The sequence below is a fragment of the Collinsella sp. SGI.184 genome (assembly GCF_050313415.1).
GTDB lineage: Bacteria > Actinomycetota > Coriobacteriia > Coriobacteriales > Coriobacteriaceae > Collinsella.
In genome coordinates this window covers 1-54,967 of sequence record NZ_JBNPLJ010000013.1, presented here as the reverse complement: position 1 = coordinate 54,967, position 54,967 = coordinate 1, and the positions used below count along the sequence as shown (strand labels likewise).

Here is a 54,967-nt window from a genome sequence, read left to right as displayed (position 1 = left end):
TACAACAGCCCGACTACCACGGTAGCCGGGCTTTTTCGTACCCATTGCAGAGGCTCGAACCCGAGAGGGAGCGAGCGTCTTGGGGCGTGGCCGTGGCGTTGTTTGCCGCGAATATCAGCTTTGGGCGTATCATCGTGGGCATTACCCAGCAGATGGACTATCTTGAGCGGCTGGGCATCGAGGCCATCTGGCTGAGCCCGTTTTACCCATCGCCTCTTGTCGATGGTGGCTATGATGTGGCGGACTACTGCGATGTCGACCCACGTCTCGGCTCGCTTGACGACTTCGATGACATGGTCGCTGCGGCTCACGCACGCGGCATCAAGGTCATCGTCGACATCGTGCCCAATCATTCATCCAACCAGCACCCCTGGTTCAAAGCCGCTCTTGCCGCCGGCCCCGGATCGCCCGAGCGCGCCCGTTATATCTTCCGCGATGGTCGCGGCGAACATGGCGAGCTGCCTCCCACCAATTGGAATGCCAACTTTGGCGGCCCCGCCTGGACGCGTGCTGCGGACGGTCAGTGGTAGCTGCATATGTTTACGCCCGAGCGGCCGGACTTTGTCTGGTCATGCCCCGAGGTTCATGCGTTCTTTTGCGACGTCCTGACGTTTTGGAGCGATCGAGGCGTTGATGGCTTTCGCATTGATGTGGCGCACGGTCTCGCCAAGGACCTCGACCGCGATGACCTCGACCGGTGGCATCTCGCCGAGGGCGATGACATGGTTGACGACGGCACCCATCCGCTGTGGGACCGCAACGAGGTCCACGAGATCTATCGCGCGTGGCGACGCGCTATGCCCTGCTGCAAATCAAGGCGACGCGCTACCACCAGATTGCGCTCGACTGGCTCTTACGCGACGGGTCGTCTTATGACGAGGACCGTGAACTCGGCGAGCGCCGCGCGCGGGCGGCCCTTTTGCTTGAGCTGGCGCTTCCGGGCTCGGCATACGTGTATCAGGGTGAGGAGTTCGGCCTTTTTGAGGTGGCTGATGTCTTCGTGAGGTTCGCGAGGGCGTCGCAAAACTTTTCAAAAAAAGTTCTTGCATAGGATGCGGGCATCACGTAAGATTAATCCCCGTAAGCGGACATGGCTCAGTTGGTAGAGCACAACCTTGCCAAGGTTGGGGTCGCGGGTTCGAGCCCCGTTGTCCGCTCCATTTGGGCGTTTAGCTCAGGGGGAGAGCGCTTCCCTGACACGGAAGAGGTCACAAGTTCAAATCTTGTAACGCCCACCAAATGTTCGCAGTCCAGAGGCTTTGCTTCTGGACTGTTTTGTTATAAACACACATAATATGCCGTCAAATTATCGACCTCGGTCGCTTTTTCACGTTGCATTTGCTGCCCAGCATAATTTGTCGTTATTGGCCTCTTGGTCTCGTGGGAGATGATTATTTTGATCATAACCGTGCACGTCGCCCGCGTTTCCATGGTTGACCTCCGCGCAATCTTTTATGGTGATCGGTTTTGGCGAGATTGCCTTCCAGGGAGGATTCGGAACGATTGAAGGCCGTACGTTCTTCGCGCGCTGGGCGGGCCTTGTCACAAAGGGGTGGGCCTTTGTGGTTATCGCCGGCGTGCTGCTCGATCCCTTTACAGCGGCTCTCGGCCGCATGATAGCTCGCGAAGAGAACTAATAGCTCCTCGCCTATCGAATGCCGGCGGACGGGGTGCCGGGGCTGTAGTCTTCCGAGCGTTTGCAGCCCTGTCACTCCGTCCGCCGGCATTCGACCGCAACATGTTGGTCAAGCATAATCTTTTGGATTCTTTTCGCGTGAGCGGCTTGGTTTTGGTAGGATTTGTCGGCGGCTTGACTAGGGGGTTTTATAACTGCCTTGCAGGTAGCCGCGTTGGTAACGTTTTACCGACTTGCCAAGAAACCCTCATAATTAATGTGTCTGTAAAATGACCAATTGCTTTGACCTGCTGAAACACTATATGTTGTGTTTGACCTAAAAAAAGAATACAGGATATAGAGGCGTCTTTGTCGTATGATAGATGGCGGACAGAGAACGAAGACCTTGTTCGTCCCATTTGGACACGCCTTTGAGCCGCTTGATCGGCCGCGAGGATTGTCCGCATGAGGACCTATGGTTTATCGAGAACACAGATTGCGCGACGGCGCCGCAAGACAGGGACAAGCCCTGCCAGGCATCGTTTGGCTCTGAAGCGCAATGGGATTACGACGCGAAAGAGGCAAGAGGATGAAGATCATCAAGCGCAGCGGCACCGAGGTTGCCTTTGACATCGATAAGATCGTCAATGCGATTCGCGCCGCCAACTTGGAGGTCGAGGAGGGCTCTCGTCTTACCGACCGCCAGGTGATCTACGCGGCGCAAAACGTCGCCGAGGCATGTGAGAAGGCCGGCCATACCGTATCGGTCGAGGAGATCCAGGATCTGGTCGAGGACGAGATCATGCGTCTCGACTGCTACGAGGTCGCTCGCCGCTACATCATCTATCGTTATGTTCAGAGCCTGAAGCGCCAAAAGAACACGACCGACGACAAGATCCTGTCGCTGATCGAGTGCAATAACGAAGAAGTTAAGCAGGAGAACTCCAATAAGAATCCGACCGTCAATTCCGTTCAGCGCGACTATATGGCCGGCGAGATTTCCAAGGACCTGACCCAACGCGTGCTGCTGCCCCAGGAGATCGTGGATGCCCATAATGAGGGCCTGATCCATTTCCACGATTCGGATTACTTTGCCCAGCACATGCACAACTGCGATCTGGTGAACCTGGAGGACATGCTCCAGAACGGCACCGTTATCTCGGGCACGCTGATCGAGAAGCCGCACAGCTTCTCGACCGCCTGCAACATCGCGACGCAGATTATCGCCCAGGTTGCTTCCTCCCAGTACGGCGGTCAGTCTATTTCGCTGACCCATCTCGCCCCGTTCGTTGAGGTGAGCCGTCAAAAGATTCGCGGCGAGGTTGCTCGCGAGCTTGAGGAGCTCGGTGTTTCGGCATCTGCCGAGAAGGTTCGCGAGGTCGTTGAGGAACGCCTGCGCGATGAGATTCGTCGCGGCGTCCAGACGATTCAGTATCAGGTCGTGACCCTTATGACCACGAATGGCCAGGCGCCGTTCGTGACGGTCTTTATGTATCTCAATGAGGCCCGTACGCCCCAGGAGAAGCACGACCTTGCCATGATTGTGGAGGAGACGCTTCGTCAACGCTATGAGGGCGTTAAGAACGAAGCCGGCGTGTGGATCACCCCGGCGTTTCCCAAGCTCATCTACGTGCTCGAGGACGATAACATCCGCGAGGATTCGCCGTACTTCTATCTGACCAAGCTCGCCGCCAAGTGCACCGCCAAGCGCATGGTGCCCGACTACATCTCCGAGAAGAAGATGCGCGAGCTCAAGCTGTCTAAGGGCGAGACCGCCGGCAACGGCGATTGCTATACCTGCATGGGTTGCCGCAGTTTCCTGACGCCCGACCGTTCGGGCAACGGCTTTAACAATGTCGCCAACGCTCTGAACTATGACCCGACCAAGCCTAAGTACTATGGTCGCTTTAACCAGGGTGTTGTGACCATCAACCTGCCCGATGTTGCGCTGAGCTCGCATCAGGACATGGACAAGTTCTGGAAGATCTTCGATGAGCGCCTTGAGCTGTGCCACCGCGCCCTGCTGTGCCGTCATGAGCGCCTGATGGGCACGCTTTCGGATGCTGCGCCGATTCTTTGGCAGTACGGTGCCTTGGCGCGCCTTAAGAAGGGCGAGACGATCGACAAGCTGCTCGTGGGCGGCTATTCCACCATTAGCCTGGGTTACGCCGGTCTGTATGAGTGCGTCAAGTACATGACGGGCCACAGCCACACCGAGAAGGAGGGCACGCCGTTTGCCATGGCCGTCATGCAGCACATGAACGACAAGTGCGCCGAGTGGAAGGACGAAAGCGATATCGACTTCTCGCTGTACGGCACCCCGCTTGAGTCGACGACCTACAAGTTCGCCAAGTGCCTGCAGCGCCGTTTCGGCATTATCCCGGGCGTGACGGACAAGGGCTACATTACTAACAGCTATCACGTCCACGTGTCCGAGGAGATCGATGCCTTCGACAAGCTTAAGTTTGAGGGCATGTTCCAGCAGCTTTCGCCGGGCGGTGCTATCTCCTACGTTGAGGTTCCCAACATGCAGGACAACCTCAAGGCGGTCATTCGCGTAATGCAGTACATCTACGACAACATCATGTACGCCGAGCTCAACACCAAGAGCGATTACTGCCAGGTGTGCGGCTATGACGGCGAGATTCGCATTGTCGAGGACGATGGCAAACTGGTGTGGGAGTGCCCCAATTGCGGCAATCGTGACCAGGAGAAGATGAATGTCGCCCGTCGCACGTGCGGCTACATCGGTACCCAGTTCTGGAACCAGGGTCGAACCGAGGAGATCCGCGACCGCGTGCTGCATCTCTAATAACCACCCCAGGCTGCCCCGTAGCGAGGCCCCGGACCTTTACTCGCTATTTCGGACAGTCCTGGCTCACGACGGAGGCGCCACTGGCGCCTCCTGTTCGTGCGAAACTCATATCGAGTAAAGGTCCGGGGCCTCGCTACGGGGCGGCCAAGTTGATGTAGCTGAGATGCAGCATGCGGTCTGCCCACTCCTCGAAGTTCTTGGCGGAAATAATTCGAGCTGCAGCTGCGATTTACTTGCGATGGCGGTTGAGCCGCAGCCCAGTTTTTATTGGACCTCGAACCCCATACTCGATGTTCGCTTTGTTCACCGAGTGTCGCTCGCGAGGGATCTGGAGCATATCGTCCCGCCCGCAGTTTCGCAGGCCGAAGGCCGAGAATGTTTGAGGACGGGATGATATGCTCCAGACCCCCAGGAAGGTTACCTATGAACTACGCGAACATTAAGTATTTCGACATTGCTGATGGAGAAGGCGTTCGTACTTCTCTGTTTGTGAGTGGGTGCCGTCGTGGGTGCAAGAATTGTTTTAACTCCGTCGCGTGGGACTTTGCCGCGGGTGAACCGTTCGATCGTGCCGTCGAGGACAAAATCATCGAGAGTCTTGATCATCCCTTTATTGATGGCCTGACGATTCTGGGCGGGGAGCCTATGGAACCCGAGAACCAGGCGGGGCTCGTTGATTTTATCGAACGCGTGCGTGCGACCTACCCTGTGGAGTCTGGGAAGACCATTTGGTGCTTTACCGGTGACGTGCTCGAGGAACTAATGCCGGGCGGCCGTCACCATACCGACGTGACGGACCGTATCCTTGCTTGCCTCGACATGCTGGTAGACGGTCCGTTCGTTCAAGATCTGTACGATATCTCGTTGCGCTTTAGGGGCTCGAGTAATCAGCGCGTGATCGACATGAACGCCACGCGCGCTCGTGCTGCGCGCGAGGGCGTTGCGCTTTGCGACGCTGTGGAGCTTTGGCGGGACGATCCGGTCTATTCGACCCATACTATGTAGCTGGAAGAGGTTGCGTGCCAGCGTGGTACCATAGCGCGAACGCGAAATCGAAAAAAGTGAGGCCCAGATGGTCGATCAGGAAAAAGTCGAGACTGCTATTAAGCTGCTGCTTGAAGGTATAGGCGAGGACCCAACTCGTGAGGGCCTGCTGGAGACCCCGGCACGCGTCGCCCGTATGTATGGCGAGATTGCCGGCGGTATGGGCCGGAGTGCCGAGGAGCACCTGTCCAAAACCTTTGCCGTCGCTTCGAACGATTTGGTTATCGAGCGCGATATTACGTTTTACTCGCTGTGCGAGCACCATCTGCTGCCGTTTTATGGCAAGGCTGCGATCGGCTATATCCCTAACGGTCGCGTGGCGGGTCTGTCTAAGCTTGCTCGCACGGTTGAGGTCTATGCCCGTCGTCTGCAGCTGCAGGAGCAGCTGTGCGCGCAGGTTGCCGATGCCCTCATGGAATATCTTGCTCCCCAAGGGGCGATCGTGCTGATGGAAGCCGAGCATATGTGCATGACCATGCGCGGCGTGCAAAAGCCCGGTACCAAGACCGTAACGCTTGCTCGTCGCGGTGTCTTTGAGACCGATCCCGCGATCGAGGAGCGATTCTTTAGGATGCTGGGCCGCTAACCATGAGAGTCGTCAACGACTTTACATCGAAGACCGATGAGGGGACGCCGCGTCGCGGCTTTATGGCTTCGGGCCTGACTCCCTTTGGCGCCATGCCTCGCATTGATTACATTTGTGCCAACGGGCTGTTCCGGCGGCACCTGGGCAACATTGCACAGTTGGAATCGGGGCGCATCTTTTGCCGCCACGGTATTGACCATCTGCTGGATGTCGCGCGCATTATGTGGATTAAGAATCTTGAGGAACAGCTCGAATTTGACCGCGAGGTCATCTACGCCACGGCACTTCTTCACGATATCGGCAAAGATGAACAGTATGAATCGGGTATATCCCATGATGTTGCAAGCGAGCGCGTCGCTGATGCGATTCTTGGCGGCATGCCCGATGACGTGGCATTTGATCCGGCCGATGCCGCGGCCATTAAGACGGCCATTTTAGGCCATAGAAAGCTGCGCGTGAACAGCCAACCGCTTGAGCGTCTGCTCTATGCAGCCGACAAAGCGTCGCGCGCCTGCTTTGCATGCCCCGCGCGCAATGCCTGCAACTGGAGCGATGATAAAAAGAACCTGTCGATTCGCGTGTAGTTGGTTTGCGCGGTCGGGGTTCTAAACGAAGGAGACGATCGCGATGGATAACAAGAAACTGCCCGAGAATGCAACCAAGACTGAAGGCGCCGAGCTCGCCCGCCGTGGAAGGGGCGAAATATCCACCGCAACGGCGGTGCCCCACGTGGGCTATGACGATCTGTGCCATGCCGATCGCATCACCGTTGAAGGTCTTGAGATCTTTGCCAACCACGGCGTGTATCCCGAGGAGAACGCCCTGGGCCAGAAGTTCATCGTGTCCTTGGTGCTCTATGCCGACCTGCGTGCAGCAGGGGAGCACGATAACCTGGATGCCTCGATTGATTACGGCTCGGTGTGCCACGATGTCGATGGCTATCTGCGCGAGCATACGTTTAAGCTCATCGAGGCCGCAGCCGAGGGCGTGGCCCAGATGCTGCTACGTCGTTACCCTCTGCTGCTCGGCGTGCGTGTTAAGCTCGATAAGCCTTGGGCGCCCGTCGGTCTTCCCCTGGCAAGCTGCGGTGTCGAGATCGAGCGCGTGCGCTAACCGGTTCTAATACGTCTCTATGGGTGGCTGCTTGAGCCGCTGCGACAGAGCTCTATTGTTGGGGCAGTACGTGTCGAGCAGGGCGTGAAACCGCTGATTGTGGCTTGGCTCGAGCAAGTGGACGAGCTCGTGGGCGACAACCATGTCAAGGCACTCGACGGGGTAGGCGGCAAGCTCGCGTGCGATGCGAATGGCACCGGTTTTGGGCGTACACGAGCCCCAGCGCGTTTTCATGCTGCGCACGGAAGCGCGGGAAGCGACGACACCCATTGCGATTTCGTATGTGCGCACCATATCGCGCAGCGCCGTGGTGACCTCGGATGTATAGAGCTGGTCGATGCAGGCTTGGAGCTCATCGGGCGTTAGGCCGTCGAGGGCCGTGCGCTGCTTTGCCTGCGCGCGCCCACTTGGCTCGTCGGTACCCATAAAACTTGCGAAGGTGGCCTGTTTGGGTCGCGGTGCGGGTGATGCAAAGTTGTGATCGAGCGCATCTTGTACCGTGATGGGCTTGCCCCAAAGCGCAATGATGGACGAGGGGCTGAGCGGCTCTCGCTCCGTCGCCTGACGTTGCTCGCGCTGGGCAAGTCGGCTGATAATCCAGGTGCTGTTGCGCTTCACAAATGCTTCGATACGCTCGCGGGTGGCACCGAGCGGCGCACTGGCGTGGACCTCACCGCTCGATGTGACGCGTAGGTTGAAGTTCTTGACACGCTTTTTGGTAACGACGACGGGGATGGGCATCCCATCCGGTCGGGATACGGAAATCGTAAACTGCTGCGTCAAAAGCGGTCCTTCAGATTGGGGACGGGCCGGCATGTCGACCGTTCGGCATGCCGGCCCGCTCAAGGGATGTGAAATTAATAACGCTCAAAGAAGGCAAGCGCGTTGTCGCTGCAGAGCTTTTGCATCACGGTCTTGCCAAAATGCTTGGAGAGCATGTTCTGGAACTCGGGCATCTTGCTGGCATCGGAGAGGAAAGCGGGCACCGTGGCGCCGTCCCAGTCGCCGCCGAGCGCGATGACGTCCTCGCCGCCCAGGTCGAGCCAGTGCTCGATATGTGCCGCCAGCTGATCGAAGGTGACGTCTGCGGCGGTCTTGTCGGTTGCGTCGTTGGAAAGGAACTCGCTGCAGTAGTTGAGGCCGACGATGCCACCCATGTCGCGAATGGTGCGGAACTGGTCGTCGGTAAGATTGCGTTTGGCGCCGCAAACCGCACGGGAGTTGGAGTGGCTGGCGACGAAGGGACGCGTGGCGCGGGCGGCGACCTCGTCAAAGCACTCATCGTTGAGATGGGAGACGTCAAGCACCATGCCGGCGTGCTCCATCTGCGTAAGTGCCTCGATGCCGGCGGCGGTGAGGCCGGCGTGGGTATCGTGTCCGCTCGCGAGCGGCCCCTGCGCATTCCAGCTGAGTGACGACATGAGTACGCCCAAGCTCTTGAGCACCTCGATCAGCGCGGGGTCCTCGGCAAAGAACGTGGCGTTTTCGATGGTGTGGATGCAGGCGACCTTGCCGTCCTTGAGCGCAGGGCGAATGTCAGCGGCGCTGCGCACGTTGACCATGCGATCGTGGTTGAGCATGGCCTGGCCGCTCATATGCGCCATGATCTGCGCCTGGAAGCGCGCGGCGTGGGCGGTGGGAATCTCGTCGGGGATAAACGTGGCGAAGCACTGTGCCCACGGCGTGTTGCCGATCTTTGCGAGCGAGATGGCGCAGGCATTGCCCTCGATGAGGTCGAAATCTTGCGGATGCGTCTCGTCGCCGGGGAAATAACCGTCGGTTCCGGCGGTAAAGCGCAGGTCGAGATCGAGCGTGGCCCAGCCGATACGGTCGGCGGTGTCGCAGTGTAGGTCAAATACGGGATATGCCATGGTTCCTCCGGTTGCAGCGTTTCTTTGCAAACTGTCTTCGAATTGTATGACTAGGGTATAGTTAGCGCCATACGTTCATGGCGGCCCGCGTTGTGTGCCGCCCTTATCACGGAGGTTTCCATGTCCAACCAGGGCAAGAAGGTCAAGACTCATTATCGCGGCACGCTCGACGACGGCACGCAGTTCGATAGCTCCTACGATCGCGGCGAGCCGCTGGAGTTCACCTGCGGTGCCGGTCAGATGATCAAGGGCTTCGATGCCGCCGTTGTCGACATGCAGGTGGGCGAGAAGAAGACCGTGCACATTCCTGCTGCCGATGCCTACGGCGAGCACAATCCCGAGATGGTTATCACCTTCCCGGCCGAGCAGGTTCCCAACATCGAGCAGATCGAGAAGGGCATGAAACTCTTCCTGTCCACGCCGAGCGGCATGCCTGTCCCTGCCGTTGTCATCGATGTGACGCCCGAGGCCGTGACGCTCGATGCTAACCACGAGCTGGCCGGCAAGGATCTCAACTTTGATATCGAGCTCGTCGAGGTCGAGGGTTAGAGTATGCCTGAACGCTTGGTTTCGACGACATGCTTGGGAAATCTCAACGATCCGTCCTATGAACTCCTGCTTCGTCGGGAGCTGGGTGGCATCTTTGAAGTTGACGAGCTGCTGCTCGATTGGGACCAGGCTGATGTATGCGCGTTTGCGGGCGTGACGGAGCTGGGGCGCACGGTCGATGTTCGGCTGGATACTGCCGACGGCAGTCGTCTTGCCGACGGCGACGTGCTCGCCATCGACCGTTCGGGCATGGTGCCCGTGGCGGTTGTTGTGCGCCTGCGCAGCGCCGAGGTTTATTTGGTCGAAGTCGACCGCATGGATCCGATTGCGCTCGCGCATGCGTGCTGGGAGATCGGCAACATGCATGCGCCGCTTTTCCGAGGCGATTCGGACGAGCATACCGTGCGCATGTATACACCGGTGCAGCCTGTTTTGGGCCGCATGCTCCGGGGCGTCGAGGGTGTTCGGCTCTCGGTGGTTACCCGTGAACTCGATACGGACCGGCGCTTTGCGTCGAGTGCGGCGGAGGTCGTCGTGAGTATGGCTCCCGACTTTACGATCGTAAAAAAGGCGCGCGGTTAACGTGCGTATGAGCAAGACGGACTTTGAGAGGCAGCTATTCAAAGTCCGTCTTGCTGTTGATGAGGTGCTGTGGGGGAAAGCATATGGGTCTTGAGGGAATCAAGCTGATTGCATGCGATTTGGACGGCACGTTGCTGCATCCGGGGGAGTGCGAGCCGCGTTCCGAGGCCTTTGAGCTCATCGATGAGCTGCATCGTCGTGGCATCGTGTTTATGCCGGCGAGCGGCCGTCAATATGCGAGCTTGCGCTATCTGTTTGCCCCGGTGGCCGATGAGCTCGCCTATGTATGCGAAAACGGAGCCCTCGTGATGAGCGAGGGGCGTGCCGTTGTCAAGCGTTCCATGGAGCGTAACCTTGCTATGGATATTGCGAATGCCGTGGTTGCGTATCCCCATGCCGACGTGACCCTTTCCTGCGAGGGGCACCTCTACACCATGAGCGGCAACGATGCATTCGTCGACCATTTGCGCTACGAGGTCCATTGCGATGTGGCGGTGGTCGACCGTCCCGAGGACATCGACGAGGACGTCATTAAGATCGCGTTTCAAACGCCCGAGACAGAGCAGCCGGCGGCGCTGGAGTATTTCGTCCGTCGCTTTGGCGACCGGGTCGATGTGATGACGTCGGGAACCGAATGGACCGACTTTATCGGCTTTGATTCGGGCAAGGGGTCCGCACTTGCCGATTATGGTCGTGCGCTGGGGATCTCACCTAACGAAATGATGGCGTTTGGCGATAATGAAAACGACCGCGACATGCTCAACGTGGTGGGCCATCCCTATCTGATGGAGAGCTGCAATCCCAGCATGCGCGGTATCAACGACCGCGTCCGTTACGTGCGCACGGTCGAAGAAGAGCTGCGTCGCCTACTTGCTGAGTAGACATTTGGGACATGCCTGGAAATCTTCCTTTTGCCGCAATCGGTGAAAAGTTGATTTTAAGGCATGTCCCAAAATCTACCTACAGTTGGGGCAGAGGCCCTCGAAGATGGTGTAGTGCGAGCTGACGCTCCATCCGATTTGTTCGGATGCCCTGGCGTCGAGCTGGGTATTGAAGGGGAGCGGCACATCGATGACGCGGCCACACGAGGTGCAGATGATATGCGCATGCGGTTCGATGGCACGATCGAAGCGGCTGCCGCCCGGCGTTTTAATCGAGAGAATCTCCCCGGCATCGGCCAAGAGATTGAGGTTGCGGTAGACCGTACCGCGGCTGATTTTGTCATCCTGCGCGCGCACAGCGTTGTAGATCTCTTCGGCGGTGGGATGGTTGTAGCTTTGGCGCACGGCATCAAGAACTAGCTTTCGCTGCCTGGTATTCCTTCTTTGCACCGCCATGCGCCTCGCCTCTTTTCTATTAACGGTCGTAGGTAAATGATACCGTATTTAGCACACAATACTAATAATGAGGAGTGAAACCGCCTTCATTGGCAAGTGGGGCTCGGACCTGGGCGTCTACGAGGCGAAAACGCGTTCCCATGCGCTCGTAGGAGGCATGAAGCGCCTCGAGATGAGATAGGATGTTTGCCGGAGCTCCCTGTATCTCCATCTCGACTGAGCCGTCTTCCATGTTACGCACCCAGCCGGTGAGTGCGCGTGCCTGCGCGAGGTTGGTGTTGGTAAAGCGAAAACCAACGCCTTGGACCTGTCCCTCCCAGCGCAGGAAATAGCGCAGGGGAGTGTCTTGAGTGGCCTCGTCGCTTGCGAGCACAGTAAGCCTGCGGCGCAGCTCGAGCTCGACGCCAGAGGGCTTTTGGGGCTCGCGGCTGCCGCCGGCGACGCCCGAGAAAAGCTTGTCGAAAATACCCATCGCTAGGCCTGCTTGACAGAATCGGCGGGGAAGGTAATGCCGGTCTGTTGGCGCACGGCATCCATGATGCGCAGCGAGACAAGCGTGACATCGCGATAGTGGCCAAGCTCGTGACGTCCCGCCGGGGTCTCCCAAATCTCTTCCTTGACGTTATCGATGCCGCCGATGGCGGTGATAAAGTCTGCGAGTTCGTATTCCATGGTGTTGCTCGATTTGGGCAGGTCGAGCACGCGGCCGTTGTCGCTCTGTTCGCGCGGCGCCTCGGTCGCCGAGCCGCGTACGACATCGCCGCGATAGTCGATGCGGACGTTGCGGGGCGTGGACAGATGGTCAATCTGGATAGTGCCACGCTCGCCTTCGATCTGCGAGGGCAGTAGGTCATTCGTAATTTTGGAGTGCGCGAGCTCGACGGAGATACGGCCACCGCCGTAGCTGGCGAGGATGGAACCGCAGCCATCGATGGGGCCATGGGTGAGCTCTTGCGTGGTGGGGTCGAGCAGAGTAGCCATGCTCGTAAGGCCGGAGGGCATGCCGAAGATCTCGACCATGGGCTCGACGGTGTAGACGCCAATATCCATGAGGGAGCCCGAGGCCATGTGGCAGTCGAAGATGTTGGTGGCGCGTCCCGCGAGAACCTCGTTGTAGCGTGAAGAATACTTGCCAAAGCGCAGTGAGGCGCGACGAATGGGCGCAATCTCGCCCAGGGCGTCCTCGATGGCGTGGAAAGCGGGGTCATGGAGCGGGCGCATGGCCTCGAGGGCTACGACGCCCACCGCCTCGGCGGCGCGGAAGACTTCCAGCGCCTGCGCCTCGGTGGCGCAGAAGGGCTTCTCGACGATGACGTGCTTGCCGCTGGCGATGCAGGCAAGGGCCTGCTCGTAGTGAAGTGCGTTTGGGCTGCCGATATAGACGGCGTCGACGTCGGCGGCTGCTGCAAGCTCATCAAGTGAAGTAAAGTTTCGCTCGCCGCCGTGCTCGGCAGTAAAGGCGGCGCCGCGCTCGGCGTTGCGCGAGAGCGTGCCTACGAATACAGCCTGGTCGTTGGCATTGACGACCTGGATAAAGTCGTCGGTGATCATGGATGTGCCGATGGTCGAGATGCGCAGCATACGTCCCCCTTGCGTTGTTTTGGTCTACAGGATGAGTGTAGCGCGTGGGGATATAAAGCTGCGCGAAAACGCTATTACAGGTCGCTCTCGTTAAAGCCGGTGTCGATATCGAGGTTGGCTCCATCGGCCGCGGTGGTGGCGAGCTCGTCGCAGCGCTCGTTGAGCTCGTGGCCGGCATGCCCCTTAACCCAGATGAACTCCACCTTATGCTTGCTCTTTGCGGCAAGCAGGCGCTCCCACAGGTCGCGGTTCTTAACGGGCTGCTTGTTGGCAGTTTTCCACCCGCGCTTTTTCCAGCCGTCGATCCAGTGCCTGTTAAAGGCGTTGACGACGTACTGCGAGTCGGAGTGGACCTCGACCTCGCAGGGACGGTTGAGCGCCTCGAGCGCCACGATGACCGCCATGAGCTCCATGCGGTTGTTGGTGGTCTTGGCGTAGCCACGCGAAAGCTCGGAGGTGAAGGTCTTGCCGGCGGGGTTGGTGTATTTGAGCACGGCGCCGTAGCCACCGCGTCCCGGATTGGATCGAGCCGAGCCGTCGGTATAGATGATGACCTTCACAGACTTCCTTTCGTCGAGTTCCTCTCTTGCGGCTGTCTATTGTAGCGCCCGGTCCATCCTGTTTTATGCGAGGCGTGCCGCTCCACAAGGATGGTGGAGACGTTGTCGCCAAGAAAGATGGGCGACCTGAATTGTCAAGAGCTAGAGGGCTTTTAAATCTGCCATTTCTATCCCGTCCCCAAATGGTTGGTTTTCGTGGATGATGCGATCGAGTTCGTCGAGGTATTGCCGCAGCAGGGGAGAGGGCTTGCGCTCATCGTGCATGATGTAGCCCACGCGCATCGTTGGAGCGTCTGCCAACGGGATCGATGCCATGCCCCATTGCATTTCATTGGAGAGGACACCGGTCGACAAAGTGTAACCGTTCGACGTGATGAGCAGATTGGTGAGCGTGCCACGGTCGGAAACGCGGATGTTGCGGTCGCAGGGGATATAGCTAAACGGCTCCTCGGCGTAATAGAAGGAGTTCGAGGTCCCCTGCTCAAAGCTGTAGCGCGTATAGGGCGTAAGGTCGGCAAGCGATAGCTGGGGGCGGCGTGCGAGCGGATGGCGCTCGCTAACGAAGACGTGGACCGTTGCATCGAAGAGGGGATGGAAGCTTGCGCGGGCGTCGGCGAAGGCCTTCTGCAGGACGCGGGCGTTAAAGTCATCCAGATACAGAATGCCGATATCGCTGCGAAATGCGCGGACGTCGTCGATGATCTGTGACGTGGTGGTCTCGCGCATGATGAACTCGAACTTACTGTCGCGGCAGCGCTCGACGACGTTGACAAAGGCCTCGACCGAAAAAGCGTAGTGCTGGGCCGAGACGGCAAGGCGTGCCTGGGGTGTGCCGCCGTCCTCGTAGCGGGCCTCGAGCATATCGGCCTGCTCTACGACCTGGCGCGCATAGCCTAAAAGCTCGGTGCCGTCGTTGGTGAGTGTGACGCCGCGGCTGGAGCGCGTAAAGATTTCCAGACGGAGCTCCTGCTCTAGGCTTTTGACGGCGTTGGAGATATTGGATTGCGCGGTATAGAGGCGCTGAGCTGCGGCGTTAATTGAGCCGGATTCTGCCACGGCGATAAGAAAACGAAGCTGCTGGAGGGTCATCGGCACCCGTCCTTTCGATAGCTATCTAAAAAACCGATAACAGGTTAGCGCTTTTAAGTGATTGACCGCGCGAAACAATGCTCGTACTATTCAAAACACACAAAGGAGGTAGGTAATTAATCAGACCACGAGAACGGGATGTCAAAAGGAGGGCCGCATATGAACTGCTTACTAAGACGAATGCCGGGCTCCTGCTTGCGCCCGTCGGCGTGATCAGGAGACAGGGGCTTACTTCTCTTACTCTTATTACTTTTGTTTGATCAAGGAGATCATCATGAGCCAGTTTATCAACAATCCCGAGCACACCTTTGGCTTCGACACCCTGCAGCTGCACGTTGGCCAGGAGAGCGCCGACCCCGCATCCGATTCCCGCGCTGTGCCTATCTACCAGACCACGAGCTATGTGTTCCGCAACTCCCAGCACGCTGCTGACCGCTTTGGCCTTGCCGACGCCGGGAATATCTACGGTCGTCTGACCAACTCCACCCAGGGCGTCTTTGAGGATCGCATTGCCGCGCTCGAGGGCGGCGTTGCCGGCCTCGCCGTCGCCTCTGGCGCCGCCGCCATCACCTATACCCTGCAGGCCCTCGCTCAGGCCGGCGACCATGTGGTGGCCCAAAAGACCATCTACGGCGGTTCCTACAACCTGCTGGAGCACACGCTCTCCCAGTTTGGTGTCGAGACCACCTTCGTCGATGCCCACAACCTGGACGAGGTCGAGGGCGCCATCAGGGACAACACCACGGTCATTTACCTCGAGACGCTCGGTAACCCCAACTCCGATATCCCCAACATCGACGCTATCTCCGAGGTCGCTAAGAAGCATGGTCTTCCGGTTGTTGTCGATAACACCTTCGGCACCCCGTATCTGTTCCGTCCGCTGGAGCACGGCGCCAACATCGTCGTTCACTCTGCAACTAAGTTTATTGGCGGCCACGGCACCTCGTTGGGCGGCGTGATTATCGATGGCGGCAACTTTGACTGGAAGGCGAGCGGCAAGTATGCGCAGATCGCCGAGCCCAATCCCTCCTACCATGGCGTCTCGTTTGCCGAGGCCGCCGGCCCCGCTGCCTTCGCGACCTATGTCCGTGCTATCTTGCTGCGTGACGAGGGCGCCTGCATTAGCCCGTTTAACGCCTGGGTCCTGCTCCAGGGCACCGAGACCCTGTCGCTGCGCGTTGACCGCCATGTCGAGAACACCAAGAAGGTCGTTGAGTTCCTGATCGGTGACGGCCATGTTGCCAAGGTGAACCACCCGAGCCTGCCCGAGCACCCCGACCATGAGCTGTACCAGAAGTATTTCCCCCGTGGCGGCGCCTCGATCTTCACCTTCGAGATCAAGGGCGGCCAGGAGGCTGCTTGGAAGTTCATCGACCACCTGCAGGTGTTCTCGCTGCTCGCCAACGTGGCCGACGTCAAGTCGCTCGTCGTGCACCCGGCTACCACCACGCACTCCCAGCTCTCTTCCGAGGAGCTTGCCGAGCAGAACATTACGCCCTCTACAATCCGTCTTTCCATTGGTACCGAGAACGCCGAGGACATCATTTGGGATCTGAAGCAGGCCTTTGCCGCGCTGGACGAGTAGGGCGACTTGTGCAAGGGCCCCTTGCGACTCGATAGGTATAACTGCATAAAATGCCTGCTCAAGGCGCCTGCGCGAACAATGGTTGCGCAGGCGCCTTTTTTGCATAGGAAGGGCGCTATTACAGGGTTTTTGGCATGCTTTATGCATGCGAGTTGTGGAAAACTCCTGTTGAGAGGATGTGAGTTTTACGCAAATGACGTGCACCTTTTGAGAAAAACCGCAGGTCGCGATTTACTCGGGGTACTATGCAGCGCGATCGAATCACACGCAGCTTAAACGCAGCAAAAACTCACTACGGAGGTTTCCAGCTACATGAGGATCGATTCACGAAAACCGAAGGCCGCCGCCCTTTCTGCCACGCTTGCCGTGGCGCTTTTAGTGGGTGCCGGCGTAACCGATGCCCACGCGGCAACACTGTCCGACGCGGTCGGATCAACGCCGTCCGAGGCGACCCTGATGCAGCCCGTCGACTATCGTGGCGACGGCTTTGGCTCCATGCAGGAGTGGAACGCCTCGATGGGGGCCAAGCGCGATTCCCTAGAGGTCCGCGCGCAGATCATCATGAACATGTACGGTGACTATGCCACCGATGACGAGCGCGCTGTACTGCAGGGTTGTATCGACGGTGCGGGCAGTCTTTTGACGATGGAGGAGGTCGACGCGAAGTCGGCCGAGCTCGACGAGCTTCGCTCCACGCTCGAGGATGCTAAGCGCGAGGCGCTCGAGGCTGCGGCCGTCGAGGCAGAAGCTGCCGAGGCCGTTCAGGCTTCGTATTACAACGCCGGCTCCGGCTCGTCTTACGCGTCTGCTGCGTATTACGCGAACGGCTCGGGCCTGACGCGCTCGAGCGGCGTCAATAACTACAACGGTCGTCGCGAGACCTATTACAGCAGCAACGTGTTGTATCACCACCGCACGGGTGAGTGGACGCTGGATTCCGAGGGCTTTTGGCGTGATTCCGACGGCTACTACGTGGTGGCTGCGAGCGATAAGTCCCAGGGCTCGACCTTTACGGGCTCTAAGGGCGAGTGCAAGGTCTACGATTCGGGTTGCGCAGCCGGAACTACCGATTACTACACCGGTTGGTAATCTGTCGGCATCGATTGCACATGATGGACGGGCGTCTTTACTGAGCTTTCGGCCAATGTAAAGTCGCCCGTTTTTATATGCATTTGGGTTAACAGAGCCCTTACCGTGGCACTACGTTGGGCATATGGGCGCGGGGCACACTAAGTCATGAGAAACAAGGTCTTTCTCGTGGAGGAAGTGATCCCATGAACGCTCGAGATGTCGCTATTGCCGTCGTTGCCCTTTTGATCGGATGTCTTGGTCCGACGGCGGCGTTAGTTGCCGGCTTGCAGTCCACTACGGGTGCTGCTCCTGTGGTTGTGAGCGCCTTGATTGCAGCGGCGCTGTTGGGAAGCGCCGGCGTGGTGCTTTGCCGCGATGACGAGGACGAGGTCCCGGAGTCGCAAAACGAGCCTCAGTTTTAGCCTCGGCCTAAATGCGACAGGCCTTCGCGAGCGATGGGATCCTCGCGAAGGCCTGTCTGCTTACATTGCGCGCGTCGCCGTGCGGGCGAGGCTGCCAGCTGCTTTCTATTTCGCGAATCCTCTGGTAGAGCCAATCGTTTTGCGGCACTTGGATATCGTGTTTGGCGGCCAGGCGGCAGATGGTGCCCGCGAACTCCTCGACTTCGGTTTTACGTTGTGCGATGCGGTCCTGCGCCATCGAGGGCATGCCGGCGGGGTCGATTCCCTCGATGAGGTGCACCATCTGCGTCAGGTCTGCCTCGGTAAGCTCAACGCCCTCGGCGTTGGCGACCGCAAGTGTCTCGCGCATGGCGGAAACAAAGCAGCGACGCTGCTCGGAGCCCGGTTCCGTGGCGCTCCCGTACGTGCCGCCGTAGGCCATGCAGGTCTGGTTGATGCCATCGTTGAGCATGAGTTTGGCCCACATGCGGTGCGCAATGTCGCTCTCGACGGTATGGGCGATGCCGCAGCGCGTGTAGAGCTCATCGATGGCGGTGACGGTTGCGGGCTCGGTGCCTGCTGCCGCGCCAAAGCGAATCTCGCCCGCATTGGTAAAGGTGAGCGCGCCGTTAAGGAATACGGCGTCCATGCCCTGGCAGATGCCCAGGACGGTGTGCTTCCAGCCAAAGCGCTCGGCTATTTTTTGCTCGCTCGTAATGCCGTTGCACAGCGAGGCGATGAGTGTGTTGGGTCCCACGACGCGCTCCATAGTCTTGAGTGCTTGGTTGAGCCCCGTCGTCTTGACCGTGAGAATGACCAGATCGGCGGGCGTTGCCTCGCTGGCGCGGACGGACTTGAGCGTGCAGGGCTTTCCGTTGACGGTGAGCGCATCGCCCACGTGGCGCTCGAAACGCGCGTCATCCATGACGTATTCGACGGCATCGTTGCCGAGGGTCTTGGCAATCATGCTGCCGTAGAGCAGGCCGACGCCACCCTTGCCGATAAAGGCGACCTTGTTGATCTGCATGTGAATCATCTCCCCATATAAAAGGCGCCCGCATATGGGGCGCCTGATGGATTGTATGCCGCTGGGGCATGTGGCGTACACCGGAGGCTGAATTTAGAAGAACAAATGCATGGGAACTTATGCCGCGGGGCAGATGGCAAAAACGCGCGCGGGATATCCAACGCCATCGCGCACCTTGGGGAAGGTGCAGAAGATGACGGCGCCTGTGGCAGGAAGCTCGTCCAGATGGTCCATGACCTCGATCTGGTAACGGTCGACCGAAAGGATGTACTGCTCGCCGGGGTAGGGGTAGGCGTCCTCGCGTGTGGTCGCGCTCGCCTCCTTTCATCGGACTTTTTGCTGATGTTAAAGCGCTGCCATGACGACTCGATTTCTGTTGGGTTACGATACGTTCTCGATTGCGATTCCACGATGTTTCGGCCGCGTGACCATTGTGTTTCGCCTTGCCGGGGCGCTGATGGCGAAGGGAGGGGCCGTGCAATACCGCGTTGACCCCAAAAGTGGTAACCGAATATCCGCTCTGGGTCTGGGCTGCATGAGATTTCCCGGTGCGCCGGGACGTCCGGATGCGAAGACAGCCGATACTATCATTTCCCGTGCGGTGGAGCAGGGGATTAATTATCTGGATACCGCGTATCTCTATCCCGGTAACGAGGCGTGCGTGGGCGCCTCGCTTGAGCGCTTGGGGCTGCGTGACCGGGTGTTGCTGGCGACGAAGTTGCCGCACGCTTCGTGCAAGTGCGCGGATGATTTCGACCGCATCTTCGACGAGCAACTGCACCGTTTGCGGACTGACCATATCGACTACTACCTTATACACAACATCACCTCGCCCGCCCAGTGGGAACGTGTGGTGGCGTTGGGCATCGAGGACTGGATCGCGCGTCAAAAGGCAGCGGGGCGCATTCGCCAGATTGGTTTTTCGTATCACGGCAGCGCGGCGGATTTCCTGACGATGCTTGACGCATATGACTGGGATTTTTGCCAGATACAGTACAACTATGCCGGCGAGCGTTACCAAGCGGGAACGGCGGGGCTCATGGCCGCCGCCGAGCGAGGCCTCGCGGTGTTTGTGATGGAGCCGCTTTTGGGCGGGCGTCTAGCAGGCAAGCTGCCCCCGCGGGCCCGCGCTGTGCTCGATGACGCCTGTGACCCGCATTTGCGCACCCCTGCCGCTTGGGGGCTTTCGTGGGTGTGGAATCATCCTCAGGTGACGATGCTGCTTTCGGGTATGACCGATACCGCGCAGGTGGATGAGAACGCGGCGTTGGCCGATCGGGCCCTGCCGGATTCGATGACAGCTACTCAGCTCGATGCCATCGCGCACGTGCTGACGGAGTTTGAAAAATCGAATCGCGTGCCCTGCACGGGATGCGGCTATTGCATGCCGTGTCCTAAAGGCATCAATATTCCTGGGTGTTTTGCCGCCTACAACGCAAGCTATGCGCACAGCTGGTTTACGGGTCTATCGCAGTACTTTACGGCGAGCGCGGTGCGCACAAGCGAGCCCAAGTTGGTGAGCAATTGCGTCAAATGCGGCAAATGCGCGCGGCACTGCCCGCAGCATATCGATATTCCCGAGCGTCTCGACGACGTACGCCGCCGTTTTCAGCCTGGACCCGTGACGGCGGTGCTTAAGGCCTTCGGCAAAACGCGCTCCTCATGACCCTTTTATAACTTGCGGTGGAATAGTTCCTGTTTGCGGCAGAATAAGGCATCAACAGGAACTATTTCACCGTAACTGATGAGGGGGAGCTGGGGATGCTGACGATTGGGTGTCACCTATCCACGACGAAGGGCTATCGGGCGATGGGGGAGACGGCGCTATCCATTGGCGCCAATACCTTTGCATTCTTTACGCGCAACCCGCGCGGCGGCAAGGCGAAAGACCTTGACATTGATGACGTGGCGGCCCTGCGCGAGCTTATGGAACAAAACGATTTTGGTCCCCTCGTGGCCCATGCTCCGTATACCTATAACCCCTGCTCGGCCAAAGAGCGGGCGCGCGAGTTTGCCCTGGAGGCCATGGCAGAGGACCTGCAGCGTCTGGAAGCGCTGCCCGGTAACTACTACAATTTCCATCCCGGTGCGCATGTGGGACAGGGCTCCGACGCCGGCATTCAGATGATCGTCGACACCCTGTGCCAGGTGATGTTTGAGGGCCAGCAGACGACGGTGCTGCTCGAGACCATGGCTGGCAAGGGCACCGAGGTGGGCCGCAGCTTTGAGGAACTGGCGATCATCATCGAGGGCGTTGCTGACAGGCGCCCCGAGCTGTCGGCCAAGCTGGGCGTTTGCCTGGACACCTGCCATGTAAATGACGCCGGCTATGATATCGTCCAAGATCTTGACGGTGTGCTCGACGAGTTCGATCGTGTGGTGGGTATCGAGCGCCTGCGCGCTGTGCATATCAATGATTCCAAGAATCCCCGCGGTGCCCATAAGGACCGGCATGAGTGCATCGGCAAGGGTTACCTCGGCAGCGAGGAACTTGGCGGTGGAATGCAGGTTATGCAGAATATTGTATCGAATAGCTGCCTGCGATCACTGCCATTCATTTTGGAAACGCCGAACGAACTTGCAGGTTATGCGGCTGAAATTAAACTATTAAGGTCATTGCAGCAGTAATGACTGTCATAAAGTGGAGTGTTCCATTCACGTTATGGGTTTGTTTCAATCAGTTTTCTAATTGCAGATTCTCTCACGCGGGTGCATAATAGCCCTCAGTTTTTGCAGGCCCCTGAATTACATGGGGCCATTGGAAGGAGACTGATTATGAAGCTGAAGAAGCTTGGCGCATTTGCCGCCACGGGCGCCATGGCGCTCGCCCTCGCATTGACGGGCTGCGGCTCGTCCAACGCCACCTCTGGTTCTGATGCCGGTTCCAGCAGCTCTGACGACGCTAAGGTCGAGAAGGTCGACGGCTCCAAGGAGTACGCGCTCGTCAAGGACGGTACGCTGACCGTCGGCACCTCTGCCGAGTACGCTCCGTTTGAGTACAAGGATGACAACGGCGATTATCAGGGCTTTGACCTTGAGCTCATCAAGGCTATCGGCGACAAGCTGGGCCTGGATGTCGAGTACGTCAACAACGACTTCGACACGCTCGTCCCCGGCGTCGCTTCGGGCACCAAGTATGACGTCTCCATTGCGGCTATCACCGACACGCCCGAGCGTGAGAAGGAAGTCGCTTTCTCCGATTCCTACTACATGGACGATCAGGCTATCGTGACCAAGGTCGATAACACCGACATCACGGCCGACAATTACAGCGAGAAGCTCAACAACGCCGACGCTACCATCATCGTCCAGTCTGGCTCGACCGCCGAGGCCTTTGCCCAGGAGAACTTCCCCAAGGCCAAGATCGTCCCCTACAAGGACGCTACCGAGTGCTTCAGCGCCCTGCAGTCCGACAAGGGCGATGCCGTAGTCACCAACCGCTCCGTTGCCAGCCAGCTGACCGCCGAGCAGTTCAATACCTGCCACACGGTTAAACAGATCAGCACCGGCGAGGAGTACGCTATTGCCATCAACCAGGGCAACACCAAGCTCAAGGACGACATCAACCAGGCCATCAAGGACCTGACCGACGACGGCACCGTTGACGCCCTCATGGCTAAGTACAACATCAAGTAAACAGATACTTGATTGCGTGTGGGCCCTTTCCGTTTAGCGGAGAGGGCCTTTGCGCTTCTCTCGACGGAGAGTGTTTCCGTCTCTTTTTGCCGGCAACTTCTACGATAGGAGCCACCTTGTCTCGACTGAACAAAGGGGCCGCTGAGCAGCGTTCTTCACTACCCGCCTTGCTCCAAAAGCTAGCCTGTGTCATGGCCGTGGCGCTCGCGCTGGTGTGCGTGGGGGCATCTGCGCCCTCGACTGCCCAAGCGCTTGAGACCGCAAAGATTACCGCCCGACCCAACACCGGTTCGGGCAGTGATGTGGTCGGCGGCACCGAGACACGCATTACCTGGGAAGTTCAGGCCGACGCCGACGAGGAGCTGAGCGGTCTTTCGCTGACGTTTGTCGACGGCACGACGTTTGGTACCGATGACACGCGATTGACGATGCTCTCGGGCGAGGACCTCATGGATCGCACACCCATGAAGCCCACGTGCACGGCTGATGGCCAGACGCTCAAGATCGACTTTGGCGAGACGGCGCCTGCCGGCGGCTTTTTCCGTGTCGAGGTGTACGGCGTGACCTTCCCCGTCGAAGGCGGCGACGAGGCCTTTAGCGGCACCTATACGCTCGCCGACGGTTCGACCAAGAAGATTTCCAAGATTCCTTCCGTCGAGATTAAGGGCGTGACGGCCTTCGATAACTTCCAGGCCGATCTTAAGGAACAGCCGTGGGTCGAGGCTTGGAATTCCAATATGTTCCTGCGCCTGTTCTTGAACCCGGTCATTTTGGTCCAGAGCCTGCCGGTCGTATTTAAGGGCTTCCTTATGTCGCTCTCGATCGTGCTTGTGGCGTTTCCGCTGGCAATCCCCTTTGGCTTTGCCTTGTCGCTCATGCGCATCTCCAAGTCGCGCATCCTGCGCTGTCTTGCCGGCATCTACGTGAATATCATCCGCGGTACGCCGGCGTTCCTGCAGATCTATATCGCGTTCTTTGGCCTGCCACTTGCCGGCGTCAAGGTGGACGACTACGTCTTGGGCGTTATCGTCATGGCCATGAACTCGTCTGCGTACCTGTGCGAGATCTTCCGTGCCGGTATTCAGTCGATTCCCAAGGGCCAAAACGAGGCTGCCCGCTCGCTGGGCATGAATGCCTTCCAGACGTTGCTCTACGTTATGATTCCGCAGACGTTCCGCAATGTCCTGCCTACGCTGACCAGCGAGTTTATCCTGCTTTACAAGGATACGTCGCTGCTCGCCGCCGTGGGCGTGGTCGAGATCGTCATGAATGCCCGCACCATCGTGGCGACGACGGGCTCCATCACGCCGTATGTGGTTGCCGCCCTGTTCTATCTGGTCATTACCCTGCCGCTTGCGCGCTTGGTGAGCGGTCTTGAGGCGAGGCTTCTGGGGACGGCCGAAACCAAAAAGAAGCGTCCCACCAAGAGCGCCGGACAGGTTGTCGCGACACCCGCCGATCATATTGCAGGCCTGTAAGGAGGTTCTATTATGAGCGAAACCAATAACTCGAACGAGGTCGTCGTCAGCATCAAGAATCTCCAGAAGGCCTTTGGCGATAACGTGGTCCTGCGCGACATCGATCTGGATGTGCACAAGGGTGAGGTCGTCGTGGTCCTGGGCCCCTCGGGCTCGGGCAAGTCGACGATGCTTCGCTGCATTAACCGTCTTGAGGAGCCCACGAGCGGCTCGATTGTCGTTGAGGGCGTGGATGTGTGCGCCAAGGGCGTCGACCTCAATAAGGTGCGTACGCACTTGGGCATGGTGTTTCAGCAGTTCAATCTGTTTCCGCACCTGTCGGTCAAAAAGAACGTCATGCTTGCGCAACAAAAGGTGCTCAAGCGCAGCAAGGAAGAGGCCGAGAAGATTGCCGTCGAGGAGCTGACCAAGGTCGGTCTGGCCGAGCGCATCGATTTTATGCCGAGCCAGCTTTCGGGCGGCCAGCAGCAGCGCGTGGCCATCGCCCGCGCCCTGTCGATGAATCCGCACGTGATGCTCTTTGACGAGGCTACGTCGGCGCTTGATCCCGAGCTCGTCCGCGACGTCCTTGGCGTCATGCGCGATCTTGCGCGTGACGGCATGACGATGATCGTGGTGACGCACGAGATGGGCTTTGCCCGCGACGTCGCCGACCGCGTCGTCTTTATGGACGGCGGCGTTATCGTAGAGGAGGGCACGCCGAGCGAGGTCTTCGACCATCCCAAGAGCGAGCGCACCAAGGCGTTTTTGGGCAATATCTCGTAGCTGCTTTATGTGGCTGACATAGCAGAAAACGGGGCTGGATTTGGATCCAGCCCCGTTTTTGTTGGGATGCGAATGTGTTTTGGTGCAGAGCCGCGTATGGGCGGAGCTTATCGCCGTTAGGCGAGCTCGGCTCCAAGGGCGCGACAGGCGGCCTCTGCCTCATCGTCGGGGGCGTCGTAACAGATGACGGAATCGACGACGTGGACGTCGGCCTCGTCGGCGTCCGCCTTCCAGTTGTCCATCCATTCGCCCTCGGCCCAAGAATAGGAGCCAAAGAGGACGACCTTCTTGTCGCCGAGGGTCTCCTTGACTTCGTCCCACATCGGCTGAAACTCATCGTACTCGAGCTCCTCGGAGCCCATGGCGGGGCAGCCGAAGGCGATGGCGTCATAGCCGGCGGCTTATTTTTTGGATTCCGGCGTATTGTCGCATCGACGCATGGCACATGCTGTTGCGGCGATGGGGCGGGCAGAAAGAAGATCAAGAGGGTCGCGGTCGCGGACACCGATGTGTCTCACTACCCCTATAGCGATGAGCTGCTTATTGGCGGTATGAGCTGCGGCGGTTGCGCGCAAAATGTGACGAACGCCCTCAACGCTCTCGATGGCATTTGGGCCACGGTGACGTATACAGACCACACGGCGTGCATCCGTTCTAAAAACCCGATCGATCGTGAGGTGCTTGAGGCTGCCGTGAGGGATGCGGGCTATTACGTCATAAAGCCGTAGGGCCGGGCGTGCGCTTGCGCCTAGGCTCGGCCGCGCAGCTCGATGTCTTGGATATCGTCGAAGCCGATGGCGATGTCTCGGAGTTTGAGCAGCTTGAACGCGGGGAGCACTTCGTCGAGAATGCCGGTGCGGCTACGATAGCCGTATGTATCGTAATAAGTGACGCGCACCAAGTCGCCGCGTTTGAGGCCCTCGAGCTTTTTTGAAAGTTCGAGGGCTTTTTCTTCCGTGAGTTCGCATTTGGGCTCAACAGAGATCTCTTGTTTGCGCACGAGCTCATAGTATCCCGTGAGGGCGGCAAAGGGCATAAACTGCGCGGCGCGGTTGGCGCGAACGGCACCGTTAGCGGTGAGCCTGGGGTCGGCGGAGCGACGTCTTCCCTCGGGGTCCGCCAGGCGTTCAAAAGGCGTCGGTGGCCGCATCGGCTGTTGTTGGGCCTTAGGCACGGTGTCCTCCTACCTGATCGTTGCGTTCGCGTGCGGTGGCGCCGGCGGTAAAGCTTAATCCCTTGACCAGGGCATTCTTGCCGTACTTGCCCTTCACGGCCAGAACGGCGCGGGCCAGGTCACGCTCGCGTTCATCGGCCTTAACATCGCTAAACAGATCGATGGTGGCAAATTCCTCGGGCATGAGGTTGCCAAAGCCCAAATTGATGCGCTTGACCGGTCGTTTGGGATCGACGGTCTGCGCCCAGAGCTCATCGAAATGGCCCATGATCTTCTTAAACGAATTGGTGCGCTCGGGCAGCTTGCGCGAAGCGTTAGAGTGCGCAAAGAGCGCGGCATAGCCGCCACGCGGTTTGCCGCCATGCTCTCCCACAAAGATGCCGTCGATTGCCTGTGCTTCGCGCACCAGACGGCGTCGTTCGTCATCGCGCTGGACGGGCTTGGGTGCACGGGGTGCGAGCTCGGGGCCGGCGGTTGCGGCGGGTTCGATGCTCGACGTGCTCGAACGCAAATGCCCGCATCCGTCTACATATTGCGCTGTGCCGCTGGCGTCGAGGCGGCGTATGTCGGCGCGCTCGCTCGCGTAGCCCACAAAGAGCGAGATGCTGTCGCAGACTACATGCTTATCGACCAAGTCCAGTACGGCGGCATCGACCATCTCGCGCAAGATGGTGTAGGCCTGCTCGTAGGCATAACCCTTCGAGAGCACTTGTCCTGTGGTGGTTGAAGTTGCCTGCGGGCGATAGGCCTGAATATCGGCGATAGTTGTCGGCTCGCGCCCAAAGGCGTGGTCGATGAGATACTCGGCATTGACGCCGAGTTCGTCGTAAAGCAGGTTTTCGTCGAGCGCGGCGACGCCCATCAGATCGTATACCCCGTACTTTTCGAGGCGGGCTGCCACGCCGGGGCCGATGCCCCAGATATCGGTGATGGGGCGATGGGGCCAGATCTCCTTGCGAAAGGTCTCGTCGTCGAGTATACCGATGCGGCTGGGTACGTGCTTAGCGGTAATGTCGAGCGCCACCTTGGCCTGGAATAGGTTGGGGCCGATGCCGACTGTCGCCGTGATGCCGGTGCGCGCGAGGACCTCATCGCGCAGCATGCAGGCAAAGCTTTTGGCATTGGTATGGTAGAGCTCTAGATAGGGTGTCACGTCGATAAAGCACTCGTCAATTGAGTAGACGTGAACGTCTTGCGGACTGACGTATTCCAGGTAGATACCGTAGATCTGCGCCGACACCTCCATGTAGTGCTGCATGCGCGGTACGGCCTTGATGTAGTCGATGCCGTCGGGAATCTCAAACAGGCGGCAGCGGTTGTGTATCCCGAGGTCCTTCATGGCCTGGGTAATGGCGAGGCAGATGGTCGTACGCCCGCGTGATTCGTCGGCAACGACCAGGTGGGTGGTGAGCGGATCGAGCCCGCGGTCGACGCACTCGACGCTGGCGTAAAACGTCTTGAGGTCGATGCAGATATAGGTGTGACGCCCGTCCCCCACGCGTCCTCCCATCAAACACATGTTCTTATCGAATGCATGTTCGATAATACCCGCTCGTCCGGACATCGTCAAAACCTGCCAAAAAGGGACAGGTTTATTTTGGTAGGTAAAACGCTTGACCGACCAAAACAAACCTGTCCCTTTTTGGCAGGTATGGTCGGGCGGTTGCATCGGGTTTTAACGCAGCGCTAAAGAGCGCGAAACAGCCCGGAAAACCTCGCTTCGTAGCATGAGCCTAACGATCGATACCACCATAAAGCACGGAAGGGTTGTGGGGATAATGGTCAACTATGGGTTTGGTATGCCGACGCGCCTTGTTGCGGATGGAGACGTGGCTCGCTGGTGTGGACGATTGGTCGCTCACTACGGCGGCACCAAGGCGCTGGTGGTGCTGGGTGGCGACAAACATACGCGCGATGAGCTTGTCTCGGCGGCGCTCGGCTCGCTTGACCGAGCTCTGCTCGAGCGCGTGCTTTTTCGTTGCGGCTCGGTTGAGGGCGACGGGGGAGACGAGCTGATCGACGAAGCTGTGGCCCTGGCGACCGACGAAGGCGTGGACTTTGTCCTGGCGATTGGCGATGCCGATACTGCTGGCTTTGCGCGCGAACTCGCGCGTCGCATGGCGGCGCTCGATGCCGGCGAAGACGGTTTTGTCCCTTATGGATGTATTGTCTCGGAGGGCAAAGTGCCTGCCGTCGTGGGGGCCGGCGAGGTTCCCGTTTTTGCCATTATCGCTCCCGAACTGCTTGAGGGCATTGGGTCTCCTCTGCGCGAGCTGCTCGGCAGCGTGTGCGCCGCGGCCTAGTGTCTGCCATAAAGAGATGGGCTATTTTTGGTAGGTAAAGCGTTTGACCTGCCAAAATAAACCTGTCCCTTTTTGGTCGGTCGCCGTTTGGGGGCGGATTGGCAACGCTCGCTGATTACGGTCTTGACCTGCGCTAGAATAGGGGCATCTGATTATCCGGGCGCATGGAGGTTTGCGCCCGTATGTTGAGGAGGACTTTATGGCAACTGTTGCCGCACCTATCGACGCTACGTCGACCGCCGCTTGGAAGGCGCTCGAGGCTCATCAGGAGAAGCTCGAGGCCGAAGGTATCGACCTCAAGGCCTGGTTCGCTGCCGATGCAGAGCGCGTGAACAAGCTGAGCTTTGACGCCGGTGACCTGCACTTCGACCTGTCCAAGAACCTGGTGACCGATGAGACCGTCAAGCTGCTGTGCGATCTTGCCCGCGAGGTGAAGCTCGAGGAGCGCCGCGACGCCATGTTCTCCGGCGAGCACATCAACACCACCGAGGACCGTGCCGTCCTGCACACCGCGCTGCGCCGTCCGGCAAGCGAGAAGGGCCAGCTCATCGTTGACGGCCAGGACGTCGTCGCCGACGTGCACGAGGTCCTCGACCGCATGTACGCCTTTGCCGAGCGCGTGCGCTCCGGTGAGTGGAAGGGCGTTACCGGCAAGAAGATCGAGCATCTGGTGTCCATCGGCATCGGTGGCTCCGATCTGGGCCCGGTCATGGCCTACGAGGCCCTGCGTCCCTACGCCGACGCCGGTATCGACTGCCGCTATATCTCCAACATCGACCCCAACGACCAAGCCGAGAAGCTCAAGGGCCTGGATCCCGAGACCACGCTCGTGATTATCGTCTCCAAGACCTTCACCACGCTCGAGACCCTCACCAACGCTCGCGAGGTCAAGACCTGGATGCTCGAGCAGCTCAAGGCTCAGGGTGCCATCGACGGCTCCGATGAGCAGAACGCCGAGGCCGTGGCCAAGCACTTCGTTGCCGTTTCCACCGCACTCGACAAGGTCGAGGCCTTTGGCATCGACCCCGCTAACGCCTTTGGTTTCTGGAACTGGGTCGGCGGCCGCTATTCCGTCGACTCCGCCGTGGGTCTGTCGCTGATCGTCGTGCTCGGTCCCGAGCGCTTCCAGCAGTTCCTCGAGGGTTTCCACGCCATCGACGAGTACTTCTGCAATACCCCGCTCGAGAACAACGCCGTCGCGCTGATGGGCCTGCTCAACGTCTGGTACGTCAACTTCTTCGGTTCCAAGAGCCACGCCGTGCTGCCGTACTGCCAGTACCTGCACCGCTTCCCGGCCTATCTGCAGCAGCTCACCATGGAGTCCAACGGCAAGCACGTCCGCTGGGACGGCAGCGCCGTGACCTCCGACACCGGTGAGATCTTCTGGGGCGAGCCCGGCACCAACGGTCAGCATGCCTTCTACCAGCTGCTGCACCAGGGCACCGTGGTGGTTCCGGCCGATTTCATCGCCTTCGCCAACACTGCCAACCCCGCAACCGACAGCGGCCAGGATGTTCACGAGCTGTTCCTGGGCAACTTCCTGGCCCAGACCAAGGCACTCGCCTTTGGTAAGACGGCCGATGAGGTGCGCGCCGAGGGCACGCCCGAGCAGATCGTCCCGGCCCGCTGCTTTGAGGGCAACCGTCCGACGACCTCGATCTTCGGCGATACGTTGACCCCGTTCGCACTCGGCGAGCTCATCGCCCTGTACGAGCACATCACGTTTGTCGAGGGCACGGTCTGGGGCATCGATTCCTACGACCAGTGGGGCGTCGAGCTGGGCAAGCAGCTTGCCAAGCAGATTACCCCGGCCTTCCACGACGACGCCGCCAAGGCCGAGCAGGACGCTTCGACCCAGGCGCTCATCGAGTTCTACCGCGCGCATCGTAAGTAGTCGCTGCTGTTAACGCATCGCGCCTTATAGTCAGGGGCCCGTATCCTATCGGATGCGGGCCCCTTTGCTTTGCCGTAGTCCCGGGGCGCACGGCCTTTGTGGAACATCGCCGGGGCGCCGCGCGCCGCGAGAACCCTGCGCCTAGATCTCGGCCTCCGCATGGTCTCGCTGCGCCTCGGGCAGCTCCCCGTAGAGCGGATGGTCTTCGAGCCTAAAGCGCTCGACCTGTTCGGGAGTGTGGCCGCGCACAAAGAGCCACGAGCGATCGATCGGCGTCGCCATGAGCGTGCTGGGCAGCGCGTCGGCGCGTTCGGAAAACACCCGGGCACTCTCGGGATCCTGGAACGCCAGCACCAGATGCGTGTCGCAGTTGCCCATGATGGAGCGTGCGCGTGCCTCGCCATAGAGCGCATCGAGCTGGTTGGTCGACTGCAGCAGCAGCGTTGCCCAGATGTTGCGGCTTCGGATAATCGAGAGCACGTTGTCGATCTGGGGGATCTGCAGATTTGCGAAGTCATCGAGCATAAAGCGCACGGGCACGGGCAGGCTGCCGTCGGGCTGCCTATCGGCCTCACGAATGAGGCCCATAAACGCCTGCGAAATAAAGAGGCCGGTCAGCGGATCGAGATTGCGGTCAATATCGCTCACGGTTACAAATAGGGCGCAGGGGGTGTGTCCCATGGAAGCGAAGTCCACCTGATGGCACTCACGATAGAGCTGTGCCGCACCGTCGAATCCCAGACACATGACCTTTTCGGCAAGGATGCCGACGATGCTCGCGTGCATGCGCTCGGCATTTTGCGTAATGGCGTAGCGCCGCCATAGCGAGAGGGCATAGCTTTGGGGGTCGATCGTGATCAGGTCGTCAAACAATCGACCCGTGGCACCGTCCTGCAGGTGCTCGATCAGCTTGATGACCGAGCTGATCGTCTGCTCGTCGGCGGGTAGCTGTTCGGTGACGTAGGCGATAAGACACGACAGCAGGTTTGCCGCCGCATGATCCCAAAAAGGCTGGTTGTTGTCCTCGATGGGGCAGATGGCCTTTGCCACCGAGAGGATGTCCTGCTGGTTGGGCCTGCCGTCCGCCTTGCGGCGAATGTGCCTCAGGGGGTTGTAGCCGCAGCGCTCGATGCCGGGCGCAAGGGCCGGGACGGTGTTGAGGTCGGCGAAGTTGAGACATTGCACGCGGTAGCCGTGGGCTGCCAGCACGGGTCCCACTTCGCGACAGAGCGTGCCTTTGGTGTCGAGCACGATGTAGCTTGCGTTCATTTGCAGCAGGTTGGGCTTGAGGACGTTTCGGGTCTTGCCGGCTCCCGAGGGGCCGATCACAAGTGCGTTGTTGTTGAGTCCCGTTTGGCGGGTGTCGCAGGAAAGCATTCGATCCTTGGCGAGGATGGTGGACGATGCGGACTCAGATGCGGCGAGGCGGCTGGTGAGGTTAGACATGGGCGACCTCCTTGGTGGTCGAGAGGATTTCGTGGGCAAAGCCGAGCTCGACGGCGCGCTCGGCCGAAAGGTAGGTGTCTTTTGCGGTGAGGGACTGGATGCGCTTGGGCGTGAGGCCGCTGCGGTCCGAGAGGATTTGCGTGAGGGTCTTGCGGGTCTGCATGAGACGCCGGCTGGTTTCCTGCAGCGCAAGTGCCGAGCCGCCTGCCCCCTGGGGGATCAGCGGGTCGTGAATCATGAGCTCTGCATGGGGCGCCATACGGCGATCGTCGCCGCCCATAAAGATCACGGCGCCCATGGACGCGGCGAATTCCAGGCAGACGGTGCGGATGGGGCACGATGCGAGGCGCATGGCGTCATAGATCGCAAGACCCGATCGCACGCTTCCGCCGGCGCTGGCGACAAATATGGTGATGGGGCGGCTGGGGTCGGCGGCATCGAGCAGGCGGATCTGCTGGCATAGGTCGTGGGCCATCGGGGTTTCGATGTTTCCCATGACGGAGAGCTCGCGACGGGCGAGCATCTCATCGTAAATGCTGGTGAGCGTGATACCTCGGGCGGATTCACGCATGGTGAGGGGGCTGATGATGGGGGAATGATTGGTGTCCATGAGGACTCCTTTCTGTTGGTTGTGTTGTGGAATAGGATTGTTGCCCGCGGAGGGGCTGGCGGGCTACAGGGTTCGTCCGAGCCTGAGATCGAGCTCGGTTGTGGGGCAGGCTGCCTGTTCGTACGGCTCGCAAGCGCCAAGGGCTCCAAAGCGATGGAGCGTTGCGACGGGCGTGGTGTAGGCGAGCCGCAGCTGATGCTCGACAGGGGCACATCCGTCATTTTTGTAATGAGCCGCGTAGTACTGCGCGATGCTGGCGTTCATCTCGCTGCCATTGCGATGGCGCTCAAACTGGCGTCTGCAGGTCTCGATGATCTTTGCTACCGACTTGGGTGCCGTCGCGGGAACAAGGGCGAGATAGCCCTCAAATAGCTCGTTGATGCTCAGGAGGCACAGCAGGTCGATCAGCGTCCTTATGGCTGCTCCCTCGGCGGAAAAGTGTGCGGTCATGCGGTTATATCGGTTGCGGTCGACGATGGCCGCATGGGGTCTTGGAGTTTTCTGCCCCGTGGTCCCGGGCTTTTGCCGCGCCTGTGTATTGAGCTCGACGTTGCAGCGCTTGAGGCCGTCCAACGGAAGGAACAGTGCGGTGCGCAGGGTGTTCCGCTTACTTTCGAGTTCATGACGCTCGTCGGGTTCCCATTCGAGCTTGAGTTTCGTGTCGAGCGCCGTAAGCATATGGGCTAGGCAGCCTACGGCAAGAACGTACGAATCGTTGCCGCGTTTTGGGGCATAGGGGTCTGTCAGCTTGCGAATGTCGGGGTCGCCCATGATCTTTGTGCAGCGCTTCAGCAGTTGAGGGTGGTCGGCCAAGATCGTCGCGAGCGGTAGCGACGCGTAGTTCTTGATGGTCGCGGCGGCAAAGGCGGCGTCATATTCGTTTGCATATGCTCGCTCAATGCGGGCATCCAGAATGCTTTTCTTATCGCCGTCTTCAGCGTGGTGGTTTGTCATAGCTTCTCCAATCGGTTGATGTTCGTGCTGTTTGTTGATGTGTTGGTTGTCGTGAGTGATGTGCTTGCCGTGGGTGATGTGCTGACGTTGGGGTGCTATGCGGTTTTCAATGAGCCCGTGAGACAGTTGCTGCAGGGGCGGGATGGAACGGCCCATGCAAGGCGGAAGGCATCGTGCTCAAAATCGAGACAGCAATGCCCTAGGTGCCTCACATGTGGCAGTTACCTCATTAAGTTGTCATTACGTTTGGGGTTGTACTTTGCCGATCTTCCTTCTCTTACACGCTAAAACTCAAACTTCATATGCTCGATCTACTTAAAACCGCAACGGCGGTCTTTTATCAACTTATATGTCGGAACGCGTCTTTGCAAGTACTTTTTTGCCTTTGTTTCAAATGGGGTGGTTTTGCAACCGTCATACGTGCGCTGTGCGAACGTGCCCCGGCTCGGATAAGATAGTGCGCGATAAAAACGATGCAAGGAGGCGCATATGGCAATCAAAGCCATCGCAATGGATATCGACGGTACGCTCACCAACGACCAAAAGGTCATCAGCCCGCGTACGCGCGAGAAGCTGCTCGCGGCGCAGGAGTCGGGCATTAAGCTCATTTTGGCTTCGGGCCGTCCCGCATGGGGGCTGCACGCCTTGGCGCAGGAGCTCGACCTTCATAACCATGACGGTCTGCTGGTGGCCTTTAATGGCGCGCATGTGGTCGACGCTCAGACCGATGAGGTCCTTTTTGACCAGGCCATGCCGGCTGACGAACTGCACCGTCTGATTGATCATCTGCGTAATTTCGACGTGATTCCTATGATTTCGCTCGGTCGCGATCTGCATGTCGAGGATTCGTACCGCTGCATGATTACGCTGCCGGATGGCTCGCAGAAAAACATCGTCAAATACGAGCGCGACGCGTGCGATCTTAAGATTCGCGAGGTGGAGAGCCTGCATGAGGTCGTGGACACTTATCCCGTGGACAAGCTGCTCACTGCGGGCGACCCGGCCTATCTGCAAGCGCATCACGAGGAGATGTATGCGCCCTTTACTCAGACGCTTTCGGGTATGTTTACGGCCGACTGGTACTTTGAGTTTACGGCCTCCGGTATCGACAAGGCCCGCGCGCTCGAGGGTGCCCTGCCCAAGCTCGGCATCGATGCCAGCGAGGTCGTCTCGTTTGGCGACGGCCAGAACGACAAGTCCATGATTGAGTGGGCCGGCACCGGTGTTGCCATGGGCAACGCGGTTGACGAGGTTAAGGCCGTGGCCCAGATGGTGACTGCCAATAACAACGAAGACGGCATTGCGGTGGCGCTGGATAAGCTGCTGGGTTAGAATCGCCGATTAATGCATGGTTCGGGCGCCTGCTTACAGGCGCCCTTTTGTTAGGGAGGGTGCCGTGTCCGCATTTCCGTTCGACGCCGTTATCTTTGACATGGACGGCGTCATTGTCGATACCGAGTATTACTACCTGGGCGAGACTGCCGCGTTTGCCAAGGAGCTTGGGCTTAACCTGACTCAAGAGGAGTTGAACGGGCAGGTCGGTACCTCACATCAGTTCTTCCTGCATATGCTGGTCGATTGGTTTGAGCGCGCCGGTAAGGGGCATTTATCTGGCGAGGAAGCGTTGGCCCGTTGGGACGAGTGGGCGCATAAGCGTCCGCGCGACTATCAGGCTTTGATTAACCCAGGCGCCGTGGATACGATTCGAGAGCTGCCGCGCCGCGGCGTTCGCGTGGCGCTTGCCAGCTCGTCTCCCATGGATAGCATCCAGGAAGTGCTCAATGCGTGCGGGCTGTCGGATGCCTTTGAGTATGTGGTGAGCGGCGAGCAGTTTAAGGAGAGCAAGCCCGAGCCCGACATCTACCTGCATGCGCTGGACCTGCTGGGACTGCCCGCGAATCGCTGCTGCTGCGTTGAGGATTCGGTGCCTGGTATCACTGCCGGCAAGCGAGCCGGCCTGACGGTCATTGCCAAGCGCGAAGAACGCTTCGGCTTTAGCCAAGATGCCGCGGACAAGATTATCGACCAGCTGCCGGAGCTGCTGGAGCTTGCGTAGGACTTGGACGGTACGTCTACCGTCATAATGGTATCGTTGTCGTCTTTTTGCCCACAGGGGTTAGCGAAGGCCAAAAATAGAGTGCGCATTTGCTAAAACTGCCGATTCGATGCGCTTTGCGTCACAGTTTTTGAGCGAGGCGATGCGCATCGAGGTCCATGTGAGCGATTTGATGAGCGACTGCGCGCTTGTTTCTGTGTTTGCCTCCGCTGGTGCATCGGTCTCGAGTAGTAAACGATCGAGTGGAATCTGTCGTGCGTATTCGCGTCCTCGTTTAGACGCGATCATGAGTTCGTTGACAGAAAAATAGCAGCCCACATTACGCGCGCGGACGAGTTCGTCCGAAGTACCGCTAAACCAGTGGAAGATGATAGCGGGGGAGTCAGAGTTTGGGATGAGTAGACCATGCGATTCGAGGACGTCCAGTACGGTTCCTGCCGAACGAACGGCGTGAATTGATATCACGCGCCCGGTAAGAGGATACTGCACGAGCGTATCGCAGAGCCGGTTAAGTGCCTGTATTTGTAGCGGTTCGCTTCCGGCGAAGCGCGCGGAAAAGTCGAGTCCGACTTCGCCGATATGGCGCTCTTGGGCAGCAACTTTGCAAAGCAGATTGACTTCGGCAGGACCGCAGCGGCCGTCGGCGAGCCACCAGGGATGGAGCCCGACGCCCGCGATAATGTTTGGGTAGCGGCTGGCCCGCTTTTTTGCTGCCGCGAAGTCGCGCGGGTCGACCCCGCAATCAAAGACCCCCAGCCCTATAGCCGCAGTTTCGTCGGCAACAGCATTCGGGTAAGCCATCAAATCAAGATGGCAGTGTGCATCAAATAACCGGGGCTCCATCTCGGCGCACTCCGCTAGTCCAGGCGCTGGCCATCGGCGCGCACGCGCTCGGTGCCGCGCCCACTGATCTGGCGGATAACCTCGCCGGCAATCATCTGACCCATGATGGGCGGCATAAAGCTGGCGGTTCCGAGCTCGGTACGCTCGTGGATGTTGGAAGGGTCGCGGGGCTGTGTCTTAACCGATTCCTCGCAGCTAAACAATACATGTAGGCTCTTGATTCCGCGCTTCTTACATTCTTTGCGCATAATGCGGCTCATGGGGTCACGTACCGTATCGAAGATGTCGGCAAAGCGGAGGCACTCGGGATGGAGCTTGTTGGCCCCGCCCATGGAGCTAACCAAACGAATGTCGTGGTCCTGAGCATATTTGGCAATGGTGAGTTTGGCCGAGATGGTGTCGATGGCGTCGACGACGTAGTCGAGCTTGCCGCCCGTCTGCTCAAAAACGCTCGCAAAGAACTCGTCGATGTTGTCGCTCAACAGGTATTCGGTGCGCTTGATAACGGTGGCGGCGGGATTGATATCGCGAATCATGGCTTCCATCACGTCTACCTTGCGCTTGCCGACGGTGCTGTGGAAGGCGATGGCCTGGCGATTGATATTGCTGGGCGCGATGATGTCCTTGTCCAGAATGACGAAATGACCGATGCCGCCGCGGGCGAGTGCCTCGCAGCAATTGGAGCCCACACCTCCGCAGCCGAGCACCAGCACCGTAGTATCGGCGAGCTTATCGAGTGCCTCGCGGCCCATGATGATCTCGAGCTTGGTGTCGCGTGTCTCGATGGCGGCTGCGGCAACGGTTTCGGTCATAAATATCCTCCGATGGGGAAGCGAATCGTGTTTTAGCTATCGCCATTATAGGTATTATTGCGATTCCATTTGAGCCCTTGGAGCTTGTTGAAATGGGATCGGGATTCGCATAAGATTGAAGCAGATGGCACCCGTTGCCGCGGGTTGGCCAACTCCCAAACACGTTTGTAGCGTGAGAAGTGGCCGTCTTCGCATTACGCGGGGGCGGCTATTTCATTCGACCTCCAATGTGGATGCCGAGCTCCACAGCCGCGATTACAAGCAATAACAACGTCAGGACATCGTCAATACTCATAGTCCATCTCCTTCTCGGATAGAGGGAGCTGGCCCATCTGCTTCAACTTCCATTGTAGCTAAATACGAACAAATGTTCTATAGATGTTCCTATATTATATAGTTAGACAAACATCTAAATATCGAGTATAGTGTGCGTGTCATGAGAGTTGCTGAGGGGAGGTCCTATGCCGGGAGAGGGTTTTAAAGCGCTGGCCGATCCTACGCGGCGGCGCATTTTGGAACTACTACGCGAGGGCGACCGCACGGCCGGGGAGCTTGCCGAGCATTTTGACATCAGCAAGCCATCGTTGAGCCATCATTTGGCGACGCTCAAAAACGCCGGGTTGGTGACCGACGAACGTCATGGCCAAAACATCGTTTACAGCTTAAACACTACCGTCATGCAGGACTTGATCGGTTGGTTTATGGGCTTTACAAACACTGAAGGTGATAAGGATGAATAACGAAAACAAGGGCATTCACGCCACGGGGGTATCGCCACGCGTGTGGATCGCGCTGGTCGCTCTGTGCGTCGCCAATATCGTAGCGCACCTTATGGTGATGCCGAGCTTACCTGCGCAGATTCCCACACACTGGGGCGCGAACGGCGTTGACGGTTGGGGTCCCAGCTGGAAGGCCTCCGCGCTCGGCGTGCTGCCCCTGGTGCTTCTCGCAATGTTCTGCGTGGTGCCGCGCATCGATCCCAAAGGTGAGGCATATCGAACCTCGGGCAAGTTCTATCAGGGCTTCGTAATCGCCTTCACCCTGTTCATGTGCGCCATAAGCTGGCTGGGAGAGCTTACGGTCTGGGGCGTGGTGCCGGCGGTCGGTTCGGTCAACGCGCTGATTTCTGGTGCTGTCGGTTTGCTGTTCATTGGCGTAGGCAACTACTTGCCGCGTGTGAAGCAGAACTATACGCTCGGTATCAAGACGCCCTGGGCGCTTGCCGATCCCGAGAACTGGCGCCGTACGCAGCGCTTTGGCGGTGCCTGCTTTATGGTGCTGGGTGTTGGTCTGATTGTGATGGGCGTTGCGGGTAGCGTGCTTTCAAGTGAAGTTGTCGCCGCGGTGATTGCGGTTCTGGCGTTTGGTTCGGTCGGAGTCGTCTACGTCTACTCGTATCTGCTGTGGCGCAAATCGCAGCGAGCCGCTCGTTAAGGTTGCGGAAAACTAGCGTACGCAGTTCATAGTATGTTCCGGGGGACTTTTCCCAGGTAGTATTAGGGGGTATGGGCAACCGTGCCCCTTTTTCGTTACGTTTTAGAGCTGGTTTTCTCATCTCGTTTCCACTAAAGCGAAACAAGAATAGGGAAACAGCAGGTAGAAAGGATAAAACAGGTAAATGGCGGAGTTTATCTACCAGATGTATCAGGCTCGCAAGGCGCATGGCGACAAGGTGATCCTTGACGACGTGACCCTGAGTTTCTACCCCGGTGCCAAGATCGGCGTCGTGGGCCCCAATGGTATGGGCAAGTCGACCCTGCTCAAGATCATGGCCGGCATCGAAGAGGTCTCCAACGGCGATGCCAGACTTACCCCTGGCTACACCGTGGGTATCCTGCAGCAGGAGCCGCCGCTCGACGACGACAAGACCGTCATCGAGAACGTGCGCATGGCATTTGGCGACATGATCGCCAAGGTCGATCGCTTCAATAAGATCGGTGAGGAGATGTGCGACCCGGACTGTGACATGGACGCCCTCATGGCCGAGATGGGCAAGCTCCAGGACGAAATCGATGCCGCCGATGGCTGGGATATCGATTCCAAACTCGGCCAGGCTATGGATGCCCTGCAGCTGCCCGATTCCGACATGCCGGTCAACGTGCTTTCCGGCGGCGAGCGCCGTCGCGTGGCCCTGTGCAAGCTGCTGCTCGAAGCTCCCGACCTGCTGCTGCTCGATGAGCCCACCAACCATCTGGACGCCGAGTCGATCCTGTGGCTCGAGCACTTCCTGCACAACTACCAGGGCGCGGTGCTTGCCGTCACACACGATCGCTACTTCCTGGATAACGTTGCCGAGTGGATCTGCGAGGTCGACCGTGGTCACCTCTATCCCTACAAGGGCAACTACTCCACGTATCTGGAGACCAAAGCCGCCCGTATCGAGGCTCAGGGTAACCGCGACGCCAAGCTCGCTAAGCGCATGGAGGCCGAGCTCGAGTGGGTACGCTCCAGCCCCAAGGCCCGTCAGGCCAAGAACAAGGCCCGTCTGGCTCGCTATGAGGAGATGGAGGCCGAGGCCCGCGCAAGCCAGAAGCTCGACTGGACCGATATCCGCATCCCTGTGGGCCCACGTCTGGGCAACAAGGTGCTCGAGGCCCATCACCTGCACAAGGAGTTCGACGGTCGCGTGCTCATCGACGACCTATCGTTCACCCTGCCGCGCAACGGCATCGTGGGCGTCATCGGCCCCAACGGTGTGGGCAAGACCACGCTGTTCAAGACCATCGTGGGCCTGGAGCCGCTGACTTCGGGCGAGCTCGAGGTGGGCGAGACCGTCAAGATTTCTTACGTCGACCAGAACCGCTCCGGCATCGACCCCGACAAGAACCTGTGGGAGGTCGTCTCGGATGGCCTGGACCACATGATGGTCGGCGAGACCGAGGTTCCCAGCCGCGCGTACGTGGCGAGCTTTGGCTTTAAGGGCCAGGACCAGCAGAAGCGCGCTGGCGTACTTTCCGGTGGCGAGCGCAACCGTCTGAACTTGGCGCTTACGCTCAAGCAGGGCGGCAACCTGCTGCTCCTCGACGAGCCCACGAACGACCTCGACGTCGAGACGCTGTCCTCGCTCGAAGCGGCGCTGCTCGAGTTCCCGGGCTGCTCGGTGGTCATTAGCCACGACCGTATGTTCCTGGACCGCGTCGCCACGCACATTCTGGCGTGGGAGGGCACCGACGAGAATCCGGGCAACTGGTATTGGTTCGAGGGCAACTTCGAGGCCTATCAGGCCAACCGCATCGAGCGCCTGGGCGAGGACGCAGCCCAGCCGCATCGTATTCACCGCAAGCTGACGCGCGATTAGTCGAGCTCAGGTGACCTAACGAGAAAGGGACGATAACCTTGAGGGTTATCGTCCCTTTTTTACTTGGTAGAAGGCTCGACTTTATCGATAGTCCAGGTGGCGCCGAGGCCGCCGGTGGTGTTGCGGCGGATGCGCACGGTGACTTCGTGGCGCTCGCCGGCCTGCGTGTAGCGCAGGGGGAAGCTTGCGCGGTTTCGCGCGGCCTCGATGGTACCGCGCTCGCGGGCGATCCAGTAGTACTCGCCGACGATGCCGAGCGTGTCGGCGCCGTAGGGGAGATAGGTCGACAGCTGGTGTAGCAATGGGCCGGGGCAGAAGACCTCGGTTGTGAAATCGACGGGGAAGTCCTCGGGGATGGTCGGTGCTGCGGGTGTGGTGACAGGTACTGCAACGGGGAGCGGAGCCGGTGCAGGTGCGGGAATCTGGTCACAGACAGATGCGGATGCGGACTCGATGGCAGGCTCAGGCGCCTTTTCCGGCTTAACTGCGAAATCCGTCGGTTCCACGGAGACGGACGTGTCTGCGGTCTCGGTTTTGGCATCGGCTCGCGGGGCATCCTCTGCCTCGACAGATGGCTTTGCCTCGGCTGGCGTGGATGCCATGGTGGTGATGCCGGCGTTTGCGTTCTCGGGGTCATAGACGACCGTGAGCGAGATGGCGGGCTGCGGCGTCTCGGGCTCTGGCGTCGACTCGGTAGCGTCTTGATCGTCGGGCTCGTCGGACTGATCGTCCTCGGGCTCGTCGGACTGATCGTCCTCGGGCTCGTCGCCAAAGACATCGCTGTTTTGGAACGCAGGCGTCTCGGGCTGGTTAGCGGCTTCTTCGGTTGTCGACTTGGGAGTCTCGTTGAGCTCCGCGGTGGCTTCCTGCTCGGATGTGACTTCGGGATCGGTCGTGGCGTCGATTTCGGTTTCGGCTTCTGCCGTTACCTCAATAGCGACTTCGATCCCTGTCTCGGGCTCTGGCTCCGGAGCGACTTCGGCCACGGGCTCGGGCTCGGGACGCTTAACGTGCTTGGGACGCACGGCCTTCAGGTCCTTCTCGCCGCGCTTTTTCTTTTTGTAGGACTGCTTGGCGCCCTTGGCAGCCTTGGGCTTGTCCTCGCCTTTGGCAAGGGCGGCATCCCAGGCCTCGTTGGCGATGACGGTGGCATACAGGCGGCCGCCTTTAAAGACGGTCAGCTTAATGCAGTCGTCGAGCTCCTCGAGCAGCTCGCGCGTGGACTCGAAGCCCAGGTCATAAGCGGCCATGTCGCCAGCGGCGAGCGCCTCTTCGACCTGCGTCATAAACGTTTGCTTGCCGCACCCAATCGCATCGCGCAGCAGGCGATACAGATAGATGTGGTTGCCCAGCGATAGTGCGGGCTTAACTATTGTCTTGCTCATGGCAAATCTCCTCTATACACACCAAAGCATCTTACCATCGCATGGGGCTTGCCATCTCGTCGCCCAAGGCAAACGGGCGCGACCGTTGCCGGTTCGCGCCCGTTATGCAGGTCGGTTATCTGTGAGAGGCAAACGTGCTTAGTTGCCCGATGCCGTGCCTTGGCTCGAGCTGTCAGATGGCGTGCCGGACGCGGATCCGCTCGAACTGTTCGAACTGTTCGAGCTATTGGTGTTGCTGTTGTCGGTGGAGCTTGTGCCCGATGTATTGCCGCTCGTCTGGTCGCTCGTGCTCGGTTGAGAGCCGTCGGTCGTTTGGCTTGAGTCAGTCGTGCCGGATTGCGTGCCGCTGTTGTTCACAGAGGAATCGGCGCCCTGCGACTGATCGGGGGCGTTCGAGGACGAGTCGGTGGATGCGGAGTCGCCCTGCGAGTCGTCCTGCTGGCTTTGCGATTGATCTGGGCTATCCGCGTCGTGCTCGGTCGTGCGCGACGATAGGATTGGCTCGGGGCGCTCGCCCAGACCCTCACCGGCGGTGGTGATAAGGATGGCGCCGGCGCAGGCGATGACCGCGACGATGGCGATGGCGATCGAGAAGACGATGACCTTCTTTTGCGTCTGGCTGCGCTCTGCCGCCGCCTTGGCACGCAGACTGTTGGGGGCGACGCGCGCCGTGGTCGCGCGCCCCGCAACCTGGCGCATCTCCTGCGTAGTCGCGGCGCCGCCCAGGTGCTCCTCGGCATTAAGGTCAACGGGCTCATAGGCGCCGGCAGGGTAGTCGACGGCGGCGTGCGTGCCTTTGAGGGCTTCGGCGCTGGCAGAGATAAAGTGGCGGTAGACCTGCGAGGACACAACGGTGATGACCGAGCTCACGGCGGCACCGATCACCGATCCGGCGATGCCGATCTTGGAAGCAAGTGCGACGCTCGTGGCGGCAGCTGCGGCGCCGGCGATGATTTGGGGAATGGAAATGTCGTCGAACAGGCCCTTTTTGGGCGCGATGGCCATGGTCTGTCCGATGGAATGGTTTTCGTGAACGCCGTTGTTGAGCGCGGCCGGTGTCATGACGCGCGTGCGCGGCGCGTCGGTGTACTTGGTTGTCATACGGGGCCCTCCCGGTGTAAATCTGCTTCGTTTCGTGTAGCCATCAGGGTACCCACCAGATGTGAATCGTACGTGACATTTAACAGATACCATCAACTCATCAATAGCTCACCAGATTGGTGGGATGCGGTTACACCCGGCGGTTGAACTACAATAGGGCTTGCTAATTGTTGTGAATGGCGTCTACGCACGGGAGCATTCTTATGAATCTTCACCTTTCTCAGTCTGATGGCTTTTTGCGTGTGGCGGCGGCCTCGCCGCGGATTCGCGTGGCCGATGTCGAGGGCAATGCCGAGGTTGCGCTGGCGGCTGTTCGCGAGGCGGTCGAGCGCGGTGTCCGTGCTCTGGTGCTGCCCGAGCTTAATCTGTGCGGCTATACCGCGGCCGACCTGTTCCATAACCGCACATTACTGCATACCTGCGAGACCGCACTGGCACATATTCTCGATGAAACCCGCGAGCTGCCGATTGTCTTTACCATCGGTCTTCCCGTTGCGGTGGCCGAGAATATCTACAACTGTGCCGCCGTGTGCTGCGCGGGCGAGCTTTTGGGCCTCACGGCCAAGAAGTATCTGCCCAACTATGGCGAGTTCTATGAGCGCCGTTGGTTTGCTCCGGCGCCCGCCGATCCCGTGTGGGTTGAGTTTGCCGGTCAGGGTCCGGTTCTGCTGGGTTCGGGGCTTGTCTACCGCTGCTGTGATGAGGGCGCCGAGGATTTGGTAATCGGTATTGAGGTCTGCGAGGACCTGTGGGTGCCGGCGCCCCCTTCGACCGAGATGGCGCTTGCCGGTGCGACGGTGATCCTCAATCCGTCGGCCTCGGACGAGATTATCGGTAAGGCAGATTACCGCCGCAGCCTTATCTCTAACCAAAGCGCGCGCCTGTACTGTGCCTATGCCTACGCGGACGCGAGCGAGGGCGAGTCCACGACCGACATGGTCTTTGCAGGGGAGAACCTCGTCTACGAAAACGGTTCGAAGCTCGCCGCCACGAAGCTCCTCACCTGCGATATGGCGGTGGCCGACGTTGACCTCGACCGTCTGGTTGCCGAGCGTCGTCGTTCGACCACGTGGACGCGCGCGGATGATGCGCCGGAGGCCACGATTGTTGAGTTTTCGTTTGAGGGCGTGCTGGCCGAAGAACCTGTCCTGCGCGATGCGCTCGACATCGACCGTGTCTTCCCCCGCGCGCCCTTTGTGCCGGCCGACCATGGTGACCTGGCCGGGCGCTGCGAGACGATCCTCAATCTGCAGACTGCCGGCCTCAAGACTCGCCTTGCCCATACGGGTACCAAGGCTGCAGTCATCGGTCTTTCGGGCGGCCTGGATTCCACGCTGGCACTGCTTGTGACCGTGCGTGCCTTCGATGCACTGGGACTGCCGCGCACGGGTATCACAGCCGTGTCCATGCCCGGCTTTGGCACGACGCGTCGCACCAAGTCCAATGCCGAGTCGCTCGCTCGCGACCTGGGTGTGAGCTTCCGCGAGGTTTCGATCCACGCGGCTGTGGAGCAGCACTTCAAGGACATTGAGCACGACCCGGCAGTTCAGGACGTGACCTACGAGAACAGCCAGGCCCGCGAGCGTACGCAGATTCTGATGGATCTGGCCAACCAGGCTGGCGGTTTTGTTATCGGCACGGGCGACCTGTCAGAGCTGGCGCTCGGCTGGGCTACCTATAACGGCGACCACATGAGCATGTACGCCGTCAACGCGAGCGTGCCCAAGACGCTTGTGCGCCATCTGGTACGTTATGCCGCTGATGTCTTTGGTGGGCGTATTGCCGAGGTCTTGCTCGATATCCTCGATACGCCGGTGTCCCCCGAGCTTCTGCCGCCCACGGGCGACGGTGAGATTGCGCAGAAGACCGAGGATTTGGTGGGCCCGTACGAGCTGCACGATTACTTCCTCTATTACCTGCTGCGTTTTGGCTTTGAGCCGGGCAAGATCTACCGTATGGCGCTCAAGAGCTTTGAGGGTGTCTATGACGCCAAGACCGTCCACACGTGGTTGCGTACGTTCTATCGTCGCTTCTTTGCCCAGCAGTTTAAGCGCAGCTGTCTGCCCGATGGTCCCAAGGTGGGCTCGGTGACGCTCAGCCCGCGCGGCGATTGGCGTATGCCGAGTGACGCCAGCTCGCGTCTGTGGCTTGCGCGGATCGACGCGCTCAATCCAATTGACTAAGGTTGGCTAAATTGAACCAATACGGGGGTTGCAAGCGTTACACTTTTGCAATCTGATGGCCCGTATCGCGCGGCGCTCTTGTCGGAGCGCCGTATTTTTTATATCGAAAGGTGGCACCATGCAGGCATCGCAGCGTCTCGACCGCTTTGGCGCGGAGGTCTTCGCCTCGCTCAACAACAAACTTCTTGCGCTGAAGGCTCAGGGCAAGACCATTTACAACATGAGCGTGGGCACGCCCGACTTTAAGCCGTACGACCACGTGGTCGAGGCGCTCACGCAGGCCGCCCAAAATCCCGAGATGTGGAAGTATTCCCTGCGCGACCTGCCCGAGCTTAAGCAGGCCGTGTGCGATTACTATGAGCGTCGCTTTGGCGTTTCGGGCATTACGCCGTCCATGGTGCAGTCGTGCAACGGCACGCAGGAGGGCGTGGGTCATTTGGGCCTGGCCCTGCTCGATCCGGGTGACACCATTCTGGTGCCCGATCCGTGCTATCCGGTCTTTGAGGCGGGCGCCAAGATCGCCGATGCCAAGCTCGAGTACTATCCGCTGGTGGCGGAGCACAATTACCTGCCCTATGTGGCGGGCATCGATCCCGAGGTGGCCGATCGTGCCAAGTACATGATCGTGTCGTTGCCCGCCAACCCGGTGGGCTCGGTGGGCACGCCCGAGGTCTACGAGGAGATCATCGCCTTCGCCCGCGAGCACGACCTGCTGATCGTCCATGACAACGCGTACTCCGACATCGTGTTTGACGGCGAGCCCGGCGGCAGTTTCTTGCAGTATCCCGGCGCGCTCGAGGTGGGCGTGGAATTCTTCTCGCTTTCCAAGTCGTTTAACGTCACCGGTGCGCGCATCGGCTTTTTGGTCGGCCGTGAGGATGTGGTCTCTGCCTTTGCCAAGCTGCGCAGCCAGATCGACTTTGGCATGTTCTTCCCGATTCAGAAGGCCGCCATCGCCTGCCTCAATGGTCCGCGCGATGAGGTCGAGGCGCAACGTCTGAAGTACCAGGAGCGCCGCGATACCCTGTGCGACGGTCTTGAGGGCCTGGGCTGGGAGCGTCCCAACGCGCATGGCTCTATGTTTGTGTGGGCCAAGCTTCCCGGTGGTCGCACCGATTCCATGGCGTTTTGCGAGGAGCTTATGGAGAAGGCCGGCGTTGTGGTGACGCCGGGCGCGAGCTTTGGCCCTTCGGGCGAGGGGCACGTGCGCATGGCGCTGGTCCTGCCGCCCGATCAGATCGCTTTGGCTGTCGAGGCCATCCGCGAGGCGGGCCTGTATTAGAAGGCTATTTGGGCTCGTCAATAGCTCGAAACCGATTTCGTGCAGTTATTTTACGAATCCTTCAAACAATTTCGGTAAACGGTCGATTTTTGGCTGCGTATAGGAGCATAATCAAAGTCCCGATTGGATGTATTGGGATTACGGCAAGCCGCTCGGGTCGTTCCCGGGCGGCTTGTTTGTGGAGAGAGATGGGAGTTTCTAATGGTTAACGAGAAGAAGGTCGCTATTGTCGGCTGCGGTTTCGTCGGTTCGTCTTCGGCGTTCGCGCTGATGCAGAGTGGTCTGTTCTCCGAGATGGTTCTCATCGACGTGGACAAGAACCGCGCCGAGGGCGAGGCCCTGGATATTGCGCACGGCATGACGTTTGCCGAGCCGATGAAGATCTACGCCGGCGATTATTCTGATGTCGCCGACGCCGCCATGATCGTCGTCACCGCTGGCGCTGCTCAGAAGCCCGGTGAGACCCGCCTGGACCTGGTCAACAAGAACGTCAGCATCTTTAAGTCCATTATTCCCGAGATTAAGAAGTCTGGCTTCGACGGCATTCTGCTCATCGTCTCCAACCCGGTCGACGTTCTGACCTACGCCGCCATCAAGATGTCCGGTCTGCCCGAGGGTCATGTCATCGGCTCCGGCACCGTGCTCGACACCGGCCGTCTACAGCAGATGCTCGGCGCCCACGTCGAGGTTGACCCGCGCGACGTTCAGGCCTATGTCATGGGCGAGCACGGTGACTCCGAGTTTGTCGCCTGGTCCAGCGCTCAGGTTGCCGGCGTGCCGCTGAACACCTTCTGCGAGCTTCACGGCCACCTGGAGCATGAGGCTGCCGAGAAGCGCATTGCCGAGGACGTCAAGAACTCCGCCTACACCATCATCGAGAAGAAGCACGCCACCTACTACGGTGTCGCTATGGCGGTAAAGCGCATCTGCACTGCCGTCATGCGTGACGAGCAGACTGTTCTGCCCGTCTCCTCGCTCATGGTGGGCGAGTACGGCCTGTCCGATCTGGCCATCTCCATGCCGACGGTCGTTGGTCGCGACGGTGTCGTCTGCCGCGTTCCCGTGCCGCTGAACGATGACGAGCAGCATGAGCTCAACGCCTCCGCCAAGGCCCTCAAGGACATTATCGACAGCGTCGACTTCTCCTGCTAAATTCGGCTCGTTTAAGCAACAGGCTACAACGAAGGCGTCCGGGCCCATGTGACCCGGACGCCTTTTTGATGCATTGGGAACAGGTCGCTTTGCATCAATCTTCGATGCGCCTGGGGTGGACTCGACCGCTATACTGGTTCGTGCCAAAAGCGATCTAGAACGGAATGCCGTATATGAAAATCAATCACGCGATTCTGCATATCCTGGACTTTGACTCTGCCGTCAACGTCATGAGCCAGCGCGAGCTGGATATCGAAAGCCGTACCGTGCGCAGCTTTGTGACCACGCATCTGCGCCGCGCACGCACCTCGGCCGACAATAAGCGCGCCACATTTGCGGAGAACTCTGCGTTTGGCGGCGAGCTCAAGGGCTATTTCTTTGGTGAGCGTGAGTTCGTGGACTTGTCTCAGCAGATTGCGGAGTTTATCTCTTCCGAGCTCACCAAGGCCGAGAAAGCCGAGTCCACCGACGTGCTCGTGGCCGATTTTGACGACGATGAGGATGCCCGCTGGTTTGCCGTGATGCTGCTGGGCTCCAAGCAGGCTTTTATGCACGAAGTGGGCCGCGAGGAGGGGGAGGTGCGCAACGACATCGCGCGCCACTACGCCATTCTGCCAAACCCCTCGCAAAAGGTGCCAAGCTATGCCATTGTGCGTGCAAGCACCATGGAGATCGGCTATGTGGACAAGAAGCGCAAGATTGCCGGCGAGGATCGCATGCTCATTCCCGACGGCCTGCTGCAGTGCGATACGGGGGTTTCGGGTAAGGAGGTCATCGACACGGTGACGCGCGTGGTCGAGGAGGTCGCCGAGGAGCACGGCGCCAACACGGCCGTAGCGCTCGCCAAGGTCAAAGCCGCCGTTGCCGAGAAGGTTGAAGACGACGAGGAGCTGCCGCCTTGGGATATCGTCGATGAGGTCTTTGAGGACGAGCCGGTCATCAAGGAGAGCGTGCGTGCGGCGCTGACCGAGGAGAAGGTGCCCGAGCGCGTGCCCGTGGAGCGCAAGCAAGTCGAGCGCGCGGCCGTACGCAATCACAAGATTCGTACCGACACGGGCATCGAGATCAGCTTCCCGGTCGAGATGGGTTCGAACTCCGAGTACATCGAGTTTGTCAACGAGCCCAACGGCCTCATCTCCATCGAGCTCAAAAACATCGGCAGCATCGAGAATCGATAGGTTGCGTTGCGCCTACAGCGGGAAAGCAAAGGCCGAAGCCCTGGATGGGGTTTCGGCCTTTTTTGCTTGGGGCTGAATTGCACTGCAGGTTGAGCATAAGTCAGCGAAAACGACCCAGAGCGAGCAAGGTGACGTGAAAGAGGAGGGCATTGACCTTCTGGCCATGCCCGACGATTGAACGTCAGATTGCCGCTTAGGGGCGTTTGCAGCGTCGACCGGTCCGTCGTTCGTTAGAACGACGGAACCAAAGGTGCAGCGTCGAGCCGTTACGCGGTTTGGTAAAACCGCGTAACCCTACAGCTGGCGCAGGCCTTCCTCGAGACCGGTCTTGCTGTCGGTCTTCTCGTCGCGCATCTTGATAACGCGAGCGGGGACACCGGCCACGACGGCGCCGGCGGGGACGTCCTCGACGCACACGGCGCCGGCGGCAACGACAGCACCCTTGCCCACGCGCACGCCTTCCAGGACCACAGCATTGGCGCCGATCATAACGTCGTCCTCGATGATGACGGGGGTGGCGCTGGCGGGCTCCACGACGCCTGCCAGCACGGTGCCGGCGCCGATGTGGCAGTTCTTGCCCACGGTGGCGCGACCGCCCAGCACGGCGCCCATATCGATCATGGAGCCTTCGCCAATGACGGAGCCGATGTTGATGATGGCGCCCATCATGATGACGGCACGGTCGCCGATCTCGACGCGGTCGCGGATGATCGCACCCGGCTCGATGCGGGCGTTGATGCCCTTGAGGTCGAGCATGGGCACGGCGGAGTTGCGGCAGTCGTTCTCCACATCGTAGTAGTCGATGGAATCGACGTTGGCGTCGAGGATTGCCTTGAGCTCATCCCAGTCGCCAAATACAGTCTTGCCACGGCGGCCGCCATAGACATGCGCACTGCCCCACTGGACCTTCATGCCCGGCTTTTCGCGCACGTACAGCTTGACGGGCGTCTTCTTGGGCGCGGTGGCGATATAGTTGATAATCTCCTGTGCATCCATTTCGGCTGCGTTGCTCATTTGCGGTCTCTCCTTTGGGTGGATCCGGTTGATACCTGGTTAGGCAAACATGACCTGGTCGAACGTATAGAAGCCGGGTTCGCGGGTGACGAGCTTCTGCGCGGCTGCCAAGGCGCCGTTGACAAAGATCTGACGACTCGTGGCGCGATGCGCGAGCGTGACCTCCTCGTCCTGGCCAAAGAAACTCACTTCGTGCACGCCGGCGACAGTGCCGCCGCGCAGCGAGTGCACGCCGATCTCCTTGGGGTCGCGCGCTCCGCACATGCCCTCGCGGCCATAGACGGGGTGGTAGCCTGCCTCGGGCTCGGCTTCGACGACGGCGTCGAGCAGCAACTTGGCAGTGCCGCTGGGGGCGTCGACCTTTTGGTTGTGGTGCGTCTCGACGATTTCGCAGTCAAAGCCGGGCAGCTCTCGCGTGGCCTGTGCCACCAGATGACGCAGGGCTGCGATACCGATGGAGTAATTGCCGGAGTGCATGACGCGGGCGCTCTGACCCAGCTCGCGCAGGCGATCCATCTGCTCGGGCGTATAGCCTGTGGTGCCCGAGACCAACGCCGCACCCGTGCGCTCGACATAGGCGACGACGGTGTCGAAGGTCGCAACGTTCGAGAAGTCGATGATGACGTCAGCCGCCGGGGTGCTTTCGAGCTCGGACAAGTCGAAGCCGATCTGGGCGACGATGTCAAAAACGGGCTCTCCGGCAGCGTCGACAATACCCTCGGCGGTAGTGCGGATGAGCGAGCCCATGCGGCCCGTTCCCATAATGACGGTCTTAATCAAGCAGACCAGCTCCCTTCAGAGCATCGGTAAGTGCGGATCGCGTGTCGTCTGCCATGGGACACAGCGGCATGCGGTAGTTTGCCTCGATCATACCCATCTGGGCGAGCGCTTCCTTGACGGGGATGGGGTTGACCTCGCTAAAGAGGGCATTGATGAGCGGCTGGCCGGCAATCTGGATATCGCGGGCACGTGCCACGTCACCGTCCAGATAGGCGCGGCACATGTCATGTACGAGCTGCGGCTGCACGTCGGCCCACACGCTGATGGTGCCCGAAGCACCCAGACTCATGAGCGGCACGGTGAGCGCGTCCTCGCCCGAGTACATGCGGAAGTCGTCGGACAGCAGGTGGGCGATCTTGGCAGCGTAGGCGACGTTGCCCGAGGCTTCCTTAATGCCCATGATGTTGGGGTGCGCGGCCAAGCGCTCCACGTTGCGCTCGCTGATGCCGCAGCCACAGCGGCCGGGGATGTTGTACAGGATGCAGGGGATGTCTACGGCATCGGCGACGGTCTTAAAGTGCTGGTAGATACCCTCTTCGTTGGATTTGTTGTAGTAGGGGGTAATGAGCAGCAGGCCGTCGGCCCCCAAGCCCTGGTAAGTGAGCGACTTGGTGAGCATGGTCTGCGTGGAGTTGGAGCCCGAGCCGGCGATGACGGGGACGCGTCCTGCAACTTGCTTGACCACCGCGGCGACAACGGAGTTGTCCTCGTCGTCGGTCATCGTGGCGCTCTCGCCGGTGGTGCCCAGGGCGAGGATGGCGTCGGTGCCATTTTGCAGGTGGAAATCGATAAGGCGCTCGAGCGCATCAAAGTCGACACTGCCGTCCTTTTTAAACGGCGTAACCAGGGCGACGATTGAGCCCTCGAGATTGCGGATGTCCATGTTCTTCTCCTTCGCTTCGGCGATCTGGATGCGCTTGTTCCATTGGGCGGCGACTGCTAGGCGCTCGTCTTGGGCGCGGTGGCGGGCACTTTCGGCGCGCGACTTGGCCAACAGTTCTCGGCCGCACGGCAGCACGTCGAGCGTGGCAAAGTAATCGCCCGGGCGCTCGGCGCGGCGGATGAGGTCGGCCGCGCCATCGGGGCGCAGCAGGACCTCGGCGGAGCGCAGCCGTCCGTTGTAGTTGTAGCCCATGGAGTAGCCATGCGCACCGGTATCGTGGATTACAAGCAGGTCGCCCATGTCGATATGCGGTAGCTCGCGATCGATGGCGAACCTGTCGTTGTTCTCGCACAGATTGCCCGTGATGTCATAGGTGTTCGTGACGGGCGCTGTGCCCTTGTCGGCGCCGCCCGGCTGACCCATCACCGTAATGTGGTGGTAGGCACCATACATGGCGGGGCGGATCAAATCGACGGCGCTTGCATCGACACCGATATAGTCCTTGTAGATCTGCTTCTCGTGGATGGCCTTGGTGACCAGGCAGCCGTAGGGGCCCATCATAAAGCGGCCCATCTCGGTGTAGATTGCCACATCGCCCATGCCTGCGGGGACCAGGATCTCGTCGTATGCCGCGTGCACTCCCTCGCCGATGGCGTGAATATCGTTGGCCTGCTGCTCGGGCAGGTAGGGGATGCCGACGCCGCCGGATAGATTGATGAAGGCGACGTGTGCGCCGGTCTCGCGCTCCAGGCGCACGGCAAGCTCAAAGAGGATGCGCGCGAGCTTGGGGTAATAGTCGTTGGTAACGGTGTTGCTGGCAAGGAATGCGTGGATGCCAAAGTCCTCGGCACCCTTGGTCTTGAGCATACGGAAGGCCTCGAAGAGTTGCTCGGTGGTCATGCCGTATTTGGAGTCGCCGGGGTTGTCCATGATGCCGTTGGAGAGCTGGAACAGGCCGCCCGGATTAAAGCGGCAGCTGACCGTCTCGGGGATGGGCCCCGCAACACGCTCAAAGAACTCGATGTGGCTGATGTCGTCAAAGTTGACGATGGCACCCAGCTTGTCGGCGAGCTCAAAGTCCGCAGCCGGCGTGTCGTTGGACGAGAACATGATGTCGTGTCCCGTGATACCCAGCGAGCGGGCGATCATGAGCTCGGTATAGCTCGAGCAATCGCAGCCGCAGCCGTATTCGTTGAGAATGGAGATGAGTGCCGGGTTGGGGTTGGCCTTGACGGCAAAGTATTCCTTAAAGCCCGGGTTCCACGCAAAGGCGTCGCGCACCTCTTGCATGTTGCGGCGGATGCCCGCCTCGTCGTATAGATGAAACGGCGTGGGGAACTGCTCGACGATATGCTCGAGCGTCTCCTTGTCCACAAACGGCTGCTTGGCCGCATATGCCTCGTTGGGGGTCAATGCCATATCCCGTAAACCTCGCTATCCAGACGGCGCCATCTGCGCATCGAATCCGCATAGCGTGGACCCAATGTCCGGATAGCGCTCCCGCATTGCTGCAGACAGTCCTGTGGGTGTTTCCCACAGGCCCACCAGGTTGTTCGTGCCCGAAAAACCCAGTTCGGCGGGTTTCGCCTCCCCGCGGGGTCAAAGCCTGCCGGCTCGCCCGCGGCTCTTCGTGCCCGCGCCTCTATCAAGTGGTAAAGACCCTATCACGTTGCACTTTACCAAACAAGAGTATTCGTATATAACGTTTAAAAAATGCAGGGATATGCTGGAAACATGTGCGCCACAATCCTGTATCACAATAAGTTGCAACAGATGCGCCTCACGAAGGGATCCTCTATGACCGAGCTCCAAGAACTCCGTCGCTATCGCCGCGATCTCCATCGCATTCCGGAGCTCGATTTCGATCTTCCGCAAACCATTGCCTATATCGAGGGCGTGCTGGCACCGCTCACCTGCGAAGTGACCCATCCGTGCCCCAGCTGCGTCTGCGCTTTCTTCGACGCCGGCGTTGATGCCGCGCATGCCACGGCGATTCGCGCCGATATGGATGCGCTGCCCATTGAGGAGGCGACAGGGGCGGCCTTTGCCTCGACCCATCCCGGCAAGATGCACGCTTGCGGACATGACGGTCACATGGCCATGGCACTTGCCGCCGCGACGTATGTCGACCGTACGATTCGCGAGCAGCCGGGCGTCATGAGGCGCAACGTGCTCTTTGTGTTCCAGCCGGCCGAGGAAACGACCGGTGGTGCCAAGACGGTATGCGAGAGCGGCGTGTTCGAGCGCTATGGGGCCGACCGCATTTTTGGCTTCCATGTGTGGCCCGATCTGCCTGCCGGCACGTTGGCGAGCTGTTCCGGTCCGCTGCTGGCGCGTTCGAGCGAGACGCATATCTATATTCACGGTACGAGCATCCATATTGCTAAGACCTATGGCGTGCCGGTCGAGGAGTCGCACGATGCCGCGTTGGCGGCAGCGAAGTTTTTGGTTGCCGAGCGCGAGCTGATGGACGAGCTGGGCGGCGACGAGCCCTGTATCGGCAAGTTTGGTCTGCTGCAGGCCGGTACGGTTTGCAACGCGGTGGCGGGGGAGGCCCATGTGGCCGGAAGCCTGCGTGTGTTTACGGACGGCATGTTCGACCGAGCGCGCGAGGGCGTGCGCCGCGTGCTGGACGATGCCTGTGCCGCAACGGGCTGCACGTACGATCTCGACTTTGCCGAGGGCTATCCGCCGGTCGACAACGACCCCGAGTTGTTTGCCAGCGTCGCGCCTGCCTTGCCCGGCCTGCAGCTTGTGGAGGAGCCGCTGTTAATTGCCGAGGACTTTGCTTTCTATCAGCGCCATCTGCCGGGCGTGTTCTTCTTGCTGGGCACGGGCGTGCCAGAGGCGCAAGAAAACCCGAGCGATTCGGATGGCTGTCCCGCCTATGCCACGAGCGCCCTTCACACCGATACCATGCTCTTTGACGAGGAAATCCTACTCAAGGGCCTCGATGTCTACAAACGATTGCTTTTGCTTGGTTAATCGGCGCGGGCGCATGTTCTAGAAAATACGAACAAATGTACGGTATAATAGAGATGTATGTCTGTAGAAACGTTTGACGTTATTAACGTAAGGCGATACTATGATTGCATCGTACAAAGATGAGGATACCGAACGTTTTGCAATGGGTGTGCGGGTCAGGAGGTTCGTGCCCTTTGAGCGGGTCGCATTGAGGAAGATTCGTCAGCTGCAGGTTTGTGCTTCACTTGATGACCTTCGCGTTCCTCCGGGCAATCGTCTTGAAGCGTTGAAGGGCGATCGCGCCGGCCAATATAGTATCCGTGTTAATGAGCGCTATCGGGTCTGCTTTGAGTGGAGACAGGGGATGGCTTGGAATGTCGAAATCGTCGATTATCACAAGTGATGAGACCGCGCCCGATTTGCTGTCACCGGTGACTCCTGGTGAACTTCTCAAAGAGGAATTTCTTGTTCCTATGGGCATTTCTCAATATCGTCTTGCTAAGGAGACCGGGATTCCGGCACAGCGTATTGGGCAGATTATTTTGGGGAGGCGTCGTGTTACGGCTGACACCGATCTTCGCCTTTGCCGCTACTTTGGCCTAACGGATGGTTATTGGCTGCGCGCCCAGATAGCGTTTGACCTCGAGGCGGAAAAGAGGCGCATCGAGCCGGAACTGGATAAGATCGTTCCTGTTCAGCAGGCTATCGCATTGTAGTGTTCAAAGATGTTGAGGTTGGAGTGACGATGGGGCGACGCCGACAGTCTGCCGTTTATAGTCCCGGTGGGTGTGGATGCGGCTTGTTGTTGCTTCCGGTTATTGCTGTGAGCATTGGCCGTTTACCGCAACCTTAGCTGCGAGCTAATATAGGAGACGCACCCCAGTTCGGAACAGCGGGTAACAGAATGCAACATTCTCGCAGGTAGTTATAGGTGTCGTATTGAAGTCCGA

54 protein-coding genes, 2 tRNA genes, 1 pseudogene and 1 riboswitch (1 of these 58 cut by a window edge) are annotated in these 54,967 nt (G+C 59.4%); of the genes and pseudogenes, 36 read left to right on the top strand and 21 right to left on the bottom strand.

The features are described from left to right. The 10 genes and pseudogenes from ACQRAJ_RS05835 to folB all read left to right on the top strand — a co-directional run. Positions 1 to 683, top strand: a pseudogene (locus ACQRAJ_RS05835) (alpha-amylase family glycosyl hydrolase) (its annotated part extends 22 nt beyond the left edge of the window); the annotation flags it as partial. Between the two features lie 101 nt (positions 684 to 784). Beyond that, positions 785 to 1,051, top strand: a complete 267-nt coding sequence (locus ACQRAJ_RS05830) for a hypothetical protein (protein ID WP_427747984.1) — start codon at positions 785 to 787, stop codon at positions 1,049 to 1,051. Between the two features lie 33 nt (positions 1,052 to 1,084). Continuing rightward, a tRNA-Gly gene (locus tag ACQRAJ_RS05825) sits at positions 1,085 to 1,160 on the top strand. 3 nt (positions 1,161 to 1,163) lie between these two features. After that, positions 1,164 to 1,238: transfer RNA gene (locus ACQRAJ_RS05820), tRNA-Val, on the top strand. A 216-nt stretch (positions 1,239 to 1,454) separates the two neighbouring features. Beyond that, on the top strand, positions 1,455 to 1,637 hold the full coding sequence (locus ACQRAJ_RS05815) for a hypothetical protein (RefSeq protein WP_154517425.1): 183 nt from the start codon (positions 1,455 to 1,457) through the stop codon (positions 1,635 to 1,637). Positions 1,638 to 2,204: 567 nt separating this feature from the next. After that, positions 2,205 to 4,427: an anaerobic ribonucleoside-triphosphate reductase gene (nrdD, locus tag ACQRAJ_RS05810; protein WP_427747980.1), complete on the top strand. Its 2,223-nt coding sequence runs from the start codon at positions 2,205 to 2,207 to the stop codon at positions 4,425 to 4,427. Between the two features lie 426 nt (positions 4,428 to 4,853). Then, positions 4,854 to 5,435, top strand: coding sequence for an anaerobic ribonucleoside-triphosphate reductase activating protein (gene nrdG / locus ACQRAJ_RS05805; RefSeq protein ID WP_427727760.1), 582 nt, complete (start codon positions 4,854 to 4,856; stop codon positions 5,433 to 5,435). A 67-nt stretch (positions 5,436 to 5,502) separates the two neighbouring features. After that, complete coding sequence (gene folE / locus ACQRAJ_RS05800) at positions 5,503 to 6,060, top strand: GTP cyclohydrolase I FolE (RefSeq protein ID WP_427747979.1); 558 nt, start codon at positions 5,503 to 5,505, stop codon at positions 6,058 to 6,060. A gap of 2 nt (positions 6,061 to 6,062) precedes the next feature. Then, the gene (locus ACQRAJ_RS05795) at positions 6,063 to 6,644 is read left to right on the top strand and encodes an HD domain-containing protein (protein WP_195838586.1); all 582 of its coding nucleotides are present in this window, start codon (positions 6,063 to 6,065) and stop codon (positions 6,642 to 6,644) included. A 43-nt stretch (positions 6,645 to 6,687) separates the two neighbouring features. Then, entirely contained in the window at positions 6,688 to 7,173 is a 486-nt protein-coding gene (gene folB, locus ACQRAJ_RS05790) for a dihydroneopterin aldolase (RefSeq protein ID WP_427727762.1), read from the top strand. Between the two features lie 6 nt (positions 7,174 to 7,179). Here the strand turns inward: folB and ACQRAJ_RS05785 are convergent, their stop codons facing one another. Together ACQRAJ_RS05785 and ACQRAJ_RS05780 are read right to left on the bottom strand one after the other, a co-directional pair. Next, on the bottom strand, positions 7,180 to 7,956 hold the full coding sequence (locus ACQRAJ_RS05785) for a M48 family metallopeptidase (RefSeq protein WP_427747978.1): 777 nt from the start codon (positions 7,954 to 7,956) through the stop codon (positions 7,180 to 7,182). Positions 7,957 to 8,030: 74 nt separating this feature from the next. Next, entirely contained in the window at positions 8,031 to 9,044 is a 1,014-nt protein-coding gene (locus ACQRAJ_RS05780) for a dipeptidase (RefSeq protein ID WP_427747977.1), read from the bottom strand. A gap of 120 nt (positions 9,045 to 9,164) precedes the next feature. Here ACQRAJ_RS05780 and ACQRAJ_RS05775 point away from each other — a divergent pair, with 120 nt between their 5' ends. The 3 genes from ACQRAJ_RS05775 to ACQRAJ_RS05765 all read left to right on the top strand — a co-directional run bounded on the left by ACQRAJ_RS05775 (position 9,165) and on the right by ACQRAJ_RS05765 (position 11,056). Further along, complete coding sequence (locus ACQRAJ_RS05775) at positions 9,165 to 9,593, top strand: FKBP-type peptidyl-prolyl cis-trans isomerase (protein WP_055286916.1); 429 nt, start codon at positions 9,165 to 9,167, stop codon at positions 9,591 to 9,593. Positions 9,594 to 9,596: 3 nt separating this feature from the next. Beyond that, a complete protein-coding gene (locus tag ACQRAJ_RS05770) occupies positions 9,597 to 10,175 on the top strand; it encodes an urease accessory protein UreE (protein ID WP_427747976.1) in 579 nt (192 codons plus the stop codon). Between the two features lie 83 nt (positions 10,176 to 10,258). Continuing rightward, on the top strand, positions 10,259 to 11,056 hold the full coding sequence (locus ACQRAJ_RS05765; RefSeq protein ID WP_427747975.1) for an HAD-IIB family hydrolase: 798 nt from the start codon (positions 10,259 to 10,261) through the stop codon (positions 11,054 to 11,056). Positions 11,057 to 11,131: 75 nt separating this feature from the next. Here ACQRAJ_RS05765 and ACQRAJ_RS05760 read toward each other — a convergent pair whose 3' ends face one another. The 5 genes from ACQRAJ_RS05760 to ACQRAJ_RS05740 all read right to left on the bottom strand — a co-directional run bounded on the left by ACQRAJ_RS05760 (position 11,132) and on the right by ACQRAJ_RS05740 (position 14,742). Further along, positions 11,132 to 11,512, bottom strand: coding sequence for a Fur family transcriptional regulator (locus tag ACQRAJ_RS05760; RefSeq protein WP_154517406.1), 381 nt, complete (start codon positions 11,510 to 11,512; stop codon positions 11,132 to 11,134). A gap of 61 nt (positions 11,513 to 11,573) precedes the next feature. Further along, positions 11,574 to 11,984, bottom strand: coding sequence for an acylphosphatase (locus tag ACQRAJ_RS05755; protein WP_154517403.1), 411 nt, complete (start codon positions 11,982 to 11,984; stop codon positions 11,574 to 11,576). Positions 11,985 to 11,986: 2 nt separating this feature from the next. Continuing rightward, entirely contained in the window at positions 11,987 to 13,093 is a 1,107-nt protein-coding gene (locus ACQRAJ_RS05750; protein WP_427747973.1) for a Gfo/Idh/MocA family protein, read from the bottom strand. 74 nt (positions 13,094 to 13,167) lie between these two features. Further along, positions 13,168 to 13,653 carry a ribonuclease HI gene (gene rnhA, locus ACQRAJ_RS05745; RefSeq protein ID WP_427747971.1) on the bottom strand — a complete coding sequence of 162 codons (486 nt, stop codon included), beginning with the start codon at positions 13,651 to 13,653 and terminating at the stop codon, positions 13,168 to 13,170. 141 nt (positions 13,654 to 13,794) lie between these two features. After that, the gene (locus ACQRAJ_RS05740; RefSeq protein ID WP_427747969.1) at positions 13,795 to 14,742 is read right to left on the bottom strand and encodes a LysR family transcriptional regulator; all 948 of its coding nucleotides are present in this window, start codon (positions 14,740 to 14,742) and stop codon (positions 13,795 to 13,797) included. Positions 14,743 to 15,016: 274 nt separating this feature from the next. Here ACQRAJ_RS05740 and ACQRAJ_RS05735 point away from each other — a divergent pair, with 274 nt between their 5' ends. The 3 genes from ACQRAJ_RS05735 (at position 15,017) to ACQRAJ_RS05725 (ending at position 17,820) form a co-directional block, all read left to right on the top strand. Continuing rightward, on the top strand, positions 15,017 to 16,327 hold the full coding sequence (locus ACQRAJ_RS05735; RefSeq protein WP_427747968.1) for an O-acetylhomoserine aminocarboxypropyltransferase/cysteine synthase family protein: 1,311 nt from the start codon (positions 15,017 to 15,019) through the stop codon (positions 16,325 to 16,327). 312 nt (positions 16,328 to 16,639) lie between these two features. Continuing rightward, positions 16,640 to 17,416, top strand: a complete 777-nt coding sequence (locus ACQRAJ_RS05730; RefSeq protein WP_427747967.1) for a hypothetical protein — start codon at positions 16,640 to 16,642, stop codon at positions 17,414 to 17,416. A gap of 185 nt (positions 17,417 to 17,601) precedes the next feature. Further along, positions 17,602 to 17,820 (top strand): hypothetical protein, encoded by a 219-nt coding sequence (locus tag ACQRAJ_RS05725; RefSeq protein WP_154517389.1) that lies wholly within the window; start codon positions 17,602 to 17,604, stop codon positions 17,818 to 17,820. A 7-nt stretch (positions 17,821 to 17,827) separates the two neighbouring features. Here the strand turns inward: ACQRAJ_RS05725 and ACQRAJ_RS05720 are convergent, their stop codons facing one another. Next, positions 17,828 to 18,826: a ketopantoate reductase family protein gene (locus tag ACQRAJ_RS05720; RefSeq protein WP_427747965.1), complete on the bottom strand. Its 999-nt coding sequence runs from the start codon at positions 18,824 to 18,826 to the stop codon at positions 17,828 to 17,830. Positions 18,827 to 19,184: 358 nt separating this feature from the next. On the opposite strand from ACQRAJ_RS05720, the gene ACQRAJ_RS05715 reads away from it, so the two are divergent. From ACQRAJ_RS05715 to ACQRAJ_RS05695, 5 genes are all read left to right on the top strand, one after another. Then, entirely contained in the window at positions 19,185 to 20,492 is a 1,308-nt protein-coding gene (locus ACQRAJ_RS05715; protein WP_427747964.1) for an aldo/keto reductase, read from the top strand. Positions 20,493 to 20,587: 95 nt separating this feature from the next. Further along, complete coding sequence (locus ACQRAJ_RS05710) at positions 20,588 to 21,454, top strand: deoxyribonuclease IV (RefSeq protein ID WP_427747963.1); 867 nt, start codon at positions 20,588 to 20,590, stop codon at positions 21,452 to 21,454. A 147-nt stretch (positions 21,455 to 21,601) separates the two neighbouring features. Beyond that, complete coding sequence (locus tag ACQRAJ_RS05705) at positions 21,602 to 22,462, top strand: ABC transporter substrate-binding protein (protein WP_118345556.1); 861 nt, start codon at positions 21,602 to 21,604, stop codon at positions 22,460 to 22,462. Between the two features lie 116 nt (positions 22,463 to 22,578). Next, positions 22,579 to 23,940 (top strand): ABC transporter permease subunit, encoded by a 1,362-nt coding sequence (locus ACQRAJ_RS05700; RefSeq protein ID WP_233540353.1) that lies wholly within the window; start codon positions 22,579 to 22,581, stop codon positions 23,938 to 23,940. Positions 23,941 to 23,952: 12 nt separating this feature from the next. After that, positions 23,953 to 24,705: an amino acid ABC transporter ATP-binding protein gene (locus ACQRAJ_RS05695; RefSeq protein WP_022094423.1), complete on the top strand. Its 753-nt coding sequence runs from the start codon at positions 23,953 to 23,955 to the stop codon at positions 24,703 to 24,705. 116 nt (positions 24,706 to 24,821) lie between these two features. On the opposite strand, the gene ACQRAJ_RS05690 is transcribed toward ACQRAJ_RS05695, so the two are convergent. Then, positions 24,822 to 25,067: a hypothetical protein gene (locus tag ACQRAJ_RS05690; protein WP_427747962.1), complete on the bottom strand. Its 246-nt coding sequence runs from the start codon at positions 25,065 to 25,067 to the stop codon at positions 24,822 to 24,824. A 147-nt stretch (positions 25,068 to 25,214) separates the two neighbouring features. Between ACQRAJ_RS05690 and ACQRAJ_RS05685 the strand changes: the two genes are divergently transcribed. Beyond that, positions 25,215 to 25,433 carry a heavy-metal-associated domain-containing protein gene (locus tag ACQRAJ_RS05685; RefSeq protein ID WP_427747961.1) on the top strand — a complete coding sequence of 73 codons (219 nt, stop codon included), beginning with the start codon at positions 25,215 to 25,217 and terminating at the stop codon, positions 25,431 to 25,433. Positions 25,434 to 25,453: 20 nt separating this feature from the next. Here the strand turns inward: ACQRAJ_RS05685 and ACQRAJ_RS05680 are convergent, their stop codons facing one another. Next, on the bottom strand, positions 25,454 to 25,879 hold the full coding sequence (locus tag ACQRAJ_RS05680) for a hypothetical protein (protein ID WP_427747960.1): 426 nt from the start codon (positions 25,877 to 25,879) through the stop codon (positions 25,454 to 25,456). After that, entirely contained in the window at positions 25,872 to 27,398 is a 1,527-nt protein-coding gene (locus ACQRAJ_RS05675; RefSeq protein WP_427747982.1) for a DNA repair protein, read from the bottom strand. The genes ACQRAJ_RS05680 and ACQRAJ_RS05675 overlap by 8 nt, the downstream gene beginning before the upstream one ends. A gap of 280 nt (positions 27,399 to 27,678) precedes the next feature. Here ACQRAJ_RS05675 and ACQRAJ_RS05670 point away from each other — a divergent pair, with 280 nt between their 5' ends. Together ACQRAJ_RS05670 and pgi are read left to right on the top strand one after the other, a co-directional pair. Then, positions 27,679 to 28,182 carry an iron-containing alcohol dehydrogenase gene (locus ACQRAJ_RS05670; protein WP_427718555.1) on the top strand — a complete coding sequence of 168 codons (504 nt, stop codon included), beginning with the start codon at positions 27,679 to 27,681 and terminating at the stop codon, positions 28,180 to 28,182. A gap of 199 nt (positions 28,183 to 28,381) precedes the next feature. Beyond that, positions 28,382 to 30,076 carry a glucose-6-phosphate isomerase gene (pgi, locus tag ACQRAJ_RS05665; RefSeq protein WP_117817172.1) on the top strand — a complete coding sequence of 565 codons (1,695 nt, stop codon included), beginning with the start codon at positions 28,382 to 28,384 and terminating at the stop codon, positions 30,074 to 30,076. Between the two features lie 141 nt (positions 30,077 to 30,217). On the opposite strand, the gene ACQRAJ_RS05660 is transcribed toward pgi, so the two are convergent. The 3 genes from ACQRAJ_RS05660 to ACQRAJ_RS05650 form a co-directional block, all read right to left on the bottom strand. Then, on the bottom strand, positions 30,218 to 31,522 hold the full coding sequence (locus tag ACQRAJ_RS05660; RefSeq protein ID WP_427718552.1) for a VirD4-like conjugal transfer protein, CD1115 family: 1,305 nt from the start codon (positions 31,520 to 31,522) through the stop codon (positions 30,218 to 30,220). Further along, positions 31,515 to 32,132 carry an ATP-dependent Clp protease proteolytic subunit gene (locus tag ACQRAJ_RS05655; RefSeq protein ID WP_427718549.1) on the bottom strand — a complete coding sequence of 206 codons (618 nt, stop codon included), beginning with the start codon at positions 32,130 to 32,132 and terminating at the stop codon, positions 31,515 to 31,517. The genes ACQRAJ_RS05660 and ACQRAJ_RS05655 overlap by 8 nt, the downstream gene beginning before the upstream one ends. 63 nt (positions 32,133 to 32,195) lie before the next feature. Beyond that, on the bottom strand, positions 32,196 to 33,086 hold the full coding sequence (locus ACQRAJ_RS05650; protein ID WP_427718547.1) for a hypothetical protein: 891 nt from the start codon (positions 33,084 to 33,086) through the stop codon (positions 32,196 to 32,198). 489 nt (positions 33,087 to 33,575) lie between these two features. On the opposite strand from ACQRAJ_RS05650, the gene ACQRAJ_RS05645 reads away from it, so the two are divergent. Together ACQRAJ_RS05645 and ACQRAJ_RS05640 are read left to right on the top strand one after the other, a co-directional pair. Then, entirely contained in the window at positions 33,576 to 34,418 is an 843-nt protein-coding gene (locus tag ACQRAJ_RS05645; protein WP_427747959.1) for a Cof-type HAD-IIB family hydrolase, read from the top strand. 64 nt (positions 34,419 to 34,482) lie between these two features. After that, entirely contained in the window at positions 34,483 to 35,142 is a 660-nt protein-coding gene (locus tag ACQRAJ_RS05640) for an HAD family hydrolase (protein WP_427747958.1), read from the top strand. Positions 35,143 to 35,202: 60 nt separating this feature from the next. Here the strand turns inward: ACQRAJ_RS05640 and ACQRAJ_RS05635 are convergent, their stop codons facing one another. Both ACQRAJ_RS05635 and ACQRAJ_RS05630 read right to left on the bottom strand, forming a co-directional pair. Continuing rightward, the gene (locus ACQRAJ_RS05635; RefSeq protein WP_427747957.1) at positions 35,203 to 35,985 is read right to left on the bottom strand and encodes a TatD family hydrolase; all 783 of its coding nucleotides are present in this window, start codon (positions 35,983 to 35,985) and stop codon (positions 35,203 to 35,205) included. Between the two features lie 14 nt (positions 35,986 to 35,999). Continuing rightward, complete coding sequence (locus tag ACQRAJ_RS05630; RefSeq protein WP_427747956.1) at positions 36,000 to 36,797, bottom strand: tRNA threonylcarbamoyladenosine dehydratase; 798 nt, start codon at positions 36,795 to 36,797, stop codon at positions 36,000 to 36,002. Between the two features lie 461 nt (positions 36,798 to 37,258). On the opposite strand from ACQRAJ_RS05630, the gene ACQRAJ_RS05625 reads away from it, so the two are divergent. The 3 genes from ACQRAJ_RS05625 to ettA all read left to right on the top strand — a co-directional run bounded on the left by ACQRAJ_RS05625 (position 37,259) and on the right by ettA (position 40,095). Then, the gene (locus ACQRAJ_RS05625; protein WP_154517353.1) at positions 37,259 to 37,537 is read left to right on the top strand and encodes an autorepressor SdpR family transcription factor; all 279 of its coding nucleotides are present in this window, start codon (positions 37,259 to 37,261) and stop codon (positions 37,535 to 37,537) included. After that, positions 37,530 to 38,231 carry an SdpI family protein gene (locus tag ACQRAJ_RS05620; RefSeq protein WP_427727826.1) on the top strand — a complete coding sequence of 234 codons (702 nt, stop codon included), beginning with the start codon at positions 37,530 to 37,532 and terminating at the stop codon, positions 38,229 to 38,231. The genes ACQRAJ_RS05625 and ACQRAJ_RS05620 overlap by 8 nt, the downstream gene beginning before the upstream one ends. A 184-nt stretch (positions 38,232 to 38,415) precedes the next feature. Next, positions 38,416 to 40,095 carry an energy-dependent translational throttle protein EttA gene (ettA, locus tag ACQRAJ_RS05615; protein WP_055251458.1) on the top strand — a complete coding sequence of 560 codons (1,680 nt, stop codon included), beginning with the start codon at positions 38,416 to 38,418 and terminating at the stop codon, positions 40,093 to 40,095. Positions 40,096 to 40,154: 59 nt separating this feature from the next. Here the strand turns inward: ettA and ACQRAJ_RS05610 are convergent, their stop codons facing one another. Further along, the gene (locus ACQRAJ_RS05610; protein WP_427747954.1) at positions 40,155 to 41,480 is read right to left on the bottom strand and encodes a hypothetical protein; all 1,326 of its coding nucleotides are present in this window, start codon (positions 41,478 to 41,480) and stop codon (positions 40,155 to 40,157) included. 138 nt (positions 41,481 to 41,618) lie between these two features. Then, positions 41,619 to 42,581 carry a hypothetical protein gene (locus ACQRAJ_RS05605; protein ID WP_427747953.1) on the bottom strand — a complete coding sequence of 321 codons (963 nt, stop codon included), beginning with the start codon at positions 42,579 to 42,581 and terminating at the stop codon, positions 41,619 to 41,621. 203 nt (positions 42,582 to 42,784) lie between these two features. Between ACQRAJ_RS05605 and ACQRAJ_RS05600 the strand changes: the two genes are divergently transcribed. From ACQRAJ_RS05600 to ACQRAJ_RS05585, 4 genes are all read left to right on the top strand, one after another. Beyond that, the gene (locus tag ACQRAJ_RS05600; protein ID WP_427747952.1) at positions 42,785 to 44,764 is read left to right on the top strand and encodes an NAD(+) synthase; all 1,980 of its coding nucleotides are present in this window, start codon (positions 42,785 to 42,787) and stop codon (positions 44,762 to 44,764) included. 118 nt (positions 44,765 to 44,882) lie between these two features. After that, complete coding sequence (locus tag ACQRAJ_RS05595) at positions 44,883 to 46,046, top strand: pyridoxal phosphate-dependent aminotransferase (RefSeq protein ID WP_427747950.1); 1,164 nt, start codon at positions 44,883 to 44,885, stop codon at positions 46,044 to 46,046. Positions 46,047 to 46,247: 201 nt separating this feature from the next. Continuing rightward, positions 46,248 to 47,198, top strand: a complete 951-nt coding sequence (locus tag ACQRAJ_RS05590) for an L-lactate dehydrogenase (protein WP_427747949.1) — start codon at positions 46,248 to 46,250, stop codon at positions 47,196 to 47,198. Between the two features lie 173 nt (positions 47,199 to 47,371). Then, positions 47,372 to 48,376, top strand: coding sequence for a nucleoid-associated protein (locus tag ACQRAJ_RS05585; RefSeq protein WP_427747947.1), 1,005 nt, complete (start codon positions 47,372 to 47,374; stop codon positions 48,374 to 48,376). A 294-nt stretch (positions 48,377 to 48,670) separates the two neighbouring features. Here the strand turns inward: ACQRAJ_RS05585 and dapD are convergent, their stop codons facing one another. The 3 genes from dapD to dapA are packed head-to-tail and all read right to left on the bottom strand — an operon-like array spanning position 48,671 to position 52,472. Further along, positions 48,671 to 49,390, bottom strand: coding sequence for a 2,3,4,5-tetrahydropyridine-2,6-dicarboxylate N-acetyltransferase (dapD, locus tag ACQRAJ_RS05580; RefSeq protein WP_427747945.1), 720 nt, complete (start codon positions 49,388 to 49,390; stop codon positions 48,671 to 48,673). Between the two features lie 39 nt (positions 49,391 to 49,429). Then, entirely contained in the window at positions 49,430 to 50,170 is a 741-nt protein-coding gene (gene dapB, locus ACQRAJ_RS05575) for a 4-hydroxy-tetrahydrodipicolinate reductase (protein ID WP_427747943.1), read from the bottom strand. Continuing rightward, a complete protein-coding gene (gene dapA / locus ACQRAJ_RS05570) occupies positions 50,163 to 52,472 on the bottom strand; it encodes a 4-hydroxy-tetrahydrodipicolinate synthase (RefSeq protein WP_427747942.1) in 2,310 nt (769 codons plus the stop codon). Before dapA ends, dapB begins: the two co-directional genes overlap by 8 nt. 65 nt (positions 52,473 to 52,537) lie before the next feature. Beyond that, a riboswitch (Lysine riboswitch) is annotated at positions 52,538 to 52,706 on the bottom strand. Between the two features lie 144 nt (positions 52,707 to 52,850). On the opposite strand from dapA, the gene ACQRAJ_RS05565 reads away from it, so the two are divergent. The 3 genes from ACQRAJ_RS05565 to ACQRAJ_RS05555 all read left to right on the top strand — a co-directional run bounded on the left by ACQRAJ_RS05565 (position 52,851) and on the right by ACQRAJ_RS05555 (position 54,733). Then, complete coding sequence (locus ACQRAJ_RS05565; RefSeq protein WP_427747941.1) at positions 52,851 to 54,038, top strand: N-acetyldiaminopimelate deacetylase; 1,188 nt, start codon at positions 52,851 to 52,853, stop codon at positions 54,036 to 54,038. A 100-nt stretch (positions 54,039 to 54,138) separates the two neighbouring features. After that, entirely contained in the window at positions 54,139 to 54,420 is a 282-nt protein-coding gene (locus ACQRAJ_RS05560; protein WP_427747940.1) for a type II toxin-antitoxin system RelE/ParE family toxin, read from the top strand. Then, positions 54,392 to 54,733 (top strand): HigA family addiction module antitoxin, encoded by a 342-nt coding sequence (locus ACQRAJ_RS05555; RefSeq protein ID WP_427727846.1) that lies wholly within the window; start codon positions 54,392 to 54,394, stop codon positions 54,731 to 54,733. The genes ACQRAJ_RS05560 and ACQRAJ_RS05555 overlap by 29 nt, the downstream gene beginning before the upstream one ends. Positions 54,734 to 54,967 lie beyond the last annotated feature (234 nt).

What these genes read in the sequence shown, in the direction of transcription:
- ACQRAJ_RS05560 (WP_427747940.1), top strand. Translation starts at nt 54,139, where the DNA reads ATGATTGCATCGTACAAAGATGAGGATACCGAACGTTTTGCAATGGGT.
- ACQRAJ_RS05600 (WP_427747952.1), top strand. Translation starts at nt 42,785, where the DNA reads ATGAATCTTCACCTTTCTCAGTCTGATGGCTTTTTGCGTGTGGCGGCG.
- ACQRAJ_RS05630 (WP_427747956.1), bottom strand. Translation starts at nt 36,797, where the DNA reads ATGACCGAAACCGTTGCCGCAGCCGCCATCGAGACACGCGACACCAAG.
- ACQRAJ_RS05815 (WP_154517425.1), top strand. Translation starts at nt 1,455, where the DNA reads ATGGTGATCGGTTTTGGCGAGATTGCCTTCCAGGGAGGATTCGGAACG.
- ACQRAJ_RS05735 (WP_427747968.1), top strand. Translation starts at nt 15,017, where the DNA reads ATGAGCCAGTTTATCAACAATCCCGAGCACACCTTTGGCTTCGACACC.
- ACQRAJ_RS05710 (WP_427747963.1), top strand. Translation starts at nt 20,588, where the DNA reads ATGCTGACGATTGGGTGTCACCTATCCACGACGAAGGGCTATCGGGCG.
- ACQRAJ_RS05775 (WP_055286916.1), top strand. Translation starts at nt 9,165, where the DNA reads ATGTCCAACCAGGGCAAGAAGGTCAAGACTCATTATCGCGGCACGCTC.
- ACQRAJ_RS05660 (WP_427718552.1), bottom strand. Translation starts at nt 31,522, where the DNA reads ATGTCTAACCTCACCAGCCGCCTCGCCGCATCTGAGTCCGCATCGTCC.
- ACQRAJ_RS05585 (WP_427747947.1), top strand. Translation starts at nt 47,372, where the DNA reads ATGAAAATCAATCACGCGATTCTGCATATCCTGGACTTTGACTCTGCC.
- ACQRAJ_RS05765 (WP_427747975.1), top strand. Translation starts at nt 10,259, where the DNA reads ATGGGTCTTGAGGGAATCAAGCTGATTGCATGCGATTTGGACGGCACG.
- ACQRAJ_RS05695 (WP_022094423.1), top strand. Translation starts at nt 23,953, where the DNA reads ATGAGCGAAACCAATAACTCGAACGAGGTCGTCGTCAGCATCAAGAAT.
- ACQRAJ_RS05670 (WP_427718555.1), top strand. Translation starts at nt 27,679, where the DNA reads ATGCCGACGCGCCTTGTTGCGGATGGAGACGTGGCTCGCTGGTGTGGA.
- ACQRAJ_RS05645 (WP_427747959.1), top strand. Translation starts at nt 33,576, where the DNA reads ATGGCAATCAAAGCCATCGCAATGGATATCGACGGTACGCTCACCAAC.
- ACQRAJ_RS05555 (WP_427727846.1), top strand. Translation starts at nt 54,392, where the DNA reads ATGTCGAAATCGTCGATTATCACAAGTGATGAGACCGCGCCCGATTTG.
- ACQRAJ_RS05655 (WP_427718549.1), bottom strand. Translation starts at nt 32,132, where the DNA reads ATGGACACCAATCATTCCCCCATCATCAGCCCCCTCACCATGCGTGAA.
- ACQRAJ_RS05675 (WP_427747982.1), bottom strand. Translation starts at nt 27,398, where the DNA reads ATGTGTTTGATGGGAGGACGCGTGGGGGACGGGCGTCACACCTATATC.
- ACQRAJ_RS05605 (WP_427747953.1), bottom strand. Translation starts at nt 42,581, where the DNA reads ATGACAACCAAGTACACCGACGCGCCGCGCACGCGCGTCATGACACCG.
- dapD (WP_427747945.1), bottom strand. Translation starts at nt 49,390, where the DNA reads ATGAGCAACGCAGCCGAAATGGATGCACAGGAGATTATCAACTATATC.
- ACQRAJ_RS05610 (WP_427747954.1), bottom strand. Translation starts at nt 41,480, where the DNA reads ATGAGCAAGACAATAGTTAAGCCCGCACTATCGCTGGGCAACCACATC.
- ACQRAJ_RS05725 (WP_154517389.1), top strand. Translation starts at nt 17,602, where the DNA reads ATGAACGCTCGAGATGTCGCTATTGCCGTCGTTGCCCTTTTGATCGGA.
- ACQRAJ_RS05625 (WP_154517353.1), top strand. Translation starts at nt 37,259, where the DNA reads ATGCCGGGAGAGGGTTTTAAAGCGCTGGCCGATCCTACGCGGCGGCGC.
- ACQRAJ_RS05730 (WP_427747967.1), top strand. Translation starts at nt 16,640, where the DNA reads ATGAGGATCGATTCACGAAAACCGAAGGCCGCCGCCCTTTCTGCCACG.
- pgi (WP_117817172.1), top strand. Translation starts at nt 28,382, where the DNA reads ATGGCAACTGTTGCCGCACCTATCGACGCTACGTCGACCGCCGCTTGG.
- ACQRAJ_RS05780 (WP_427747977.1), bottom strand. Translation starts at nt 9,044, where the DNA reads ATGGCATATCCCGTATTTGACCTACACTGCGACACCGCCGACCGTATC.
- ACQRAJ_RS05720 (WP_427747965.1), bottom strand. Translation starts at nt 18,826, where the DNA reads ATGCAGATCAACAAGGTCGCCTTTATCGGCAAGGGTGGCGTCGGCCTG.
- ACQRAJ_RS05635 (WP_427747957.1), bottom strand. Translation starts at nt 35,985, where the DNA reads ATGGAGCCCCGGTTATTTGATGCACACTGCCATCTTGATTTGATGGCT.
- ettA (WP_055251458.1), top strand. Translation starts at nt 38,416, where the DNA reads ATGGCGGAGTTTATCTACCAGATGTATCAGGCTCGCAAGGCGCATGGC.
- dapA (WP_427747942.1), bottom strand. Translation starts at nt 52,472, where the DNA reads ATGGCATTGACCCCCAACGAGGCATATGCGGCCAAGCAGCCGTTTGTG.
- nrdG (WP_427727760.1), top strand. Translation starts at nt 4,854, where the DNA reads ATGAACTACGCGAACATTAAGTATTTCGACATTGCTGATGGAGAAGGC.
- ACQRAJ_RS05650 (WP_427718547.1), bottom strand. Translation starts at nt 33,086, where the DNA reads ATGACAAACCACCACGCTGAAGACGGCGATAAGAAAAGCATTCTGGAT.
- nrdD (WP_427747980.1), top strand. Translation starts at nt 2,205, where the DNA reads ATGAAGATCATCAAGCGCAGCGGCACCGAGGTTGCCTTTGACATCGAT.
- ACQRAJ_RS05760 (WP_154517406.1), bottom strand. Translation starts at nt 11,512, where the DNA reads ATGGCGGTGCAAAGAAGGAATACCAGGCAGCGAAAGCTAGTTCTTGAT.
- ACQRAJ_RS05595 (WP_427747950.1), top strand. Translation starts at nt 44,883, where the DNA reads ATGCAGGCATCGCAGCGTCTCGACCGCTTTGGCGCGGAGGTCTTCGCC.
- ACQRAJ_RS05750 (WP_427747973.1), bottom strand. Translation starts at nt 13,093, where the DNA reads ATGCTGCGCATCTCGACCATCGGCACATCCATGATCACCGACGACTTT.
- ACQRAJ_RS05755 (WP_154517403.1), bottom strand. Translation starts at nt 11,984, where the DNA reads ATGGGTATTTTCGACAAGCTTTTCTCGGGCGTCGCCGGCGGCAGCCGC.
- folE (WP_427747979.1), top strand. Translation starts at nt 5,503, where the DNA reads ATGGTCGATCAGGAAAAAGTCGAGACTGCTATTAAGCTGCTGCTTGAA.
- ACQRAJ_RS05690 (WP_427747962.1), bottom strand. Translation starts at nt 25,067, where the DNA reads ATGGGCTCCGAGGAGCTCGAGTACGATGAGTTTCAGCCGATGTGGGAC.
- ACQRAJ_RS05565 (WP_427747941.1), top strand. Translation starts at nt 52,851, where the DNA reads ATGACCGAGCTCCAAGAACTCCGTCGCTATCGCCGCGATCTCCATCGC.
- folB (WP_427727762.1), top strand. Translation starts at nt 6,688, where the DNA reads ATGGATAACAAGAAACTGCCCGAGAATGCAACCAAGACTGAAGGCGCC.
- ACQRAJ_RS05715 (WP_427747964.1), top strand. Translation starts at nt 19,185, where the DNA reads ATGACGACTCGATTTCTGTTGGGTTACGATACGTTCTCGATTGCGATT.
- ACQRAJ_RS05795 (WP_195838586.1), top strand. Translation starts at nt 6,063, where the DNA reads ATGAGAGTCGTCAACGACTTTACATCGAAGACCGATGAGGGGACGCCG.
- ACQRAJ_RS05590 (WP_427747949.1), top strand. Translation starts at nt 46,248, where the DNA reads ATGGTTAACGAGAAGAAGGTCGCTATTGTCGGCTGCGGTTTCGTCGGT.
- ACQRAJ_RS05620 (WP_427727826.1), top strand. Translation starts at nt 37,530, where the DNA reads ATGAATAACGAAAACAAGGGCATTCACGCCACGGGGGTATCGCCACGC.
- ACQRAJ_RS05740 (WP_427747969.1), bottom strand. Translation starts at nt 14,742, where the DNA reads ATGACCCTCCAGCAGCTTCGTTTTCTTATCGCCGTGGCAGAATCCGGC.
- ACQRAJ_RS05770 (WP_427747976.1), top strand. Translation starts at nt 9,597, where the DNA reads ATGCCTGAACGCTTGGTTTCGACGACATGCTTGGGAAATCTCAACGAT.
- ACQRAJ_RS05705 (WP_118345556.1), top strand. Translation starts at nt 21,602, where the DNA reads ATGAAGCTGAAGAAGCTTGGCGCATTTGCCGCCACGGGCGCCATGGCG.